Genomic DNA, 40990 nt, shown 5'->3' on the forward strand with positions numbered 1-40990 from the left:
CTCTTATATAAGACAACAGATAGCGTCATTGGCCGCGCGCGGCGCTCGGCTGTAAGCCGCCGTGTAAGGCGGATGGGCCTACACTGCGCGCCTCGGCGACGGCCTCGCCCGGCGCCCCTGCGTCCACCCTCTTCCGGAGCCTCCACCATGAGCAAGAAGCCCGTTCGAGTCGCCGTCACCGGCGCCGCTGGCCAAATCGGTTACGCCCTGCTGTTTCGCATCGCCGCGGGCGAGATGCTCGGCAAGGACCAGCCGGTGATCCTGCAGCTGCTCGAGATCCCCGACGAGAAGGCGCAAAAAGCGCTCAAGGGGGTGATGATGGAGCTTGAGGACTGCGCCTTCCCGCTGCTCGCCGGCATGGAAGCGCACAGCGACGCGACCAAGGCATTCAAGGACACCGACTACGCGCTGCTCGTCGGCGCGCGCCCGCGCGGACCGGGCATGGAGCGCGCCGACCTGCTCGCGGCCAACGCACAGATCTTCACCGCGCAGGGCAAGGCGCTCAACGCCAGCGCGAGCCGCCACGTCAAGGTGCTCGTCGTGGGCAACCCGGCCAACACCAATGCGTACATCGCGATGAAGTCGGCGCCCGACCTCGACCGCCGCAACTTCACTGCGATGCTGCGCCTCGACCACAACCGCGCGCTCTCGCAGATCGCCGCCAAGACCGGCAAGCCGGTGTCCAGCATCCGCAAGCTGTGCGTGTGGGGCAACCACAGCCCGACGATGTATGCCGATTACCGCTTCGCAACGATCGACGGTGCCTCCGTCAAGGAGATGATCAACGACCCCGTCTGGAACAAGGACGTGTTCCTGCCCACCGTCGGCAAGCGCGGCGCGGCGATCATCGAGGCGCGCGGGCTGTCGTCGGCCGCGTCGGCCGCCAACGCGGCGATCGACCACATGCGCGACTGGGCGCTGGGCACGAACGGCGAATGGGTCACGATGGGCGTGCCGAGCAACGGCGAGTACGGCATCCCGAAGGACGTGGTGTTCGGCTACCCCGTGACCTGCGCCGGCGGCGACTACCGCATCGTCGAGGGCCTGCCGATCGACGAGTTCAGCCAAGGCTGCATCGACAAGACGCTGGCCGAGCTGCTGTCGGAACAGGACGGCGTCAGGCACCTGCTCTGACCGCGGCACCCCCGCTCCCGGCCCGCGGCCGGCAGGTGCGCAGCCTGCCGGCCGCCTTGCTTCGCCCCCCACCCCGCGCCACAGGACACGCCCGCCGATGACCGCCTCGTCCCCTGTCCACCCGCGTGAGGTGCTGTTCGGCGCCAATGAACGGCCGGCGTCGCTGCCGGTGTGCGACCACTACGCCGGCGTGCCCGAACGCATGCGCAAGAGCCTCGAGCTGCAGGCCGAGCTCGGGCCGGTGTTCGACGTCACGCTCGACGGAGAGGACGGCGCGCCGGTGGGTGGCGAGATCGAGCAGGCGCATCGCATCGCCGAGCTCGTCACCTCGCCGCCGAACGTGCACGGCCGCGTCGGTGCGCGCGTCGTGCCGGTGTCGCATCCGGCTTTCCTCGGCATGGTCGAGGTCATCGTGCGGCGCGCCGGCGCGAGGCTCGCGTACCTGATGATCCCCAAGGTCGATGGCCTGGCCGACTTGCAGGCCGCCGCACAGGCGATCGACCACGTCGCGCGCGGCGCCGGCATCGAGCGTCCGATCCCGCTGCACGCACTCGTCGAGACGCACGGCGCGCTGCGCGACGTGCACGCGCTGGCGGCGCACCCGCGCATCGAGTCGCTGTCGTTCGGGCTGATGGACTTCGTCTCGGCGCACCGCGGCGCGATCCCGCAGTCGGCGATGAGCGCGCGCGGCCAGTTCGAGCACCCGCTCGTCGTGCGCGCCAAGCTCGAGATCTCCGCCGCCTGCCACGCAGCCGGCAAGACGCCGTCGCACTGCGTCGTCACCGAGTTCAAGCACCCGGCCAAGCTGCAGGAAGCCGCCACCCGCGCCGCGCGCGAGCTGGGCTACACGCGCATGTGGAGCATCCACCCGGCGCAGGTGCGGCCGATCATCGACGCCTTCACGCCGAGCGCGGCCGAGGTCGACCAGGCGATCGAGATCATCGCCAAGGCGCAGGCGGCGCACTGGGCGCCGATCAGCCACATGGACACGCTGCACGACCGCGCCAGCTACCGCTACTTCTGGCAGGTGCTCGAGCGCGCGTGGCGCACGTCGTACGCCGGCGGCCCGCAGCTGCCCGCCGAGGTGCGGCGCGCCTACTTCGAGCCCGACGCCTGACGCTGCGCACCGCAAGCCGCGCCGGTTCCGCCACCGGGCGACCAAAACGAGAAATGTGCCCGCTGCGCAACATCCGGATTCACCTGATCCGGCGCACACGATCACAATGCGCCCATCGCGCCACCGGGAGCCCATCGATGAAGCGTCTCGCCCTGATCGCCGCCGCCGCCCTCGCCCTGCCGGGGCTGGCCTGCGCCCAAAGCGCCGGCACCACCGCGAAGGTGGCTGCGCCACAGACCAAGGCCAACCGCATCGCCGTCCAGCCCGCGCGCAGCGCCGCGCCGGCGCCCGCCTTGGCGCCGGTGGACCTGCCGCCTGCCGGCGGCGAGCAGATGGCCGCCGCGTCGATGGCGTACTACGGCGAGTACCAGTGCGAGTTCAACCAGACGCTCAACGTCGCGATGAACCCGCGCCACGACGGCTACCTCGACGTGTCGTTCCGCAACCGCACCTACACGATGAAGCCGGTGCTGTCGCACACCGGTGCCGTGCGTCTGGAGGACGTGCGCGGGCAGATGCTGATCGTCCAGATCGCGACCAAGTCGATGATGATCGACACCAAGCTCGGGCAGCGCGTCGTCGACGGCTGCATGCACGAAGCGCAGCGCGTCGCGGCCGCCAAGCCGCGCAGCGGCGGCGGCATCGGCATCGAGCAGGCGCCCGACGCCCCGGCGACGACGGCCGCGCGCTGAGCGCCACCGCCCGCCCGACCCGAAGCCCGCCGCCGGCGGGCTTCGTCGTTTCATGGACCGCGTCAGAACGTGCCCGGGTACGCGCCGCCGTCGATCAGCAGGTTCTGGCCGGTCAGATAACCGGCGTGCACGCTGCAGACGAAAGCGCACAGCGCGCCGAACTCGTCGGGCGTGCCGAAGCGCCGCGTCGGGTTCAGCGCGCGGCGCTCGTCCATCACGGCCTCGATGCTGCGTCCGCTCTTGGCCGCCGCGCCCTGCATCGTCGCGCGCAGGCGGTCGGTGTCGAACGGGCCGGGCAGCAGGTTGTTGATCGTCACGTTGCGCGACGCGAGCCGCGGCTGGCGCGCGAGGCCGGCGACGAAGCCCGTCAGGCCGCTCCTCGCGCCGTTGGACAGGCCCAGGATGTCGATCGGCGCCTTGACCGCGCCCGACGTGATGTTGACGACGCGCCCGAAGCCGCGCTCGGCCATCGCATCGACGGTGGCCTTGATCAGCTCGATCGGCGTGAGCATGTTGGCGTCCAGCGCGGCGATCCATGCGTCGCGATCCCAGTCGCGGAAATCGCCCGGCGGCGGGCCGCCGGCGTTGTTGACGAGGATGTCGACCTGCGGGCACGCCGCCAGCGCCGCCGCGCGCCCGGCAGGCGTCGTGATGTCGCCGGCCACCGTGCGAACGTCGACGGCCGGGTTCAGCGCGCGCAGCTCGGCCGCGGTGGCCTCCAGTACCTCGACGCCGCGCGCCGTGATCACCACGTGCACGCCCTCGCGCACCAGCGCCTTCGCGCAGCCCTTGCCCAGCCCCTTGCTCGCGGCGCACACCAGCGCCCACTTGCCCTGCAGTCCCAGCTCCATCGTCGTTCCCCGTCGTCTTCGTCGTCCGTCCCGTGGCGCCGTCAGCGTGATCGCGTGAGCAGCCACACGCCCAGCAGCACGAGCACCGTGCCGGCGGCGACCCAGGCGTTGAACGGCTCGCCCAGGATCAGCACGCCCATCGCGACGGTGCTCATCGGCCCGATCATGCCGGTCTGCGACGCCAGCGTCGCGCCGATGCGCTCGATCGCCATCATCACCATGATCACCGGCGCGAAGGTGCACGCCACCGCGTTGAGCACCGACAGCCAGATCACCTCGGGCGCCACCGTCCACGCCGCGTCGAGCGGGCGCAGCAGCGCGAACTGGCCGATGCACAGCAGGCACGCGACCGTCGTCGCCAGCCCCGTCAGCCGCAGCGAGCCGAGCCGGCGCACCTCTTCGCCGCTGTAGACGAGGTAGACCGCGTAGCTCACCGCGCTGCCGAACACCAGCGCCGCACCGAGCGCGACGTTGGGCCCCTCGAGCTTCGCCTCGTGGCCGAACACGAGCGCGACGCCGGCGTAGCTGACGGCCAGCGCCACCAGCTCGCGCGCGCCGACGCGGCGCCGCAACAGCAGCGCGCCCAGCAGCAGCACCAGCGTCGGGTTCAGGTACAGGATCAGCCGCTCGAAGCTCGCGCTGATGTACTGCAGGCCGAGGAAGTCGAGGAAGCTCGCGAGGTAGTAGCCGCTGAAGCCCAGCGCGGCGACGACGCGCCAGTCGCGCGCCGTCAGCGCCGGCCTGCCGCGCCCGGCCCACCACGCGAGCAGCACGAACAGCGGCAGCGCGAACAGCATGCGCAGCATGATCAGCGTCACCGCGTCGACGCCGTGGCGGTACGCGAGCTTGACGATGATCGCCTTGCCCGAGAACGCGATCGCACCGCCGGCGGCCAACAGCAGCCCCGGCCACAGTGGCGAGGCGACGCCCGGCGTCGGGGCGGCGGCGACGGGCGGCGTCGGCATGATGGGCGGCGATGGTAGCCGCGCGGCGCCCACGCCGCCGGCGGGCCCGATCGGCGATCATCGCGCCGCCCGCCTGCCACGAACGCCCGACGAGGAGCTCCCGATGACCGCCTGGCACAGCCGCTACTGGGCCGACCACACCAGCGAGCAGCTCGCGCGGCTGCCGCGCGAGCGGCTGATCGCCGTGCTGCCGATCGCCGCCACCGAGCAGCACGGCCCGCACCTGCCGCTGTCGACCGACTTCGCGATCGCCGACGGCCTCGTGGCGGCGACGATCGCCAAGCTGCCCGAGGCGCTGCCGGTGCTGTTCCTGCCGACGCTGCCGTTCGGCAAGAGCAACGAGCACGCGCGCTACCCCGGCACGCTGACGCTGTCGGCGCACACGCTGATCGAGCTGTGGATGGAGGTGGCCGCCGGCGTCGTGCGCAGCGGCGTGCGCAAGTTCGTGTTCTTCAACACGCACGGCGGACAGATGAACCTGATGGACGTCGTCACGCGCGACCTGCGCGAGAAGCACGGCGTCGTCGTGGTGGCCACCAACTGGACGGCGCTCGGCCTGCCGCCGGGGATGTTCGACGCGCACGAGCTGCGCCACGGCATCCACGGCGGTGACCTCGAGACGTCGGTGATGCTCGCGCTCGCGCCGCAGCACGTGCGCATGGACCGCGCGCAGCACTTCCGCTCGCTGACCGAGCAGTTCGCCGACGACCACCGCTTCCTGTCGATCACGAACACCGGCAAGCTCGGCTGGCAGACGCAGGACCTGAACCCGCTGGGCGCCTGCGGCGACGCCACGCGCGCCAGCGCCGACAAGGGACGCGCCGTGATCGACCACGTCAGCGACCGCTTCGTCGAGCTGCTGCACGAGGTCGACCGCTTCGACCCCGCGCGGCTCGCGCACGACCCGGCCTGGCGCTGAGGTGGGCGCGTCAGAACGCGGCGCGGGCGCGCGCCGCGAGGTCGACGGCCGCGCCGGTGCACGCCGCGCCGCCTTCGGCCGCGGCAGCGTCGGTGACGGCGGTCTCGACGTCGAACAGCGCCGCCACCGACGGCGGCACGAAGCGCGTCAGCGACGCCCACACGTGCCGGTCGCCGAGCCGGTGCTGCGCCGTGACGTGGAATCGCTGCGGCACCAGCAGCGCGAGGTGGCGCTTCGCGCGCGTCATCGCGACGTACAGCAGCCGGCGCTCTTCCTCGATCTCGGCGGCGCTGCCGGTCGCGAGGTCCGACGGGATGCAGCCGTCGACGGCGTGGAGCACGCAGAGGGCGGCCCACTCCTGGCCCTTGGCGGCGTGGATCGTCGACAGCACGAGCCAGTCCTCGTCGCGGTGCGGCGCGCCGGCCTCGTCGCTGGTGGCCTGCGGCGGGTCGAGGGTCAGCTCGGCGAGGAAACGCTCGCGGCTCGGGTAGCCCGCCGCGAGCCGCGCGAGCTGCTCCAGGTCCGCCAGCCGCACCGCGGCGTCGTCGTGCAGCCGCTCGAGGTGCGGGCGGTACCACTGCAGCGCGCACGCGACATCGCCGGGCCAGTCGCCGGTGCGCAGCGCGGCGGCCGCGGCCAGCCACGCCGCCCAGTCGGTGGCCGCGGCGCGCGGCGCATCGAAGTCGTGCATCGCCTGCACCGGGTCGCCGGACTGCGCCATCGCGTCGACGAGCCTGCGCGCGTGCGCCGGCCCCATGCCCGGCACCAGCTGGGCGACGCGCAGGCCCGCGAGCCGGTGGCGCGGGTTGTGCACCCAGCGCAGTACCGACAGCAGGTCCTTGACGTGCGCCGCCTCGAGGAAGGCGAGCCCGCCGTACTTGACGAACGGGATGTCGCGCCGCGCCAGTTCCAGCTCGAGCGCCGCGCTGTGCTGGGCCGCGCGGAACAGCACCGCCTGCTGCTTCAGCGCGAGCCCTTCCTCGCGCCGGCGCAGCACCTCGTCGGCCACCCAGCGTGCCTGCGCGGCTTCGTCGGCCACGGCCACCAGCCGCGGGCGCTCGCCGTCGCGGTCGCTCCACAGCGACTTCGCGAAACCCTCGGGTGCGAGCGCGACCACGGCGTTGGCCGCCGCCAGCAGCGGCTGCGTCGAGCGGTAGTTGCGCGTCAGCGTGACGACGCGCGCCGGCGGCTCGAACTGGCGCGGGAAGTCGAGGATGTGGCGCAGTTCGGCACCGCGAAAGCCATAGATGGCCTGCGCGTCGTCGCCGACCACCGTCAGGCCGCGCCCGTCGGGCTTCAGGCCGCGCACGATCGCCGCCTGCAGCCGGTTCGTGTCCTGGTATTCGTCGACGAGCACGTGGTCGAAGCGCGCGCGCACGGCGCCGGCCAGCGACGGCTCGTCGAGCAGCAGCTGCCAGTACAGCAGCAGGTCGTCGTAGTCGAGCAGCTGCTGGCGCTGCTTCTCGGCCACGTAGGCGGCAAACAGCCGGCGCAGCTCGTCCTCCCAGCCCAGGCACCACGGGAACGCGTGGCGCACGACGGCCTCGACCGGCTCGCGCGTGTTGACGGCGCGCGAATAGATCGCCAGACACCTGCCCTTGAGCGGGAACCGCCGCGCACTGGCCGCCAGCCCCTGCTCGTGGCGCACGAGACCCATCAGGTCCTCGGCGTCGCCGCGGTCGACGATCGTGAACGCGGGCGCGAGCCCGATGCGCGGCGCGTGCTCGCGCAGCAACCGCGCCGCGACGGCGTGGAACGTGCCGGCCCACGGCAGCTGCGGCGCCGCCAGCGTGGGCGGCAGCCCCAGCGCGGCATGCAGCAGACGCGCTGCGCGCTGCGCCATCTCGTGCGCGGCGCGGCGCGAGAACGTCAGCAGCAGCACGCGCTGCGGGTCGGCACCGGCCAGCACCAGCTTCGCGACGCGCGCCGCCAGCGTCGCCGTCTTGCCGGTGCCGGCGCCCGCGACGACGAGCAGCGCCGGCGCCGACGCGTCGCCGACGCCGTGCTCGGCCGCGGCGCGTTGCTCGGCATTGAGCACGGCGAACGGATCGCGGCGGTCGAGGACGGCAGCCATGGCAAAGCCGCGAGCATACTGGACGGGCATACAGAGGCGCGCGAACCCGAGGGCCGCACCACCGGCGCGACGCATAGACTGCGTGCCGCATGGACGGCGCCGCCACGATCGACGACGACCGCGCCGCGGTGCTGGCGGCACTGCAGGCGCTGGCCCCCGAGGCAAACCTGGCGGCGGTCGATGCCACGCGCGCGCTGCGCGCGCAGGTCGACCTCGACTCGCTGGACTGGATCAATCTCCTCGACGCGGTCGGCGAGCGGCTCGGCGTGCCGCTGGACGGCGCGCGCATCGCGCCCGACGCGTCGCTCGACGACCTCGCCGCCGCGGTACGGCGCCAGCGCGCGGCGATCGCACGCCGGCGGCAGCGCAGCTCGCCGGGCAATGCGATACCGAGAAATGCGGCGCCGGCGGACACCACCGCAGCGAAGCCCCCGCGGCCGGCGCCTCTGCCGATCCCGCGGCGCTGGCTGCGGCTGGGCCAGGGGCGCCGCGTGACGCTGCGCCCGATCACGGCTGCCGACGCGCCGCGCGAGGCGGCCTTCGTGCGCGGCCTGTCGACGGCGTCGCGCTACAAGCGCTTCATGAGCAGCCTGCGCGAACTGACGCCGGCCAAGCTCAAATACTTCACCGACGTCGACCAGCAGCGCCACCTCGCGCTGGCCGCCACCGCCACCGGCGACCGCGAGCGCGCGTGGGTCGGCGTCGCGCGCTGCGTCGCCGACCCGCAGGGCGACGGCTGCGAATTCGCCGTGACAGTGGCCGACGACTGGCAGGGCACCGGGCTGGCGGGGCTGCTGATGCGCGTGCTGATGAACGCCGCGAAGCGCCGGGGCTTCAAGACGATGCACGGCGTCGTGCTGGCGAGCAACCGGCGCATGCTGACACTGGCACGCCAGCTCGGCTTCGTCGTGCAGCGCGACCACGACGAGCCCGGCACGGTGAAGGTGCAGCGCGCGCTGTGACGAGCTGCGCTGGCACGCTGCTCACGGGCAAGGCACGCGCCACCCGCTGCTACCATCCCCGGCCCCGATCGGAGGACGCGACGATGTTCGACCACAACGAGACGCTGGACGAGGCGATCGAGCGCAACGTGCGCGACGCACTCGCCGAGGACATCGGCACCGGCGACTGGACCGCGATGCTGGTGCCGGCCGGACGGCGTGTCACGGGCCGCGTGCACGCGAAAGAGCCGCTCGTGCTGTGCGGCCGCCCGTGGTTCGACCGCTGCGTGCTCACGCTCGACCCGACGGCGACGCTGAGCTGGCGCGCCGACGAGGGCGACGTGCTCGCCGCCGGCAGCGAAGTCGTCGCGATCGAGGCCGACGCGCGTGCGCTGCTCAGCGCCGAGCGCTCGGCGCTGAACTTCCTGCAGATGCTGTCGGCGGTGGCGACGACGACGCGCGAATACGTCGACGCGATCGCCGGCCTGTCGCCGAACCCGAAGGGCTGCAAGGTGCTTGACACGCGCAAGACGCTGCCCGGCCTGCGCCAGGCGCAGAAGTACGCCGTGCGCGTGGGCGGCGGCACGAACCACCGCATGGCGCTGTGGGACGGCATCCTGATCAAGGAGAACCACATCGCCGCGGCCGGCGGCATCGCCGCGGCGCTCGAGCGCGCGCGCGCGCTCGACGCCGGCGTGCCGATCCAAATCGAGGTCGAGAACCTGGCCGAGCTCGAGCAGGCGCTGGCCGCCGGCGCGACTTACGTGCTGCTCGACGACTTCTCGCTCGACGACATGCACCGCGCGTACCGGCTCACCGCCGGCCGCGCCGTGCTCGAGGTCTCGGGCGGCGTGACGCTGGCGTCGATCCGCGAGATCGCCAAGACCGGCGTCGACCGCATCTCCAGCGGCAAGCTGACCAAGGACGTGCGCGCGGTGGACCTGTCGCTGCGCATCGACGGCACGGGCTGAGACGCCCCGCCTGCGGCCGCTCAGCCGGCCAGCCCGCGCTCGACCATCCAGCCCGCGCACAGCTCGACCGCCTGCGCGAGCAGCTCGGGCTGGCCGACGCAGTAGTGCGTCGCGCCGCGCAACACGGCCATCGTCTTGTCGCGGCTGCCCGCGGCGTCGAACACGCGCTGCGTGTGCGGCTGCGGCACGGCGTCGTCGGCGCTGTGCTCGATCGCGAGCATCGGCACCGAGATGTCCCTGGCGCAGCGCTCGCCGTGCGCGTTCGTTTGCGGCGACCACTGCGACATCCATGCACGCAGCGTCGAGAAGCGCGCGATCCCCACGGGGCCGTTGTTGACCGTCTCCGGGTCGCCGAGGAAGCAGGTGCCGATCGGGCGGTCGTTGGGGTCGAGCCGCGCGTCGAGGAAACGCGGCTCGGCCATCGTGCGGTGCGTGACGAAGCCGCGCTCCTTCTCGAGCCCGCCGCGGCGGCGCAGCGTGTCGAGGACGTCGAGCACCCAGTCGGTGCGACGGCGGATGCGCTCGCGCTGCGCGGCGCGGAAGCGCGCGATGAAGGCGTCGTCGTACGGCGGCTTGCGGTCCGGGTGGTACAGGTCGAGCTCGGGGTCACGTCGGTCGGGGTCGTTCTCGTCGAGCACGCTGGGGTCGATCCAGTCGACCAGCAGTTCGGCGCGCGAGACGTGCGCGGCCTGCAGGATGAAGCCGTCGGCCGGCAGCAGCCGGGCCTCGACGATCGAGCACGGGTCGCCGGCCGGCGTGTGCGTCACGCTCGGGCGCTCGGCCTGCGACTGGTAGAACAGTGCCAGCGACCCGCCGCCCGACCAGCCCACGAGCACGACCTTCTCGTAGCCCCAGACCTCCTTCGCGTGGCGCACGTAGGCGCCGAGGTCGAGGACGGCGTTCTCCATGATCAGCGCGCTGTCGTTGCGCGCGTAGCGGCTGCCGGCGCACAGCACGTGGAAGCCGCGCTGCGCCATCGCACGCGGCATCGGCAGCAGCTGCAGCGTGCTCGCCGGGTGCATGTAGATCAGCAGCGTGCGCGACGGCCGGCCGCGGGGCACGTAGCGCACGCCTTCCAGGTGCACGACGCCGTGCTGGCCGGCAAATCCGTAGACCTCGCGGAAGGCCTGCGCCTGCGCGTACTGCAGGTGCACCCACTCGGGCTGCACCTCGACGGTCGCCGCCGCGCTCATGCCGCCGCTATCGTTGCCGCGGCGCGCTGCGCCTTCTCGCGCGCCCACGCGTCGCACGCGGCGCGGGCGTTGGCGCGGTAGGCCGCGAGCTGCGCCGCGTCGCAGGTCGTCGCCGTCAGCTCGAGGCGCACGCCGTTGGGGTCGAAGAAATAGATCGACAGCACGAAGCCGCCGTGGTCGACCGGGCCGAGCACCTCGACACCGGCGGCCTCCAGCCGGCGCTTGGCGTCGCGCACGGCATCGGCCGAGTCGACGCGCAGCGCGAGGTGGTTGACCCACCGCGGCGTGTTCGGCGACGGCAGCGAAGCCGTGTCGTCGCCGAGGTCGAAGAAAGCGACACAGCTGCCGTCGCTCATCTCGAAGAACAGGTGCACGTAGGGGCAGTACTCGCCGGTGCTCGGCACGTGGTCGGCGCGCACGACGTGCAGGAGCGGCAGGCCGAGCAGGTCCTCGTAGAAGCGGCGCGTCTGCTCGGCGTCGCGGCAGCGGTACGCGACGTGGTGCAGGCCGCGGATCGGAGCGAAGTCGGACATGGTCGTCTCCAGGCGGTCGCACGCTCGCAGATTCAGCCCGCAAGCCCCCGCGACGCAGCGTGTGGGCGCCCGTGGCAGCTTCAGAACCCCGCGACGAGGCCGTCGCGCCGCGGGTCGCTCGCGCAGACGTAGCCGTCGACGGCCGGGTCGCCCAGGCGCCAGATGAACTGCCCGGCGCCGAAGTCCTGGTAGCTGTCGGTGAAGGTGCCCACGTCGTGGCCGAGCGCGCGCAGGCCCTCGGCGGTGGCGGCGTCGAAGCCGGGCTCGAGGTGGACCTGGCCGCCGAACACGCGCCAGCGCGGCGCATCGCACGCAGCCTGCGGGTTCTGCCCGTAGTCGAGCATGCGCACGACGGTCTGCAGGTGACCCTGCGGCTGCATGTCGCCGCCCATCACGCCGAAGCTCATCTGCGGGCGGCCGTCGCGCGTCAGGAACCCCGGGATGATCGTGTGGAACGGGCGCTTGCCCGGACCGACGACGTTCTCGCGCGTGGCGTCGAGCGTGAAGCCATGGCCACGGTTCTGCAGGCTCACGCCGTAGCCGGGCACGACGACACCCGAGCCGAAGCCCATGTAGTTGCTCTGGATGAAGCTGACCATCATCCCGCGCTCGTCGGCGGCGGTGAGGTAGATCGTGCCACCCTTGGGCGCGTGGCCGGGGCCGAAGTGCTGCGCGCGCTTCGGGTCGATCAGCTTTGCGCGCTCGGCGAGGTAGGCGGCGTCGAGCATCTGCGCCGGCGTCAGCCGCATCGCGCGCGGCTCGGCGACGAAGCGGTAGACGTCGGCGAACGCGAGCTTCATCGCCTCGATCTGAAGGTGCTGCGACGCGACCGAGTCGACCTTCAGCGACGCGAGGTCGAAGTGGTTGAGGATGCCCAGCGCGATCAGCGCCGCGATGCCCTGCCCGTTGGGCGGGATCTCGTGCAGCCGGTAGCCGCCGCCCCCGCCGCGGTAGTCCTGCCCGATCGGCGTGACCCACTCGGGGCGGTAGCCGGCGAGGTCGGCCTCGGTCATCGCGCCGCCGTGCGCGCGCGCGTGCGCAGCGAGCGCGGCGGCCACCTCGCCGCGGTAGAAGGCCTCGCCCTGCGTCTGCGCGATCAGCCGCAGCGTGCGCGCCGCCTCGGGGAACGCGAAGCGCTCGCCCACGCGCGGCGCGCGCCCGTGGGGCAGGAACGCGGCGGCGAAGCCGGGCTGCTGCGTGATCTCGGGCAGTGCGGCGGCGGCGGCCCACTTCGACTGCACGACCACCGGCACCGCGTAGCCGCGCTCGGCGATCTCGATCGCCGGCGCCAGCACATCGGCGAACGGCAGCTTGCCGAAGCGCTGCGACAGCGCGACCCACGCCGAGACGGCGCCGGGCACCGTGACCGAGTCCCAGCCGCGCTTGGGCGGCGTCTTGGCGTCGGCGCCGTACTTGCCGACGAAGTACTCGCGCGTCCACGCCGCCGGCGCGCAGCCCGACGCGTTGAGGCCGTGCAGCTGCGAGCCGTCCCACAGGATGCAGAACGCGTCGCTGCCCAGCCCGTTGCTGCACGGCTCGACGATCGTCATGCACGCCGCGGCGGCGATCGCGGCGTCGACGGCGTTGCCGCCGGCGGCGAGCATGCGCAGCCCGGCCTGCGCGGCGAGCGGGTGCGAGGTGGCCACCGCGTTGCGCGCGAAGACGGGCGTGCGCCCCGAGAGATATGGCGTGTCGTAGCTGAACATCGCAGGCAGGGTTTGGGGTGGAGAAAGGGGTCGGGGCAGGCGAGGCGCCAGCGGGCGCGGCAGCCGGGTCGCTACTCGATCGCCGCCAGCGCCGCCGCGTCGAGCACGCGGTAGCTGCGCCCGAGGCGGTCCAGCGGCTGCAGCCAGCCCTGGCGGACGAAATCGTTGACGGCGCGGCTGACCGTCTCGAGCTTGAGGTCGAGCATCGAACCCATGTCGTCACGCGAGAACAGCGTGGTCAGCGACGGGTCGGACTCGCTGCGCATCTTCAGCACCAGCTGCGCGACACGGTGGCGCGCACTGCCGAAGTTCAGCTCGGCGAGCCAGTCGTCGGCCTCGCGCAGCGAGCGGTGCCACTTCTGCATCAGCTGGTGGTGCAGCCGCGGCGTCTCCTGGTTCAGGCGCTGGATCACGCTGGTCGGAATGCGGCATACGCCCACCGGCGTCAGCGCGACGACGTCGCACTCGTACGTGGCGGCGGCCAGCGCCTCGAGGCCGATCACGTCGCCCGGGCGCAGCACGCGCACGATGCGTGCGCGCCCGTCGCTGGCCACGCGCACCAGCTTGACCATGCCGCTGCGCAGCGTCATCACGCCCTTGACGGGCTCACCGGCCTGCACGAGCGTCGCGCCAGCGTCGAACGCCAGGTCGTCGATCGGCGCGTGGATGAGCGCGAAGTCCTCTTCCTTCAGGTCAGCGAACAGCACCGACTCGCGGATGCCGCAGCGGCGGCAGTCTGCCGTGCCGCGCCACGCCGAGGCGGTCTTGATCGGGATCATCGCCGGATTATCCGGCGATGCCTCAATCCGCGTCCTGGAATGCCACTTCGCGCTTGCGCCGGATCGACGGCAGCGCGACGATGACCACCACCAGCAGCGCGGCGACGAGCAGCCCCGCCGACAGCGGCCGCGTGACGAAGGTCGACCAGTCGCCGCGCGACAGCAGCAGTGCGCGGCGCAGGTTCTCTTCCATCATCGGGCCGAGGATGAAGCCCAGCAGCAGCGGCGCGGGCTCGCAGCCGAGCTTCCAGAAGAGGTAGCCGACGACACCGAAGCCGGCCGCCATGAAGACGTCGAATGTATTGTTGTTCAGCGTGTACAGGCCGATCGCGCAGAACACCATGATCGCCGGAAACAGGAACCGGTAGGGCACCGTCAGCAGCTTGATCCAGATGCCGATCAGCGGCAGGTTCAGGATCACGAGCATCAAGTTGCCGACCCACATGCTGGCGATCAGGCCCCAGAACAGCTCGGGGTTGCCGGTCATCACCTGCGGGCCGGGCTGAATGCCCTTGATCGTCATCGCGCCGACCATCAGCGCCATCACGGCGTTGGGCGGGATGCCCAGCGTCAGCATCGGGATGAACGAGGTCTGCGAGCCGGCGTTGTTCGCGCTCTCGGGGCCGGCCACGCCCTGGATCGCGCCCTTGCCGAACGGCACGCGCGGCTCGCGCACGATCTTCTTCTCGAGCGTGTAGGACGCGAACGACGCCAGCAGCGCCCCGCCGCCGGGCAGCACGCCCAGGATCGAGCCGAGCGCGGTGCCACGCAGCACCGACGGTGCGGCCTCCTTGAAGTCCTGCCGGCTCGGCCACAGGCCCTTGACGTCTTTCGTGAACACTTCGCGGTGCTCGGCCGGGCGGCTCAGGTTGGCGATGATCTCGCCGAAACCGAACACGCCCATCGCGATGGCGACGAAGCCGATGCCGTCGGTCAGCTCGGGGATGTCGAAGCTGTAGCGCGGCACACCCGAGATCACGTCGGTGTTGATCTGGCCCAGCAGCAGGCCGAGGATGATCATCGCGATGGCCTTCAGCAGCGACCCCGACGCCAGCACGACGGCGCCGATCAGGCCCAGCACCATCAGGCTGAAGTACTCGGCGGGGCCGAACTTGAACGCCAGCTCCGTCAGCGGCGGCGCAAAGGCCGCGATGATCACGGTGCCGACGCAGCCGGCGAAGAACGAACCGAGCGCCGCCGTGGCCAGCGCGGGGCCGGCGCGGCCCTGGCGCGCCATTTGGTAGCCGTCGATCGCCGTGACGACCGAGCTCGACTCGCCGGGGATGTTGATGAGGATCGCCGTCGTCGAGCCGCCGTACTGCGCGCCGTAGTAGATGCCGGCCAGCATGATCAGCGCCGGCGTGGCGTCGAGCGCGTAGATCGACGGCAGCAGCATCGCGATCGTCGCCACCGGGCCGAGGCCCGGCAGCACGCCGATCAGCGTGCCAAGCAAAGCGCCGAAGAAGGCGTAGGCCAGGTTCTGCAGGCTCAGCGCGACGCCGAAGCCCATGGCGAGGTTGTTGAACAGATCCATCGCGGCACCCTCAACCGACGAACTTCGGCCACACCGGGATCGTCAGTCCCAGGCCCCAGATGAAGACGGCATAGCTCAGCAGCGTCAGCACGACGCTGTTGACGAGCGCCTCGAGCCAGTGGAACTCGTCGCCGGCCAGCGCCGACGTGATGACCAGCACCGGCAGCGCGATCACCATGCCGCCCCATGGCAGCAGCACGCCGAACAGGACGATCGAGCCGACGATGATGCCCAGCGGCCGCCAGCCGATGCGGCCCACCGGCTCACCGTCCTCGGTCTCGATCGTCAGCGCGCTCAGCAGCACGAGCGCCCCGAGCAGCGCCAGCAGGATGCCGAGCCCGAACGGGAAGTAGCCCGGCCCCGGGCGGGCCGACGAGCCGAAGCTGTAGCCGGTGGCCCCCCACGCGAACGCGAGGCCCACCACGACGAACATCAGACCCGCCCAGAAGTCCTTCTGGCTCTTGATCTTCATGCCTCCTCCCAGATCGACGGCGAGGCATTCTAGGCAGCGTGGTTCCCACGCCGGCTGTGGATTCCACGTAACGGGGTGGACCCGCCCGCGCGCGCCCGCAGCGCGGGCGCCGGGGCTCAGCGGTCCCAGGCGGGCGTCGTGCGCAGCACCTCGTCGAGCGTGGTGACGCCTTCGGCCACCTTCATCACGCCGGCCAGCCGCAGCGGGTGCATGCCCTCGGCGAGCGCGGCGCGGCGCAGCGCACCGGCATCGAGGGTGGGGTGCACGGCGGCGCGCGCGGCCTCGCTCATTACCAGCAGCTCGTACAGACCGACGCGGCCGCGGTAGCCGGTCATGCGGCACTCGAGGCAGCCCACCGGCTTGTACGCGCGCACGCTGCCCTTCAGGCGCCACGGCGCGGCGACCTCGTCGAGCGTCTCGCGCGTGACGGCCTCGTCGCGCACCTTGCACGCCGGGCACAGCGTGCGCGCCAGCCGCTGCGCGAGCACGCCGATGACGGTGGCCGAGATCAGGTACGGCGGCACGCCCAGGTCTGCCAGCCGCGTGATGGCGCTCGCGGCGTCGTTGGTGTGCAGCGTGCTGAACACGAGGTGGCCGGTCAGCGCCGCCTGGGTGGCCATCTCGGCCGTCTCGAGGTCGCGGATCTCGCCGACCATGATGATGTCGGGGTCCTGGCGCATCAGCGCGCGCAGGCCCTCGGCGAAGCCGAGGTCGACCGCGGGCTGGACCTGCGTCTGGTTGAACGCCGGCTCGATCATCTCGATCGGGTCCTCGATCGTGCAGACGTTGACCTCGTCGGTGGCCAGCTTCTTCAGAGTCGAATACAGCGTCGTCGTCTTGCCGCTGCCGGTCGGTCCGGTGACGAGGATGATGCCGTGCGGGCGTGCCGTCAGCTCGCTCCAGCGCTGCGCGTCGTGCGGCGCGAAGCCCAGCGCCTCGACGCCCTTAACGACGGTGTCGGGGTCGAAGATGCGCATCACCATCTTCTCGCCGAACGCGGTGGGCAGTGTGGCCAGCCGCATCTCGACCTCGCCGCCGCCGGCGCTGTCGGGGCGCTTGGTCTTGATGCGTCCGTCCTGCGGGCGGCGGCGCTCGACGACGTCCATGCGCCCGAGCAGCTTGATGCGCGCCGTCATCGCCGACATCACCGACATCGGCACCTGGTAGACGGTGTGCAGCAAGCCGTCGATGCGGAAGCGGATCGCGCCCAGATCGCGCCGCGGCTCGAGGTGGATGTCGCTCGCGCGCTGGTCGAACGCGTACTGCCACAGCCAGTCGACGACCTGCACGACGCCCTGGTCATTGGCGTCGAGCTGCCTGTTGCCCTTGCCGAGCTCGACGAGCTGCTCGAAGCTGGCGATCGGCGAGGTCTCGCCGCTCTTGGTCGCCGCCTTGACCGAGCGCGCGAGCGTGTAGAACTCGGCCGTGTAGCGCGCGATCTCGTCGGGGCTGGCGAGCACCTGGCTCACGCGCTTGCGCGTGTGCGCCTCGATCTCGGCCACCCACGCGGTGTCGAACGGCTCACAGGTGGCCACCGTGACCTCGTGCGCGCCCACCGCCACTGGCAGCACGCGGCGGCTCTCGGCGTAGCGCGCGCTCATCACGTCGGCGACGCGGCCGACGTCGACCTTCAGCGGGTCGATGCGCAGGTAGGGCATGCCGATGCGCGCGGCCAGCCACTCGGTGAGTGCCGCCGCGTCGAGCGGCTTGCCGGTCGCGGCATGGGCCAGCCCGGCGCCGCCGAGCCGCACCAGCGCGTGCAGGCGGCTGTCGCCGGCGCCGAAGCGCTGGCGCACGCGGTCGGCGGCGTCGGGGTCCACCAGCCCGTCGTCCTGCAGCCACTGCAGCAGCACGCGCCAGTCGAGGCGGCCGGACGGCACGGCCGGTGCGGGGCGGGGCTTGGCGTGGGCAGCAGGGCTCATCGGATCGGGCGCGGGCGAATCAGGCGTCGGCCGGCGGGGACGACGCAGCTGCATCTTCGGCCGTTCGTGCGCCGGCCGGCCCGCGCAGCGCCCGCGGGCGTGACATTGCGCACACGGACTGCGCGGTCACGCGTCCCGCGTCGTCCACGGCCGCACGATGCGCAGCCACTTGCGCGCCGGCAGGCCCCAGCGGTCTTCGATCGCGGCCGCGCGCACCAGCCGCACGTCGCGCTCGGGCCAGGGACGCGCGCGCGTGGCCACCGCGACCGTGTTGCCCTCGCGCGTGGGCCGCAGCGACCACAGCCAGCGCGCGCCGAACACGCGCTCGAGCCGCCGCATCGTGCGCTCGAAGCGGGCGTCGCGCCCGAACAGGTTGACCGTCATCACGCCGCCGTCGGCGAGCACGTCGCGGCACGCGGCGTAGAAGGCCTCGTCGTCGAGCACCGGCGCCGCGGCGTCGTGGTCGTACAGGTCGACGTTGAGCACCTGCGCCGATCCGCGGTGCGCCGGCGACGCCACCCACTGCGCCGCGTCGGCGTGCACCACCTGCAAGCGCTCGTCGTCGGCAGGCAGGCGGAACCAGTGCCGGCAGGCGGCGATCACGCTGGCGTTGATCTCGACGGCCGTCGTCGGCATGCGCAGCACGCCGTGGCAGAAGCGCGTGATCGTGCCGGCGCCCAGGCCGAGCTGCACCGCGTGCAGCGCGCGCACCTCGGCGGCGTCGAACCACAGCAGCCAGGCCATCATGCGCTGCACGTACTCGAGCTCGATGCGCTGCGGCGAGCGCAGCCGCATCGCGCCCTGCACCCACGGCGTGCCCAGGTGCAGGTAGCGCACCCCCTCGTGCTCCGAGATCGTCGCCTCGGCCAGCGCCTGCATCCCGGTCGCACTCATGCCAGACCGCACGCGGCGAAGGCCTCGCGCCACGCGGCGAGCTTGCGCTCGAACGACCAGCTCGCGTTGGCCGGGCTCGTCGACGGCAGACGCCACACCGGCACGCCGAGCGTGCGCGTGACGCGCATCGCGCGCGCCGACTCGCCGCCGTTGTGCGCGATCGCGCGCAGCGACGGCGTGCGCGCGACGAGGCCGGCGAGGTCGTTGGGCTGCGCGTCCTCGATCGCGCTGTCGAGGCTGCCCTCGCGCCGGCACGCGGCGTAGACGTCCCACACCGCGAGGCCGCGCCGGCGCACCTGCTCGGTGCGTTCGTCGTACGCCAACGCGAGCAGGTCGACGTCCCACAGCGCCGACAGGATGGGCCAGAAGTGGTTGCGCGGGTGCGCGTAGTACTGCTGCGCCGCCAGCGACGCCACGCCCGGGAAGCTGCCGAGCACCAGCAGCCGCGCGTGCGGCGTGACGATGGGCGACAGCCCGAGCAGCCGCGGCGGGAGGGCGACGGCGCTCATGCGACGGCGCTCATGCGACGGCCTCCGCGGCGACCGGCAGGCCCGGCAGCGCCGACAGGCGCGGCAGCACGCGCGCCGCGTTGGCCGTCGTCACCGCCGCCACGTGCTCGATGCTGCAGCCGCGCAGCCGCGCCAGCTCGGCCGCGATGCGCGGCAGCTCGGCCGGCTCGTTGCGCGCGACGTGGCCGGCGGCGCGCTGCGCCGCGGTGCGGTACAGCCACTGCGGCGGAATGTCGGGCGCGTCGGTTTCGACGACGAGCGCCGTCTCGGGCAGCGTCGCGGCCAGTTCGCGGATGCGCAGCGCGCGCTCGAACGTCATCGCGCCGCCGAAGCCGAGCGCGAAGCCGCGCCCGACGAAGGCCAGCGCCTGCACGCGGCTGCCGTTGAACGCGTGCGCGATGCCACCGCGCACCTCGACGCGGCGCAGCCCGGCGAGCAGCGCGTCGGCCGAGCGGCGCACGTGCAGGATCACCGGCAGCCCCGCGTCGCGCGCGATGCGCAGCTGCGCCAGATAGAAGCGCGTCTCGCGCTCGCGCGCCGGGTCGTCGGGCGGCGGCGGCACGAAGTGGTCGAGGCCGATCTCGCCGACGGCGAGCAGGTGCGGGTCGTCGCGGTGGCGGTGGACCGCCTCGCGCAGGCGGTCGAGGTCGTCGTCGGCGGCCTGCGGCACGTACAGCGGGTGGATGCCCAGCGCGTAACCGAAACCATGGCGGTGCGCCAGCGCGCGCACCGCGTCGAAGCCGGCGACGTCGACCGAAGGCAGCACGCATTGCACGACGCCCGCCGCGCGTGCGCGCGCGACGACGGCGTCGACGTCGGCGCCGAATTCCGCCGCGTCGAGGTGGCAATGCGAATCAACCCAGCGCACGTCGGGGTAGGGCATGCCCTGAATGATGCACGACGGCACACTGCGTGCTACCGTTGTCGCGACCTCCGGCTCCTCCGCGAGCTCGCCATGAACGCACGCAAGCCGACCCGCACGCCGCTGTACAGCCGCTCGCCGACGCGCACGGCGGACAGTGGGTCGGCGCAGGACGCGCGCACCACCGCGTCGGCGGCCGTGCCCGGCGGGTCCGGCGTGACGGCAGCGACGTCGCCGGCCGCGGGCGCAGCACCCACGCCGCCGGCGACGCGCGCCGGCGCGCTGCGCGCGCGGCTGCAGCGCGTGCCGTCCTGGGGCTGGGCCGTGTTCGGCGCCTTGCTCGTCGCGGCGCCGGCATGGCTCGGGGGTGGGCTGCGCCCGTCCGCCCCGGCGCTGACGCAGCGCCAGATCGACGCGGCGGTGCTGCACACGCTGAACACGCAACCGCTGCCGTCGGCGGCGGCCAAGGCCTACGAGGGCGTCGCGCCGTCGGTCGTGCGCGTCATCGGGCGTGCGCACCCGCCGGGCGAGCCGTCGGCGGCGCGGTCGAAGTCCGGCGGCAACGGCGGCGGCGCCAAGCCGACGACGCCCGACCAAGACGACGGCGATGACGGCGCGTCGGTGGGTACCGGCGTCGTCATCGTCGACAGCGGCGTGATCCTGACGAACCTGCACGTCGTCGCCGGCTCGCGCCACATCGAGGTCGTGTTCCACGACGGACTGACGTCGGGCGCCTCGGTGATCAACGTGATGCCCGAGAACGATCTGGCCGTGCTGCGCGCGCACCGCATCCCCGACGACCTGAAGTCGGCGACGATGCGCAGCACCGCCGACCTCAAGCCCGGCGACCGCGTGACGGCGATCGGCTTCCCGTTCGGCATCGGGCCCACGGTGTCGCACGGTGTCGTCTCGGGCCTCAAGCGCGAGTTCCGCTCGCCCGACGGCGAGCGGCTGCTGACCAACCTGATCCAGTTCGACGCGATGGCCAACCCCGGCAGTTCGGGCGGGCCGCTCGTCACCGACGACGGCGAGGTCGTCGGCATCGTCACCGCGATCTACAACCCGGTGCAGGAGCGCTTCTTCGTCGGCATCGGTTTCGCGGTGCCGATCGAGTCGGCCGCCGCCGGCGCCGGCCTGCCGCCGTTCTGACCTTCCCGCCCCCGCCCTGCCCGCCACCCGACGAAAGGCCCCGATGACGCCCAACACCCTGAGCAGCCAGGCCGCCGAGACCGGCGCGCTGATGGAACGCGTGCTGTACGAAGTCAAGCGCGTCGTCGTCGGCCAGGATCGCTTCCTCGAGCGCGTGCTCGTCGCGATGCTCGCGCAGGGCCACCTGCTCGTCGAAGGCGTGCCGGGGCTGGCCAAGACGCTGACGGTCAAGACGCTGGCGCAGACGCTGCGCGGGCAATTCAAGCGCATCCAGTTCACACCCGACCTCGTGCCCGCGGACCTGGTGGGCACGCGCATCTACAACCAGAAGACGGGCGACTTCAGCACCACGCTGGGGCCCGTGTTCACCAACCTGCTGCTGGCCGACGAGATCAACCGCGCGCCGGCCAAGGTGCAGAGTGCGCTGCTCGAGGTGATGCAGGAGCGTCAGGTCACGATCGCCGGCGAGACGCACAAGGTGCCCGAGCCCTTCCTCGTGATGGCCACGCAGAACCCGATCGAGACCGAGGGCACCTACCCGCTGCCCGAGGCGCAGGTCGACCGCTTCATGATGAAGGTGCTCGTCGGCTACCCGACCGAGGAGGAAGAGTTCGTCATCGTCGACCGCGTCACTGGCCCGAAGATCGATGTCGTGCCGGTGTGCGACATGGCACAGCTGCAGCAGCTGCAGCGCGACTGCCGCAAGGTCTACGTCGACCCGTCACTGGTGCAGTACGCGGTCAAGCTGGTGGCCGCCACGCGCGAGCCGGCCAAGGTGGGGCTGGCGGACCTGCAGAAGTACGTGACCTTCGGCGCCAGCCCGCGCGCGACGATCGGCCTCATCGAGGGCGGACGCGCGCTCGCCTTCCTGCGCGGGCGCAGCTACATGCTGCCCGAAGACGTGCTCGACATCGCCCCCGACGTGCTGCGCCACCGCCTGTCGCTGAGCTACGAGGCGCTGGCCGACGGGCTCGACGCCGACACGCTGGTGATGAAGATCATGCAGAAGGTGCCCGCGCCCGAGCGGCCGCTCGAGAAGCATGTCCAGGTCGCCGCCTGAGCCGAGCGCGCCGCGCGCGCGCCCCGCCGGCCGTGCCGAGGCGATGCTGCACCGCCTCGACTGGACGGTGCTGCGCAAGCTCGACGGTGCGCTGCAGGGCGACTACCGCAGCCTGCTGCGTGGCGTCGGCCTCGACCTGGCCGACCTGCGCGAGTACCAGCACCACGACGACCCGCGGCACATCGACTGGAACGTGACGGCCCGCCTGCAGGTGCCGCACGTGCGCCAGTACACCGAGGATCGCGACGTGACCGCGTGGTTCCTGCTCGACCTGAGCCCGTCGGCGGGCTTCGGCTCGAACCGCAGCAAGCTCGACGTGGCCGTCGAGTTCACCGCCGTGCTCGCGCGGCTGCTCACGCGCCGCGGCAACCGCGTCGGCGCGCTCCTCTACGGCGACCGCGTCGACACCGTGGTGCCGGCGCGCAGCGGACGCCTGCAGGTGCTGCAGCTGCTGCACCGGCTGCTGCACCGCCCGCCCGCGCAGCCGATGCCCGGCGGCACGCAGCTGGCGGTGCTGCTGCGCCAGGCGCTCGAGGTCGTGCGGCGCCGCTCGATCGTGTTCGTCGTCTCCGACTTCATCAGTGCGCCGGGCTGGGACGAGCCGCTCGCTCGGCTCGCCGCGCGGCACGAGGTGATCGCGGTGCGGCTGTACGACCCGCTCGAGATGGACCTGCCCGACCTCGGCATGGTCGTGATGCAGGACCCGGAAACCGGCGAGCAGGTCGTCGTCGACACGCAGGCGCCGGGCGTTCGCCACCGCTTCGCCACCGCCGCGCGCCGACGCGAGGCCGACCTGCGCGAGGGGCTGGCGCGCGCCGGCGTCGACACGATCGAACTCGCCACCGACGACGACCTGGCTGCGACGCTGGCGCGCTTCGTCCAGCTGCGCAAGCGCCGCACGCAGCTGGCCGCCGGCGGCGCGCTGCCGGCGCACCTCGCCGCCGTTGCGTGAACGTGCAAGGAGACTGAGCCATGTCGTTCCTGTGGCCCACGATGCTGTGGAGCCTGCTGCTGGTACCGGGGCTCGTGCTCCTGTACCTGTGGCTGCTGTCGCGGCGCAAGAAGGTCGCGCTGCCGTACGCCCAGCTCGCGCTCGTCAAGGAGGCGATGGCCAAGGGCGTGGGCTGGCGCCGCCACGTGCCGCCGGCGCTGCTGCTGCTGGCGATCACGGCGATGCTGGTGGCCACCGCGCGCCCGACGGCGGTGATCACGCTGCCGCTGGCCGAACAGACCATCATCCTCGCGATGGACGTCTCCGGCAGCATGCGCGCCACCGACGTGCAGCCCAGCCGCCTCGAGGCGATGCAAGCCGCCGGCAAGGCCTTCCTCACGGACTTGCCGCGCAGCGTGCGCGTCGGCGTCGTCAGCTTCGCCGGCACCGCCGCCATCGTGCAGCCGCCCACCTTCAGCCGCGAGGACGTCGTCGCCGCGATCGACCGCTTCCAGCTGCAGCGCGCCACCGCGATCGGCAGCGGCCTGATCCTGTCGCTGGCGGCGATGTTCCCCGACGCCGGCATCGACCTCAGCCAGGTCACGGGCCAGCGCAACATGCCCTCGCCGCTGGGCGCCGAGCCGAAGGCGCAGAAGGAGTTCACGCCCGTCGAGCCCGGCAGCTACGCCTCGGGGGCGATCATCCTGCTCACCGACGGCCAGCGCACGACCGGCCCGGACCCGATCGAGGCCGCGCAGATGGCCGCGCAGCGCGGCGTCAAGGTCTACACCGTGGGCATCGGCACCAAGGAGGGCGACACGATCGGCTTCGAGGGCTGGACGATGCGCGTTCGCCTCGACGAGGACACGCTCAAGCAGATCGCACAGATCACCCGCGCCGAGTACTTCTACGCCGGCACCGCCGAGGACCTGAAGAAGGTCTACGAAGGACTGTCGAGCCGGATGGTGATGGAGAAGAAGGAAACCGAGGTCAGCGGCCTGTTCGCCGCCCTCGGCGCCCTGCTCACGCTGCTGGCCGCAGGCCTGTCGATCGTCTGGTTCAACCGCGTGATGTGACGGCGCCGGTCGAGTCGATTTTCTTCGGCCACCTGGCCGTCGAGGCCGTGGCACGGTTGGCGATGCCCGATCCGGTGTTCCGCGTGAAGGGCTGCACTTTCGCCGTGCCGCAGGACGGGCAGACACCGACGCTCGGCGGGCCGAATACGTTGCTGCGCGACGCGATCACGGCACGGCTCGAGGCCGAACGCGCGGCCGCAAAGGCGCCTGCGGCATGAGGATCGCGATCGTCGGCGGCGGCCCCGCGGGCCTGTTCTTCGCGTCGCTGATGAAGCGTCACGGGCTGGCGCGTGACGTGCGCATCGTCGAACGCGACCCCGAGGGAGCGACCTACGGCTGGGGCGTCGTGCTGTCCGACGTCGCGCTGAACTTCGTCAAGGACGTCGACTCGGCGCTGCACGCGGCGCTGACCGAAGGCCAGGTGGTGTTCGACCGCATGCGCATCGTGCACCGGGGCCAGGAGGTGATCCTCGAGCACAACACGTTCTGGCGCATGGCGCGGCTGGACCTGTTGCGCATCCTGCAGGCGAGCTGCCGCGACGCCGGGGTGCGGCTCGAGTTCGGACGGCGCATCGCCGACCGCGCCGAGCTCGATGCGCTGGCCGCCGACGCCGACCTCGTCGTCGCCGCCGACGGTGCGCACAGTGCGGTGCGCACGCTGCTCGCCGCGCATTTCGGCCCCGAACTCGACGTGCGGCCGAACTGGCTCGCCTGGTACGGCACACGGCGGCGTTTCGATGCGCTGTCGCTGCTGTTCCGGCCGTGCGCGCACGGGCTGCTGATCGCGCACGCCTACACCTACACGCCGACGCTGAGCACCTTCCTCGTCGAAGCCGATCCCGACACCTTCGCCACCGCAGGGCTGGGTGCGATGAGCGAAGCCGACAGCCTGCGCCACTGCGAACGCGTGTTCGCCGACGACCTCGCCGGCGAGCCGCTGCTGTCGAACCGCTCGACGTGGTTCCGCTACGCGATCGTGCGCAACCGCTGCTGGCACCACGGCAAGGTCGTGCTGCTCGGCGACGCGCTGCGCACCGGCCACCCATCGATCGGCTCGGGCACGCGGCTGGCGATGCAGGACGCGATCGCGCTGTTTCGTGCCTTCGAGCGCGCCGGCGCCGACGTCCCCGCGGCGCTGGCCGAGTTCGAGCGTACCCGCCGCCCCGGCTCCGACGGCCTGCAGGCCGCCGCCGTCAGGAGCACCGAGTGGTACGAGACGGTGCGCTCGCGCCTGCACCTGCCGCCGGTGGCGTTCGCCTACGACTACATGCGACGCACCGGGCGCGTGTCGCACGAGGATCTGCGCTCGCGCGACCCGACGCTGGTGGCTGCCTACGAAGCGCTGCCGCCCGACAAGCGCGGCTGAAACACGCACGCCGCGGCGACTTCATTCGTCTGTCATCGCTGGCGGCCCAGACTGCCGGCCGCAGCACCGAGCGTGCCGCGACGTGCCACCTGGAGGACCCTCACGATGACGACACCCCGCCCGCTACGGGGCGCGCCGCTGCGCCGCCTCGCCACACTCGCCTGCAGTGCCGCACTTGCGCTCGCGGCGCACGCCGACCCCGGCGGCCGCGACGGCGACGACACCCGCGCATCACGCCATGCCCCGCATGCGATCGGCCTGTGGGGCGACCTGCCGTACTCGGCCGTGCAGGAGAGCGTCGGCCTGCCGAACCTGATCGCCGACATGAATGCGCACCGGCTGGCGTTCACGGTGCACACCGGCGACCTGAAGCAGGGCTCGGGCAGCCCGTGCGACGACGCGCTGTACCTGCGCGCACTGGGCTGGTTCAACGCACTGCGTGCGCCGGCGATGTTCACCCCCGGCGACAACGACTGGACCGACTGCGACCGCCCCTCCAACGGCGGCTACGATGCGCTCGAGCGGCTCGACCGCGAGCGGCAGATCTTCTTTTCGACGCCGTGGTCGCTCGGCCAGCGGCGGCTGCGCCAGCAGGTGCAAAACGAGCCGCTGTGCCTGGGCGCCGGCGGCGCCGCGGTGCCCTGCGTCGAAAACCGCCGCTGGACCCTCGGCCGCGTCGTCTACGTGACGCTGAACGTGCCCGGCTCGTGCAACAACCTGTGCGACACGAACCCGGATGCGGCCGAGTTCGCGGCCCGCAACGCCGCCAACATCCGCTGGCTTCGCGAGAGCTTCGCCATGGCCCGGGCGCAAGACGCCGCCGCGGTGATGCTGATCTCGCAGGCCAACCCGGGCTGGGACGCCAGCGACGGCACCCGCGCGCCGCGCCGCGACCCGCGCACGCTCGCACAGACCGACGGCGCGCCCGACGGCTTCCGCGACTTCCTGCTCGCGCTGCGCGAGGCGGTGACCGACTTCCGCCGCCCGGTGGCCTACGTGCACGGCGATTCGCACGACTTCCGCGTCGACAAGCCGCTGCTCGACGCGCAGGGCCGGCGGCTGGAGAACTTCACGCGCATCGAGACGCCCGGCAACAACGACGTGCACTGGGTCAAGGTCGAAGCCGACCCGCGCAGCCGCGACGTGTTCAGCGTGCAGTTCATGACCGTGCCGGGCAACCGCGTCGCGGTGCCGGCGCCCTGAGGCGCCCGCGGCTCAGCGCGCGTCGGCGACGATGCGCCCGCCCGCCAGGCGCACCGCGCGCCCGCAACGCGCGGCGAGCGCCGCATCGTGCGTGACGACGACCAGCGCCATGCCGCGCTCGCGGCACTGGCCGAGCATCAGCTCCAACACCGTGTCGGCCGTCTCGCGGTCGAGGTTGCCGGTCGGTTCGTCGGCGAGCACACAGGCCGGCTGCGTGACGAGCGCGCGCGCGAGCGCGACGCGCTGACGCTCGCCGCCGGACAGTTCCGACGGCCGGTGGTGCACGCGCTCGGCCAGACCGACGCGCGCGAGCACCTCGCGCGCCGCGGCGCGCGCGGCCGCCGGCGGCTCGCGGCGGATGCGCAGCGGCATCGCGACGTTGTCGAGCGCGCTGAACTCGGGCAGCAGGTGATGGAACTGGTAGACGAAGCCCAGGTGCCGGTTGCGCCAGCGGCCCTGCGCCGCGGCGCCCATCGCCGACAGGTCCTGCCCCTGCAGCCACACGCGCCCGGCGCTCGGCGCGTCGAGCCCGCCGAGCAGGTGCAGCAGCGTGCTCTTGCCCGAGCCCGACGCACCGACCACGGCGAGCGTCTCGCCCGCGCGCACTTCGAGGTCGACGCCGCGCAGCACCTGCACGTCCAGCGGCCCCTCGTGGAAGCGCTTGTGCAGGCCCTCGGCGCGCAGCACGACCGGCGCCTCACTCATAGCGCAGCGCCTCGGCGGGGTTCACGCGGCTGGCGCGCCAGCTCGGGTAGATCGTCGCGAGGAACGCGAGCACCAGCGAGACGACGGCGATCGGCACGATGTCGCCGGCCTGCGGGTCGCTGGGCATGCGCGTGATCAGGTAGATGCTGCCGGGCAGGAACGCGACGCCCAGCGCCCGCTCGATCGCCGGCACGATGACGTCGACGTTGAACGCCACCAGCAGGCCGAGCGCGACGCCGGCCGCGGTGCCGACGATGCCGGCGGTGGCACCCTGCACGACGAAGATGCCCATGATCGAGCGCGGGCTCGCGCCGAGCGTGCGCAGGATCGCGATGTCGGCGCGCTTGTCGGTCACCGTCATCACCAGCGTCGACACCAGGTTGAACGCGGCCACCGCGACGATCAGCGTCAGGATGATCGCCATCAGGCGCTTCTCGATCTGCACCGCGTCGAACCAGTTGCGGTTGGTGCGCGTCCAGTCGCGCACGATCACGTCGCGACCGAGCATCGACGCGAGCTCCGCCGCGACGCCGCGCGCGGCATGCACGTCGGCCAGCCGCAGCTGCACGCCGGTCGGCCCCTCGACGCGGAACAGCGCCGCCGCGTCGCGCAGGTGGATCAGCGCCAGTGCGCTGTCGTACTCATAGTGGCCGGTGTCGAAGGTGCCCGTGACCGTGAACTGGCGCAGCCGCGGGATCACGCCGGCCGGCGTGACCTGCCCGCCCGGGGCCACCAGCGTGACCTTGTCGCCCACCGTCACGCCGAGCTGGCGCGCCAGCTCGGCGCCGAGCACGACGTGCCACTCGCCCGGGCGCAGCGTGGCCAGCGTCGTGTCGCGCAGCCGCGCCGCGAGCTCGGTCACCGTGGCCTCGGCCGCGGGCTCGATGCCGCGCACGACGGCGCCGCGCATGTCCTCGCCGCGCGCGATGAGCGCCTGCGCCGCGACGAACGGCGCCGCGCCGCGCACCTGCGGGTGGCGTTTCGCGGCCTCGGCGGTGGCCTGCCAGTCGGGCAGCGCGGCGCCGTCCCAGGCATGGATCTCGACGTGCGAGATCACGCTGAGCATGCGGTCGCGCACCTCCTTCTGGAACCCGTTCATCACCGACAGCACGATGATCAGCGCCGCCACGCCGAGCGCGATGCCCAGCATCGACACGGCCGAGATGAACGAGATGAAGCCGTTGCGCCGGCCGGCACGGCCGGCACGGGTGTAACGCCAGCCGACCTGGAGCTCGTACCACGGGTTCATCGGGCTGGCATGCTACCCGAGGGCCCGCGGTGCGCCGCGGCGGCGGGACTCCCGCGCGCCGGGATAATCCGCCGCAATGCATCTCGTGGTCCCGTTCGCCGCGCCGCTGTCCGACGCCGGGCGGCAGGCGCTGCGCGATGTCGAGCTGCCGCACCTGGCCGAACTGCTGAGCGCGCGTCGCCGCGAGCGTCGCGACGACGGCGACGAGTGGTCGCTGACGCCGCCGCACGAACGTGCGCTCGCCCGCGCGTGGGGTTGGGCCGCCGCCGAAGGCGCGCTGCCGTTCGCGGCGCACACCGCCGCGCAGGCCGGCATCGAACCGGGCGACCTCGCGTGGGGCCTGCTGACGCCGGTGCACCTGCACTTGGGCACCGAGCAGGTGAGCCTGCTCGACCCGCAGGCGCTGCAGCTCGACGAAGCCACGTCGCGCGCGCTGTTCGACGCCGTCGCGCCGCTGTTCACGAGCGAGGGCTTCGTGCTGCGCTGGGTCGCGCCGCTCGTGTGGCTGACCGCGCACGAGACGCTGCGCGCGCTGCCCACCGCGTCGCTCGACCGCGTGATCGGCCGCCACGTCGACCGCTGGCTGCCCGATGCACCCGCGGCCCGCCTGCTGCGCCGGCTGCAGAATGAGGTGCAGATGCTGCTGTACATGCACCCCGCCAACGCCGAGCGCGAATCGCAGGGCCGCCTGAGCGTCAACTCGGTGTGGCTGAGCGGCTGCGGCGCGTACCAGCCGGCACGACCGGCATCCGCCCTCGCCGTCGACGACCGCCTGCGCACCCCGGCGCTCGCCGAGGACTGGGCCGCGTGGCAGGCCGCGTGGCGCGCGCTCGACGCCGGCCCGCTGGCCGCGGCGCTCGCCGCGACGCGGCGCGGCGAGCCCGTGACGCTGACGCTGTGCGGCGAGCGCAGCGCCGTCACGTTCGACGCCGCCGCCCGTCGGCCGTGGGCGCGCTGGTTCGTGCGCCGGGCCGACGCCGCCGCGCTGCTGGAGACACTGTGAGTCCGCCATTCGCCGAGGAGCGCGGGGTGGCCGCGTCGATCCCGCAGACGCGCGCCGTCCCGCCGCCGATCCTCGAAGTGCGCGACGTCCCGCCGCGCGTGGCCTTCGCGCTCGAGCAGGCCGGCGTGCACCCGCTGCTCGCGCGCCTGTTCGCCGCGCGCGGCATCCGCGACCGCGACGAGCTCGACGACGGACTCGACCGGCTGCTGCCCCCGTCGACGCTGCTCGGTGCCGACCGCGCCGCACGCCGGCTGGCCGACGCGATCGCCGCGCGCGAGGCGGTGTGCGTCGTCGCCGACTACGACTGCGACGGCGCCACCGCATGCGCGGTGGCGCTGCGCGGCCTGAAGCTGCTCGGCGCCGACCCGGCGACGCTGCACTACGTCGTGCCCGACCGCGCGCGCCACGGCTACGGCCTGACGCCCACGATCGTCGACCTCGCGCGCGAGCGCGTGCCCGGCTTGAAGCTGCTGGTCACCGTCGACAACGGCATCGCCAGCGTCGAAGGCGTCGCACACGCGCGCGCACACGGCATCGGTGTCGTTGTCACCGACCACCACCTGCCGGCGGTCGAGGGCGGCCGCGTCGTGCTGCCCGACGCCGACGTCGTCGTCAACCCGAACCAGCCCGGCTGCCCGTTCGAGAGCAAGTCCATCGCCGGCGTCGGCGTGATGTTCTACGTGCTGCTCGCGCTGCGCGCCGAGCTGCGCGCGCGAGGGCGCTTCGCCGACGGCGCGCAGCCGCGGCTCGACAGCCTGCTCGACCTCGTCGCGCTCGGCACGGTGGCCGACGTCGTGCGGCTGGACGCGAACAACCGGCGCCTGGTCGCGCAGGGGCTGCGCCGCATCCGCGCCGGGCGCATGCAGCCCGGCGTCGCGGCGCTGTTCGCGGTGGCCGGGCGCGATGCGGCGCGCGCCGCGGCGTTCGACTTCGGCTTCGCGCTCGGGCCGCGCATCAACGCCGCCGGGCGGCTGGCCGACATGACGCTGGGCATCGAGTGCCTGCTCGCCGACGACGCAGCGCGCGCCGCCGAGCTCGCGCGCACGCTCGACGCGATCAACCGCGAGCGCCGCGACGTCGAGGCCGGCATGCGCGCACAGGCCGAGCTGCACCTCGACGCGCTGCTGCCCGCCGGCGTGCCGCCGCCGGCGCTGGCGCTGTTCGACGCCTCGTTCCACGAGGGCGTGGTCGGCATCGTCGCCGGCCGCGTCAAGGACCGCCTGCACCGCCCGACCTTCGTCTTCGCGCGCGGCGCCGACGGACTGCTCAAGGGCTCGGGGCGCTCGATCGCGGGCTTCCACCTGCGCGACGCGCTCGACCTGGTGGCCAAGCGCGAGCCCGGCGTGCTGCTGCGCTTCGGCGGCCACGCGATGGCCGCGGGCTGCACGCTGGCCGAGGCGCAGTTCGCACGCTTCGCCGCCGCCTTCGTGCAGGTCGCTGCCGAATGGCTCGACGCGGCGACGCTGCAGCAGCGCCTACGCACCGACGGACCGCTGCCGGCCGAGTACTTCGACGCCGAGACCGTGCGCGCGCTCGACGCGCAGGTCTGGGGGCCGGCGTTCGAGCCGCCGCTGTTCTGCGACGAGGTCGAGGTCGTCGCGCAGCGGCTGGTCGGCGAGCGCCACCTGAAGCTGCGGCTCAGGCCCGCCGGGGCCGCGTCCGGTGCGCCGCGCGAGGCGATCTGGTTCGGCCGCAGCGAGCCGCTGCCGCCGCGTGCACATGTGGCCTACCGACTGTCGCTCGACGAGTACCAGGGCCAGGCGCGCGTGCAGATGGTGATCGAGGCCGCCGTGCCGGCCGCGGGGTGACTGCACCGGCGTCGCGAACTTCCGCGCGCCGACGCCGTCGAACCGGCGTCGCCGTTTCACCGTCCCGCCCGATGCGCCGCCTGCCCACGCTGTCCGCCCTGCTCCCTGCCCTCGTGCTCGCCGCCACCGCGCTGGTGGCGCTGCCGAGCGCCGCGCTCGACGTCAAGCCCGTCACCGTCGCGCGCGGCCTGCAAAACCCCTGGGGGCTCGCGTTCCTGCCCGACGGGCGCATGCTCGTCACCGAGCGGCCGGGGCGCATGCGCATCGTCGAGCGCGACGGCACGCTCGGCGCGCCGCTGGCCGGGCTGCCGCCGGTCGTCGCCAGCGGCCAGGGCGGGCTGCTCGACGTCGCGGTCGACCCGCAGTTCGCCGACAACCGCCTCGTCTACTGGAGCTACAGCGAGCCGGCCACCGACGGCAACGGCAACAGCACCGCGGTGGCACGCGGCCGGCTCGACGGCAACCGGCTCGCCGACGTGCAGGTGATCTTCCGCCAGCAGCCCAAGGTCGCGAGCAGCCACCACTTCGGCTCGCGGCTCGTGTTCGCGCCCGACGGGCGGCTGTTCGTCACGCTGGGCGACCGCTTCTCGCGCAAGGACGACGCGCAGACGCTGGACAACCACCACGGCAAGGTCGTGCGCATCGAGCCCGACGGCAAGGTGCCCGCCGACAACCCCTTCGTCGGCCGCGCCGGCGCGCTGCCCGAGATCTGGAGCTACGGCCACCGCAACATCCAGGGCGCGGCGATCCACCCGACGACCGGCGCGCTGTGGACGACCGAGCACGGCCCGCAAGGCGGCGACGAGCTGAACCTGACCGAGGCCGGCAAGAATTACGGCTGGCCGGTGATCACCTACGGGCGCAACTACGGCACCGGCACGCGCATCGGCGAAGGCACCGAGCGCGCCGACGTCGCCGCGCCGCTGCGTCACTGGGTGCCGACCTCGATCGCACCGAGCGGCATGGCCTTCGTCACCAGCGACCGCTACCCCGGGTGGAAGGGCAGCGTGCTGATCGGTGCGCTGCGCGCACAGGCGCTCGTGCGCCTGAGCCTGGACGGCCACCGCGTGACCGGCGAGGAACGGCTGCTGACGAACCTGAACGCGCGCATCCGCGACGTGCGCCAGGGCCCCGACGGCTGGATCTATCTGCTCACCGACAGCCCCGACGGGCAGATCGTGCGCCTGGAGCGCTGAGAGTCCGCTCTCGCGGTTCAGCCCCGCGGCGGCTTCAGCGGCGGGCGGCGCGCGTCGCGCAGGCGCGCCGCCATCTCGGCGATGTCGGGCGGGTCGAACGAGCAGACGAACATCACCGCCACCGGCAGCAGCGCAGCGACGAGGAGGAAGAAGTCGCCGTGGCCGAGCAGCACGGCGAGCACCGGCAGCGCGGCGAGCGCGCCCATCGCTGCGTCGACGAGAGCCGAGCGCCGACCCGGCGAGCGGCGCGGTGGCGCGGGCGGCGGGCCGTCGGACTCAGCGGCCAAGGGTGTCCCCCTACAATCGGGCGGTGCTGGATGCCAGCTTACTCAATGCCGACCTGCATTGCCACTCCGACGTCTCGGACGGCACGCTCAGCCCGCAGGCGCTGGCCGCGCGCGCGAAGGCCAATGGCGTCGAGCTGTGGTCGCTGACCGACCACGACGAGGTCGGCGGCCAGGCCGCCGCGCGTGACGCGGCGCGCGGGCTGGGGCTGCCGTACCTGACCGGCTGCGAGATCTCGGTCAGCTTCCTCGACCAGACGGTGCACGTCGTCGGCTTGGGCTTCGACGCCGACGACGCCGCGCTGCGCGACGGCCTGGCCGCCACCCGCGCCGGACGCGAGCAGCGCGCGCGCGAGATGGCCGCCAGCCTCGCGCAGGTCGGCATCAAGGGCGCGTTCGACGGCGCGCTGAAGTACGTCGGCAACCCCGAGCTGATTTCGCGCACGCACTTCGCGCGTTTCCTCGTCGAGACCGGCGTGTGCCGCGACACGCACGAGGTCTTCCGCCGCTACCTGACCGAGGGCAAGCCGGGCCACGTGCCGCACCGCTGGGCGCGGCTCGGCGACGCGGTGCGCTGGATCACCGCGGCCGGCGGCGTCGCCGTGATCGCGCACCCGGCGCGCTACCGCTTCACGCCGACCGAGGAATATGCGTTGTTCAGCGAGTTCGTCGCGCACGGCGGACGCGGCGTCGAGGTCGTCACCGGCAGCCACACGACGGCCGAGTACGCCACCTACACCGGGCTCGCGCTCGAGTTCGGCCTGCTCGCCTCGCGCGGCAGCGACTTCCACGACCCCGACGAGAGCCACACCGACCTCGGCGCGCTGCCCGACCTGCCCGGCCGGCTCACACCGGTGTGGGCCGCGCTCGCCGAGCGGGTGATCCGGCCGTGAGCGTCGCCACGCTGCGCGCCGGCGCGCCGACGGCCACGCGTCCGCTGCTCGGCGTCGCGCTGATCGGCGCGATGGCGGCGTGCTTCGCGGTGCTCGACACCACCGTCAAGGTCGTCGGCGCCGTCGTGCCGGTGCTCGTCGTGCTGTGGGCGCGCTACGCGTTCCAGGCCGTCGTGATGTCGGCGTGGCTGGCCGCGCCGTCGCGGCGCGCGCTGTGGCGCCCGGCGCACCCGCGCTTCCAGCTGCTGCGCGGCACGCTGCTGTTCACCGTCAGCGCGCTGAGCTTCATCGGGCTGCAGCACCTGCCGGTCGCGGAGTTCACCGCGATCTTCATGATCACGCCGGTGCTGTCGATCGTCGTCGCCGCGCTCGTGCTACGCGAGCGCTTGACGCCGTGGCGCTGGGCGCTGGTGGCCGGCGCCTTCGCCGGCGCGCTCGTCGTGCTGCGCCCGGGCAGCGGGCTGTTCGGCTGGGCTGCGCTGTTCCCGCTCGCCGGCGCGACCTGCTATGCCGCGTTCCAGGTCCTCACGCGCCGGCTCGCTGGCCACGAGCACCCGCTGACGACGCACCTGTACACCGGCGTCGTCGGCACCGTGCTCGGCTCGCTCGTGCTCGCCGCGCTGCCGGTCGACGTCGTGCCGTCGCTGGCCGCGGCCGACGCGCGCGCGATCGCGCTGATGCTGCTCGTCGGGCTGATGGGCACCGTCGGCCACGGGCTGCTGATCCTCGCGATGGGCATGGCGCCGGTGGCGCTGCTGATGCCGTTCACCTACCTACAGATCGTGCTCGCCGCGTTCGCCGGCTGGGTCGCGTTCGGCCACCTGCCCGACGGCTGGGCCGTCGTCGGCATGGCCGTCATCGCGGCCTGCGGCGCCACCAGCGCGTGGCTCAACGTGCGCGCCGCGCCAGGCCGGCGCGCGCCGCCGCCGGTGGCGGTCGACTCGATCGGCGACTGACGACGCGTCCGCGATGGCCCAGTACTTCGAGGTCCACCCCGACAACCCGCAGCCGCGGCTGCTCAAGCAGGCTGCGCAGATCCTGCACGGCGGCGGCATCGCGGCGATCCCGACCGACTCGAGCTACGCGCTGGTGTGCCACCTCGACGACAAGGCCGCCGCCGAGGCGCTGCGGCGCATCCGCCAGGTCGACGAGCGCCACCACCTGACGCTGCTGTGCCGCGACCTGTCGGAGCTGGCCAGCTATGCGCGCGTCGACAACCGCCAGTACCGGCTGCTCAAGCTCGCGACGCCGGGGCCGTTCACGTTCATCCTCGAGGCGACGAAGGAGGTGCCGCGGCGCCTGAGCCACCCGTCGCGACGCACGATCGGGCTGCGCGTGCCCGACCACCGCGTCACGCAGGCGCTGCTCGCGCTGTTCGGCCAGCCGCTGCTGGCCACGACGCTGATCGCGCCCGGCGAGACCGAGCCGCTGAACGACCCGCACGAGATCCGCGCGCGCTTCGAGAAGCTGCTGCAGGCCATCGTCGACGCCGGCGCGTGCCCGATGCAGCCGACGACCGTGATCGACCTGAGCGGCGACGTGCCCGTGCTCGTGCGCCAGGGCCGCGGCGACGCCGCCGCACTCGGCCTGGCGCTCGATTGATCAGCCGGCGCCGGCCTGCAGCGCGCGCAGCACGCGCGCGGCGTCGAAGCCGGTCTGCACCTGGCCGCGCACGATCAGCGTCGGCGTGGCCTGCTTCGGCAGCGACTCGTAGGTCGCCTCGCAGGCCGCGTCGCGCTCGATGAAGCACTCCTCGAACGGCACGCCGTGGCGCTCCATCCACAGCCGTGCCTCGGTGCAGAACGGGCAGCTCAGCGACGACACCATGCGGATGTCGCCCGGCTGCGCGAGGCGCGCAATCTCGTCGCCGAGCTCTCGCTGCCGGCGGTCGCCGAACCACTGCGTGGCCAGCGCGACCGCGGCCACGACGGCGACGAACCCGATCAGCGAGCGGCGCGACGCAGCCATCGCGCGGGGCACCGGTTCAGACCGCGGCGGTCACGACGATCTCGACCTTCCACGTCGGCTTGGCCAGCGCGGCCTGCACCGTGGCGCGCGGCGGCGTGTGGCCGGGCACGACCCACTGGTCCCACACGGCGTTCATCGCCGGGAAGTCGGCGATGTCGGCGAGGAAGATCTGCGCGCGCAGGATCTTGGTCTTGTCGCTGCCGGCCCGCGCGAGCAGCGCGTCGATCGCGGCGAGCACCTGCCGCGTCTGGCCCGTGATGTCGAGCGTGTCGTCGGCAGCAACCTGGCCGGCGAGGTAGACGGTGCCGTCGTGCACCGCCATCTCGGACATGCGCGCGCCGACGTCGAAGCGTTGAATCATGGATTCGTTCCTCAGTGGTGTTTGTGGCCGTGGCTGCCGCGGCCGGGCGGCGGCGATGCGGCCGCCTTCTGCCCGAATCGGCTCTCGGTGCCGGCGAGCAGCTTGCGGATGTTCGATTCGTGTCGCCACACGAGCAGCAGGCTCATCAGCGCGATCGCGACCACCGTCGTGTCGGCGCCCCAGATCAGCAGCTGATAGAACGGCGCGAACAGCGCGGCGACGATCGACGCCAGCGACACGTAGCGGAAGAAGTACAGCACGATCGCAAAGCTCGCCAGCGTGAAGGCGCCGAGCACCGGGTTGAGCGCGAACAGCACGCCGGCCGCCGTGGCCACGCCCTTGCCGCCCTGGAAGCGGAAAAACACCGGCCACACGTGGCCGACGAAGGCCGCCACGCCGACCCACGCCGCGGTGTCGGGGCCCAGCCCGACGCGCGGGCCCCACACCAGCACCGCGAGCACCGGCAGGTAGCCCTTGAGCGCGTCGAGCGCGAGCGTGGCCACCGCCGCCTTGCGGCTGCCCGAGCGCAGCACGTTCGTCGCGCCGGGGTTGTGGGAGCCGTAGGTGCGCGGGTCGGCGAGCCCCATCGCGCGGCTGACGATGACGGCGAACGACAGCGAGCCGATCAGGTAGGCGGCGACGAGCGCGAGCAGCGGGTAGACCAGTTCCATGCCGGGGCAGGGCAGCGCGACGCGGGGACCGGCAGTGTACGCGCCGCCCGCGCGGCGGCCGCCGTCAGAGCGCGCAGTGCACCGCGCGCGCGCCGAGCAAGTCGACGAGCACCTGCGGCGCGATGCCGACGAGGTAGCCGCGCCGCCCGCCGTTGATCAGGATGCGCGGCAGCGCGAGCACGCTGGCCTCGACGTAGACCGGCACGCCGGCGCGCCGGAACCCGAACGGCGACGTGCCGCCCACCAGGTAGCCGCTGTGGCGCTGCGCGACCTCGGGCCGGCACGGCTCGACGCTCTTGCAGCCGATCGCGCGCGCCAGGTTCTTCGTGCTGACCTCGCGGTCGCCGTGCATCAGCACCACGAGCGGCTGCGCGCGCTCGTCCTGCATCACCAGCGTCTTGACGACTTCGTGCAGCGGCACGCCGAGCTGGCGCGCCGACTCGGCCGCACCGCCGTGGTCGACGTAGTCGTACGGGTGCTCGGTGAACGCGACGCCGGCGGCGCGCAGCGCCTGCGTGGCCGGCGTCTCGCTGACGTGTCGGTCCTTCTTCGCCATCGCGCGCGTCACTGGCCGGGATCGCGGATCTCCCAGCGGATGCGGTCGATCTCGGCGAGCAGCTCGGGCGACAGCGTGGTGCCCCACGCGTCGAGGCACTCGTCGAGCTGCGCGACGCTGGTCACGCCGATGATCGTGCTCGCCACGCGCCAGCTGCGGTAGCAGAACGCGAGCGCCATCGCGGTGGGCGCAAGGCCGTGCGCGCGCGCCAGCGCGTTGTAGCGCTTCGCGGCGGCCAGCGCCTCGGGGCGGCCCCAGCGCTGCTGCTTCATGCTGTCGAAGATCGCGAGCCGCCCCGGGTTGGCCGGGTCGTCGAGGCCCCTGGCGTCGTACTTGCCGGTCAAGAGGCCGAAACCCAGCGGCGAGTACGCGAGCAGCGACACCCGCTCGCGGTGCAGCACCTCGTCGAGGCCGTTGTCGACGACGCGGTTGACGAGGCAGTACGGGTTCTGCACCGTGGCCACGCGCGGCAGGCCGTGTTTGTCGGCCTCGCGCAGGAAGGCCATCACGCCCCACGGCGTCTCGTTGCTCAGGCCCACCGCGCGCACCTTGCCGGCGCGCACGAGGCGGTCGAGCGCCTCGAGCTGCGCCTGCACCGCGAGCACCGGCCGGTCCTTCGCCGGGTCGAAGTACAGCCCGCCGAACATCGGCACGTGGCGCACCGGCCAGTGGATCTGGTACAGGTCGATCACGTCGGTGCCCAGGCGCTTCAGGCTCGCGTCGCAGGCGTCGATGAAGTCCTGCGGCTGCACCTCGGCGCGGCCGCCGCGGATCCAGTGGTACGCGCGCGCCGAGCCCGAGACCTTGGTCGCGAGCACGACCTTGTGGCGCGCGCCGGGGCGCTGCGCGAACCAGCGCCCGAGGATGCGCTCGGTGTCGCCGAAGCGCTCGGCGCTCGGCGGCACCGGGTACATCTCGGCGGTGTCGAGGAAGTCGATGCCGCGCTCGAGCGCGCGGTCGAGGATCGCGAACGCCGTCTTCTCGTCGACCTGGCGCTCGCCGAAAGTCATCGTGCCGAGGCAGATCTTGCCGACCTTCAGGCCGCTCGTGCCGAGCGTGGTGTGCTCCATCGGGGTCTCCTTTCGCGGGGGCGAAGTGTGCCGCAAGGGGCGCGGCGACGCTGCGGGGCTGCGCTATCCTCGTCGCCGCCGCCATGACGATTGCCGCCGCACCGCAGGCCGCGCCCGGCGCTGCCGGGGAGTCCGCGCGCAAGCGCGTCTTCGTGCTCGGCGCCACCGGCACGATCGGCCGCGCGACGGTGCGCGCGCTCGTGCAGCGCGGCCACGCGGTGGTGTGCTTCGTGCGCCCGCGCGCCGGCGCAGGCGGCACGCGCGCACCCGACGATGTGCCGCGCGGGCTCGCCGGCGCCGAGCTGCGCGTCGGCGACGTGACCGACCCGGCCTCGCTCGCGCGCGATGGCTTTCGCGGCGAACGCTTCGACGCCGTCGTCTCTTGCCTGGCCTCGCGCACCGGCGCGCCGGCCGACGCGTGGGCCATCGATCATCGCGCCCACGTGCACGCACTGCGCGCGGCGAAGGACGCCGGCGCGACGCACTTCGTGCTGCTGTCGGCGATCTGCGTGCAAAGGCCGCGGCTCGCGTTCCAGCAGGCCAAGCTCGCGTTCGAGCGCGAGCTGATGGACTCGGGGCTCACGTGGTCCATCGTGCGGCCCACCGCGTTCTTCAAGTCGCTGTCGGGACAGGTCGAACGCGTGAAGCGCGGCAAGCCGTTCGTCGTGTTCGGCGACGGCACGCTGACGGCGTGCAAGCCGATCGCCGACGAGGACCTCGCCGACTATCTGGCCGGCTGCCTCGACGACGCGCAGCGCTGGAACCACGTGCTGCCGATCGGCGGGCCGGGCGAGGCGATCACCCCGCGCGCGCAGGGCGAACTGCTGTTTTCGCTGCTCGGCCGTCCGCCGCGCTTCAGGCGGGTGCCGGTCGCGCTGCTCGACGCCATCGTCGCGGTGCTCGCCGCGCTCGGGCGCGTGCTGCCGCCGCTGGCCGACAAGGCCGAGTTCGCGCGCATCGGGCGCTACTACGCGACCGAGTCGATGCTCGTGCTCGACCCGGCCAGCGGCCGCTACGACGCGTCGGCGACGCCGTCGCACGGCACGCGCACGCTCGCCGACCACTACGCGGCGCTGCTGCGCGGCGAGGCCAGCGTCGACCTCGGCGACCACGCCGTGTTCTGACCGCCCCGCCCGCGACGTGAGGCCTGCAGCCCCTCAGGTGGGGTGTGCGCGCGGGGGGCGGCACCGGGCCGTCGTGGCCCGCCGGAGACAATGGTGTCGATGCCCCGCCCGCCGATCACGAGCGCCCCCGCACCGGCCGCGCCGGCACCGGCGCGGCAGGCCGCACCGCCGCAGCCTCGGCGCGGCGCGGGTCTGGACGCCGACGCGCGGCGGCTGGCGCTGCCGCTCGCGCTGTCGCTGGCGACGCATGCCCTGCTGCTGAGCCTGACGTTCGGCGACGATGTGCTCGGGCTGCCGCGACTGGCCTGGCCTTGGCAGGAACGGCGGCTGGTCGTGCCCGAGCTGCGCGTGGTGCTGACGCCCCCACCGGCGGCCGCGGCGCCCTCGCCGACCGCACCCGCCGCGGCCACGCTGCTGCCGGCGCGACCGCCGGCGACGGCCGTGCCTGCGCATCCGCCCCCTTCGTCGACGCCGTCGCGGGCTGCGACACAGCGTGGCGGCGCCGAGCCGGTACCGCCACCACCCCCGTTCGCGTCGCCCGCGGCGCAGGTCGCGGCAGCGCTGGCACCGGCCGCGGCCGAGACGCCCCCGCCCGCGGTGGCGTCGCTGCCGCCCCCCACCGAGCCAGCCGACGACGACGGCGCCGCAACCGCCACGACGCCGGCGGCCGAAGCCGCGCCCTCCCCGCCGGCCGAAGTCGCGGCGACGCCGGTGATCGCCGTCGCGCCCGAGGTCGCGAGCCCCGAACGCGTCGCATCGGCACCGGCCGACGATGCCGACGACGCGGGGCGCACGCAGGCCGCGCTCGCGCAGGCGCAGCGGCTCGAAGCACGGCGGCTCGAGGCCGAGGCCGCGCGCGCCGCGGCGGTACGGCGTCAGGCCGAGCGGGATGAAGCGGCACGCCAGGACGCTGTGCAGCAGCAAGCCGAGCGCGAGGTGGCCGCTCGCCTCGAAGCGCAGCGCCTGGAGGCCGAGCGCGCCGAAGCCGCGCGCCTGCAAGCCGAGCGCGAGCAAGCCGCCCGCCTCGAAGCCGAACGGGAAGCCGCAGCGCGCCGCGAGGCCGCACGGCAGCAAGCCGAACTCGAGGAGGCCGCTCGCAGGGAAGCCGCTCGCCTCGAAGCGCAGCGCCTGGAGGCCGAGCGCGCCGAAGCCGCGCGCCTGCAAGCCGAGCGTGAGCAAGCCGCCCGGCTCGAGGCCGAACGGGAAGCGGCAGCACGGCGCGAGGCCGCACGGCAGCAGGCCGAGCTCG

41 protein-coding genes and 1 pseudogene are annotated in these 40990 nt (G+C 73.2%); 21 read left to right on the forward strand and 21 right to left on the reverse strand.

Annotated features, from left to right (window positions below):
- Positions 1-147 precede the first annotated feature (147 nt).
- The 3 genes from DRV96_RS01320 to DRV96_RS01330 all read left to right on the forward strand — a co-directional run bounded on the left by DRV96_RS01320 (position 148) and on the right by DRV96_RS01330 (position 2943).
- Positions 148-1134 carry a malate dehydrogenase gene (locus tag DRV96_RS01320; RefSeq protein WP_119286819.1) on the forward strand — a complete coding sequence of 329 codons (987 nt, stop codon included), beginning with the start codon at positions 148-150 and terminating at the stop codon, positions 1132-1134.
- 97 nt (positions 1135-1231) lie between these two features.
- Positions 1232-2251, forward strand: coding sequence for an HpcH/HpaI aldolase/citrate lyase family protein (locus DRV96_RS01325; protein ID WP_119286821.1), 1020 nt, complete (start codon positions 1232-1234; stop codon positions 2249-2251).
- A 137-nt stretch (positions 2252-2388) separates the two neighbouring features.
- Complete coding sequence (locus DRV96_RS01330) at positions 2389-2943, forward strand: hypothetical protein (protein ID WP_119286823.1); 555 nt, start codon at positions 2389-2391, stop codon at positions 2941-2943.
- 62 nt (positions 2944-3005) lie between these two features.
- Here the strand turns inward: DRV96_RS01330 and DRV96_RS01335 are convergent, their stop codons facing one another.
- Positions 3006-3794 (reverse strand): SDR family oxidoreductase, encoded by a 789-nt coding sequence (locus tag DRV96_RS01335; protein WP_119286825.1) that lies wholly within the window; start codon positions 3792-3794, stop codon positions 3006-3008.
- A gap of 41 nt (positions 3795-3835) precedes the next feature.
- Complete coding sequence (locus DRV96_RS01340; protein ID WP_119286827.1) at positions 3836-4759, reverse strand: DMT family transporter; 924 nt, start codon at positions 4757-4759, stop codon at positions 3836-3838.
- 103 nt (positions 4760-4862) lie between these two features.
- On the opposite strand from DRV96_RS01340, the gene DRV96_RS01345 reads away from it, so the two are divergent.
- Entirely contained in the window at positions 4863-5678 is an 816-nt protein-coding gene (locus tag DRV96_RS01345) for a creatininase family protein (RefSeq protein ID WP_119286829.1), read from the forward strand.
- Positions 5679-5688: 10 nt separating this feature from the next.
- Here DRV96_RS01345 and DRV96_RS01350 read toward each other — a convergent pair whose 3' ends face one another.
- Complete coding sequence (locus DRV96_RS01350) at positions 5689-7752, reverse strand: ATP-dependent helicase (RefSeq protein ID WP_119286831.1); 2064 nt, start codon at positions 7750-7752, stop codon at positions 5689-5691.
- Positions 7753-7841: 89 nt separating this feature from the next.
- Between DRV96_RS01350 and DRV96_RS18310 the strand changes: the two genes are divergently transcribed.
- Both DRV96_RS18310 and nadC read left to right on the forward strand, forming a co-directional pair.
- Positions 7842-8714, forward strand: a complete 873-nt coding sequence (locus tag DRV96_RS18310; RefSeq protein ID WP_210756945.1) for a GNAT family N-acetyltransferase — start codon at positions 7842-7844, stop codon at positions 8712-8714.
- Positions 8715-8797: 83 nt separating this feature from the next.
- Positions 8798-9664, forward strand: a complete 867-nt coding sequence (gene nadC, locus DRV96_RS01360; protein WP_119286833.1) for a carboxylating nicotinate-nucleotide diphosphorylase — start codon at positions 8798-8800, stop codon at positions 9662-9664.
- 20 nt (positions 9665-9684) lie between these two features.
- On the opposite strand, the gene DRV96_RS01365 is transcribed toward nadC, so the two are convergent.
- From DRV96_RS01365 to DRV96_RS01410, 10 genes are all read right to left on the reverse strand, one after another.
- Positions 9685-10857 (reverse strand): alpha/beta hydrolase family protein, encoded by a 1173-nt coding sequence (locus DRV96_RS01365; RefSeq protein ID WP_119286835.1) that lies wholly within the window; start codon positions 10855-10857, stop codon positions 9685-9687.
- Positions 10854-11390, reverse strand: coding sequence for a VOC family protein (locus DRV96_RS01370; protein ID WP_119286838.1), 537 nt, complete (start codon positions 11388-11390; stop codon positions 10854-10856). Before DRV96_RS01370 ends, DRV96_RS01365 begins: the two co-directional genes overlap by 4 nt.
- Positions 11391-11470: 80 nt before the next feature.
- Positions 11471-13096 (reverse strand): gamma-glutamyltransferase family protein, encoded by a 1626-nt coding sequence (locus DRV96_RS01375; protein ID WP_119286840.1) that lies wholly within the window; start codon positions 13094-13096, stop codon positions 11471-11473.
- A gap of 71 nt (positions 13097-13167) precedes the next feature.
- Positions 13168-13875, reverse strand: a complete 708-nt coding sequence (locus DRV96_RS01380; protein ID WP_119286842.1) for a Crp/Fnr family transcriptional regulator — start codon at positions 13873-13875, stop codon at positions 13168-13170.
- 22 nt (positions 13876-13897) lie between these two features.
- Positions 13898-15409 carry a tripartite tricarboxylate transporter permease gene (locus tag DRV96_RS01385; RefSeq protein ID WP_119286844.1) on the reverse strand — a complete coding sequence of 504 codons (1512 nt, stop codon included), beginning with the start codon at positions 15407-15409 and terminating at the stop codon, positions 13898-13900.
- A 10-nt stretch (positions 15410-15419) separates the two neighbouring features.
- A complete protein-coding gene (locus DRV96_RS01390; RefSeq protein WP_119286846.1) occupies positions 15420-15881 on the reverse strand; it encodes a tripartite tricarboxylate transporter TctB family protein in 462 nt (153 codons plus the stop codon).
- Positions 15882-15997: 116 nt separating this feature from the next.
- Complete coding sequence (gene tfpB, locus DRV96_RS01395) at positions 15998-17803, reverse strand: type IV pilus assembly ATPase TfpB (protein WP_119286848.1); 1806 nt, start codon at positions 17801-17803, stop codon at positions 15998-16000.
- Between the two features lie 126 nt (positions 17804-17929).
- Positions 17930-18697 carry a spermine/spermidine synthase domain-containing protein gene (locus DRV96_RS01400; RefSeq protein ID WP_119286850.1) on the reverse strand — a complete coding sequence of 256 codons (768 nt, stop codon included), beginning with the start codon at positions 18695-18697 and terminating at the stop codon, positions 17930-17932.
- Positions 18694-19206: a DNA-deoxyinosine glycosylase gene (locus tag DRV96_RS01405; RefSeq protein WP_119286852.1), complete on the reverse strand. Its 513-nt coding sequence runs from the start codon at positions 19204-19206 to the stop codon at positions 18694-18696. Before DRV96_RS01405 ends, DRV96_RS01400 begins: the two co-directional genes overlap by 4 nt.
- Positions 19207-19216: 10 nt before the next feature.
- Complete coding sequence (locus tag DRV96_RS01410) at positions 19217-20089, reverse strand: TatD family hydrolase (RefSeq protein WP_119286934.1); 873 nt, start codon at positions 20087-20089, stop codon at positions 19217-19219.
- Between the two features lie 72 nt (positions 20090-20161).
- Between DRV96_RS01410 and DRV96_RS01415 the strand changes: the two genes are divergently transcribed.
- From DRV96_RS01415 to DRV96_RS01445, 7 genes are all read left to right on the forward strand, one after another.
- A complete protein-coding gene (locus DRV96_RS01415) occupies positions 20162-21217 on the forward strand; it encodes a S1C family serine protease (RefSeq protein ID WP_119286854.1) in 1056 nt (351 codons plus the stop codon).
- 43 nt (positions 21218-21260) lie between these two features.
- Positions 21261-22277 carry an AAA family ATPase gene (locus DRV96_RS01420; protein WP_119286856.1) on the forward strand — a complete coding sequence of 339 codons (1017 nt, stop codon included), beginning with the start codon at positions 21261-21263 and terminating at the stop codon, positions 22275-22277.
- A complete protein-coding gene (locus tag DRV96_RS01425; protein WP_119286858.1) occupies positions 22258-23229 on the forward strand; it encodes a DUF58 domain-containing protein in 972 nt (323 codons plus the stop codon). The genes DRV96_RS01420 and DRV96_RS01425 overlap by 20 nt, the downstream gene beginning before the upstream one ends.
- A gap of 20 nt (positions 23230-23249) precedes the next feature.
- Complete coding sequence (locus tag DRV96_RS01430) at positions 23250-24284, forward strand: VWA domain-containing protein (protein ID WP_119286861.1); 1035 nt, start codon at positions 23250-23252, stop codon at positions 24282-24284.
- Positions 24281-24502: a hypothetical protein gene (locus DRV96_RS01435; RefSeq protein ID WP_119286863.1), complete on the forward strand. Its 222-nt coding sequence runs from the start codon at positions 24281-24283 to the stop codon at positions 24500-24502. The genes DRV96_RS01430 and DRV96_RS01435 overlap by 4 nt, the downstream gene beginning before the upstream one ends.
- Positions 24499-25650 carry an FAD-dependent monooxygenase gene (locus tag DRV96_RS01440; RefSeq protein WP_119286864.1) on the forward strand — a complete coding sequence of 384 codons (1152 nt, stop codon included), beginning with the start codon at positions 24499-24501 and terminating at the stop codon, positions 25648-25650. Before DRV96_RS01435 ends, DRV96_RS01440 begins: the two co-directional genes overlap by 4 nt.
- Before the next feature lie 105 nt (positions 25651-25755).
- Positions 25756-26853, forward strand: a complete 1098-nt coding sequence (locus DRV96_RS01445) for a hypothetical protein (RefSeq protein ID WP_210756946.1) — start codon at positions 25756-25758, stop codon at positions 26851-26853.
- A 12-nt stretch (positions 26854-26865) separates the two neighbouring features.
- Here the strand turns inward: DRV96_RS01445 and DRV96_RS01450 are convergent, their stop codons facing one another.
- Both DRV96_RS01450 and DRV96_RS01455 read right to left on the reverse strand, forming a co-directional pair.
- The gene (locus DRV96_RS01450; RefSeq protein ID WP_119286866.1) at positions 26866-27558 is read right to left on the reverse strand and encodes an ABC transporter ATP-binding protein; all 693 of its coding nucleotides are present in this window, start codon (positions 27556-27558) and stop codon (positions 26866-26868) included.
- Complete coding sequence (locus DRV96_RS01455) at positions 27551-28807, reverse strand: lipoprotein-releasing ABC transporter permease subunit (protein WP_119286868.1); 1257 nt, start codon at positions 28805-28807, stop codon at positions 27551-27553. The genes DRV96_RS01450 and DRV96_RS01455 overlap by 8 nt, the downstream gene beginning before the upstream one ends.
- Positions 28808-28883: 76 nt before the next feature.
- On the opposite strand from DRV96_RS01455, the gene DRV96_RS01460 reads away from it, so the two are divergent.
- The 3 genes from DRV96_RS01460 (at position 28884) to DRV96_RS01470 (ending at position 32814) form a co-directional block, all read left to right on the forward strand.
- Positions 28884-29810, forward strand: coding sequence for a hypothetical protein (locus DRV96_RS01460; RefSeq protein WP_119286870.1), 927 nt, complete (start codon positions 28884-28886; stop codon positions 29808-29810).
- A 26-nt stretch (positions 29811-29836) separates the two neighbouring features.
- A complete protein-coding gene (gene recJ, locus DRV96_RS01465) occupies positions 29837-31618 on the forward strand; it encodes a single-stranded-DNA-specific exonuclease RecJ (protein ID WP_235823238.1) in 1782 nt (593 codons plus the stop codon).
- A gap of 71 nt (positions 31619-31689) precedes the next feature.
- Positions 31690-32814 carry a PQQ-dependent sugar dehydrogenase gene (locus DRV96_RS01470; RefSeq protein WP_119286872.1) on the forward strand — a complete coding sequence of 375 codons (1125 nt, stop codon included), beginning with the start codon at positions 31690-31692 and terminating at the stop codon, positions 32812-32814.
- A gap of 17 nt (positions 32815-32831) precedes the next feature.
- Here the strand turns inward: DRV96_RS01470 and DRV96_RS01475 are convergent, their stop codons facing one another.
- A complete protein-coding gene (locus tag DRV96_RS01475; protein ID WP_119286874.1) occupies positions 32832-33020 on the reverse strand; it encodes a hypothetical protein in 189 nt (62 codons plus the stop codon).
- 107 nt (positions 33021-33127) lie between these two features.
- On the opposite strand from DRV96_RS01475, the gene DRV96_RS01480 reads away from it, so the two are divergent.
- Genes DRV96_RS01480 through DRV96_RS01490 form a run of 3 tightly spaced genes read left to right on the forward strand, consistent with a single transcriptional unit; the run spans position 33128 to position 35593 of the window.
- Positions 33128-33991, forward strand: a complete 864-nt coding sequence (locus DRV96_RS01480) for a 3',5'-nucleoside bisphosphate phosphatase (protein WP_119286938.1) — start codon at positions 33128-33130, stop codon at positions 33989-33991.
- Positions 33988-34947 (forward strand): DMT family transporter, encoded by a 960-nt coding sequence (locus DRV96_RS01485; RefSeq protein WP_119286877.1) that lies wholly within the window; start codon positions 33988-33990, stop codon positions 34945-34947. The genes DRV96_RS01480 and DRV96_RS01485 overlap by 4 nt, the downstream gene beginning before the upstream one ends.
- Positions 34948-34960: 13 nt before the next feature.
- Positions 34961-35593: an L-threonylcarbamoyladenylate synthase gene (locus DRV96_RS01490; protein ID WP_119286879.1), complete on the forward strand. Its 633-nt coding sequence runs from the start codon at positions 34961-34963 to the stop codon at positions 35591-35593.
- Here the strand turns inward: DRV96_RS01490 and DRV96_RS01495 are convergent, their stop codons facing one another.
- The 5 genes from DRV96_RS01495 to DRV96_RS01515 form a co-directional block, all read right to left on the reverse strand.
- The gene (locus DRV96_RS01495; RefSeq protein ID WP_119286881.1) at positions 35594-35959 is read right to left on the reverse strand and encodes a glutaredoxin family protein; all 366 of its coding nucleotides are present in this window, start codon (positions 35957-35959) and stop codon (positions 35594-35596) included.
- Positions 35960-35975: 16 nt separating this feature from the next.
- On the reverse strand, positions 35976-36320 hold the full coding sequence (locus DRV96_RS01500) for a RidA family protein (protein ID WP_119286883.1): 345 nt from the start codon (positions 36318-36320) through the stop codon (positions 35976-35978).
- 11 nt (positions 36321-36331) lie between these two features.
- Complete coding sequence (gene plsY, locus DRV96_RS01505; protein WP_119286886.1) at positions 36332-36991, reverse strand: glycerol-3-phosphate 1-O-acyltransferase PlsY; 660 nt, start codon at positions 36989-36991, stop codon at positions 36332-36334.
- 64 nt (positions 36992-37055) lie between these two features.
- On the reverse strand, positions 37056-37547 hold the full coding sequence (locus DRV96_RS01510) for an aminoacyl-tRNA deacylase (protein WP_119286941.1): 492 nt from the start codon (positions 37545-37547) through the stop codon (positions 37056-37058).
- 8 nt (positions 37548-37555) lie between these two features.
- A complete protein-coding gene (locus DRV96_RS01515; protein ID WP_119286888.1) occupies positions 37556-38617 on the reverse strand; it encodes an aldo/keto reductase in 1062 nt (353 codons plus the stop codon).
- A gap of 83 nt (positions 38618-38700) precedes the next feature.
- On the opposite strand from DRV96_RS01515, the gene DRV96_RS01520 reads away from it, so the two are divergent.
- Both DRV96_RS01520 and DRV96_RS17950 read left to right on the forward strand, forming a co-directional pair.
- A complete protein-coding gene (locus DRV96_RS01520; RefSeq protein ID WP_119286889.1) occupies positions 38701-39741 on the forward strand; it encodes an NAD(P)H-binding protein in 1041 nt (346 codons plus the stop codon).
- Positions 39742-40338: 597 nt separating this feature from the next.
- Positions 40339-40990: pseudogene (locus DRV96_RS17950) on the forward strand (hypothetical protein); the annotation flags it as partial.

Origin of the sequence: Azohydromonas sediminis (assembly GCF_003574675.1) — a bacterium.
In the GTDB taxonomy this organism is placed as follows: domain Bacteria; phylum Pseudomonadota; class Gammaproteobacteria; order Burkholderiales; family Burkholderiaceae_C; genus Calidifontimicrobium; species Calidifontimicrobium sediminis.

Coding starts and splice junctions, on each gene's coding strand:
- DRV96_RS01320 (WP_119286819.1), top strand. CDS start 148: ATGAGCAAGAAGCCCGTTCGAGTCGCCGTCACCGGCGCCGCTGGCCAA.
- DRV96_RS01325 (WP_119286821.1), top strand. CDS start 1,232: ATGACCGCCTCGTCCCCTGTCCACCCGCGTGAGGTGCTGTTCGGCGCC.
- DRV96_RS01330 (WP_119286823.1), top strand. CDS start 2,389: ATGAAGCGTCTCGCCCTGATCGCCGCCGCCGCCCTCGCCCTGCCGGGG.
- DRV96_RS01335 (WP_119286825.1), bottom strand. CDS start 3,794: ATGGAGCTGGGACTGCAGGGCAAGTGGGCGCTGGTGTGCGCCGCGAGC.
- DRV96_RS01340 (WP_119286827.1), bottom strand. CDS start 4,759: ATGCCGACGCCGCCCGTCGCCGCCGCCCCGACGCCGGGCGTCGCCTCG.
- DRV96_RS01345 (WP_119286829.1), top strand. CDS start 4,863: ATGACCGCCTGGCACAGCCGCTACTGGGCCGACCACACCAGCGAGCAG.
- DRV96_RS01350 (WP_119286831.1), bottom strand. CDS start 7,752: ATGGCTGCCGTCCTCGACCGCCGCGATCCGTTCGCCGTGCTCAATGCC.
- DRV96_RS18310 (WP_210756945.1), top strand. CDS start 7,842: ATGGACGGCGCCGCCACGATCGACGACGACCGCGCCGCGGTGCTGGCG.
- nadC (WP_119286833.1), top strand. CDS start 8,798: ATGTTCGACCACAACGAGACGCTGGACGAGGCGATCGAGCGCAACGTG.
- DRV96_RS01365 (WP_119286835.1), bottom strand. CDS start 10,857: ATGAGCGCGGCGGCGACCGTCGAGGTGCAGCCCGAGTGGGTGCACCTG.
- DRV96_RS01370 (WP_119286838.1), bottom strand. CDS start 11,390: ATGTCCGACTTCGCTCCGATCCGCGGCCTGCACCACGTCGCGTACCGC.
- DRV96_RS01375 (WP_119286840.1), bottom strand. CDS start 13,096: ATGTTCAGCTACGACACGCCATATCTCTCGGGGCGCACGCCCGTCTTC.
- DRV96_RS01380 (WP_119286842.1), bottom strand. CDS start 13,875: ATGATCCCGATCAAGACCGCCTCGGCGTGGCGCGGCACGGCAGACTGC.
- DRV96_RS01385 (WP_119286844.1), bottom strand. CDS start 15,409: ATGGATCTGTTCAACAACCTCGCCATGGGCTTCGGCGTCGCGCTGAGC.
- DRV96_RS01390 (WP_119286846.1), bottom strand. CDS start 15,881: ATGAAGATCAAGAGCCAGAAGGACTTCTGGGCGGGTCTGATGTTCGTC.
- tfpB (WP_119286848.1), bottom strand. CDS start 17,803: ATGAGCCCTGCTGCCCACGCCAAGCCCCGCCCCGCACCGGCCGTGCCG.
- DRV96_RS01400 (WP_119286850.1), bottom strand. CDS start 18,697: ATGAGTGCGACCGGGATGCAGGCGCTGGCCGAGGCGACGATCTCGGAG.
- DRV96_RS01405 (WP_119286852.1), bottom strand. CDS start 19,206: ATGAGCGCCGTCGCCCTCCCGCCGCGGCTGCTCGGGCTGTCGCCCATC.
- DRV96_RS01410 (WP_119286934.1), bottom strand. CDS start 20,089: ATGCCCTACCCCGACGTGCGCTGGGTTGATTCGCATTGCCACCTCGAC.
- DRV96_RS01415 (WP_119286854.1), top strand. CDS start 20,162: ATGAACGCACGCAAGCCGACCCGCACGCCGCTGTACAGCCGCTCGCCG.
- DRV96_RS01420 (WP_119286856.1), top strand. CDS start 21,261: ATGACGCCCAACACCCTGAGCAGCCAGGCCGCCGAGACCGGCGCGCTG.
- DRV96_RS01425 (WP_119286858.1), top strand. CDS start 22,258: ATGTCCAGGTCGCCGCCTGAGCCGAGCGCGCCGCGCGCGCGCCCCGCC.
- DRV96_RS01430 (WP_119286861.1), top strand. CDS start 23,250: ATGTCGTTCCTGTGGCCCACGATGCTGTGGAGCCTGCTGCTGGTACCG.
- DRV96_RS01440 (WP_119286864.1), top strand. CDS start 24,499: ATGAGGATCGCGATCGTCGGCGGCGGCCCCGCGGGCCTGTTCTTCGCG.
- DRV96_RS01445 (WP_210756946.1), top strand. CDS start 25,756: ATGACGACACCCCGCCCGCTACGGGGCGCGCCGCTGCGCCGCCTCGCC.
- DRV96_RS01450 (WP_119286866.1), bottom strand. CDS start 27,558: ATGAGTGAGGCGCCGGTCGTGCTGCGCGCCGAGGGCCTGCACAAGCGC.
- DRV96_RS01455 (WP_119286868.1), bottom strand. CDS start 28,807: ATGAACCCGTGGTACGAGCTCCAGGTCGGCTGGCGTTACACCCGTGCC.
- DRV96_RS01460 (WP_119286870.1), top strand. CDS start 28,884: ATGCATCTCGTGGTCCCGTTCGCCGCGCCGCTGTCCGACGCCGGGCGG.
- DRV96_RS01470 (WP_119286872.1), top strand. CDS start 31,690: ATGCGCCGCCTGCCCACGCTGTCCGCCCTGCTCCCTGCCCTCGTGCTC.
- DRV96_RS01475 (WP_119286874.1), bottom strand. CDS start 33,020: ATGGGCGCGCTCGCCGCGCTGCCGGTGCTCGCCGTGCTGCTCGGCCAC.
- DRV96_RS01490 (WP_119286879.1), top strand. CDS start 34,961: ATGGCCCAGTACTTCGAGGTCCACCCCGACAACCCGCAGCCGCGGCTG.
- DRV96_RS01495 (WP_119286881.1), bottom strand. CDS start 35,959: ATGGCTGCGTCGCGCCGCTCGCTGATCGGGTTCGTCGCCGTCGTGGCC.
- DRV96_RS01500 (WP_119286883.1), bottom strand. CDS start 36,320: ATGATTCAACGCTTCGACGTCGGCGCGCGCATGTCCGAGATGGCGGTG.
- plsY (WP_119286886.1), bottom strand. CDS start 36,991: ATGGAACTGGTCTACCCGCTGCTCGCGCTCGTCGCCGCCTACCTGATC.
- DRV96_RS01510 (WP_119286941.1), bottom strand. CDS start 37,547: ATGGCGAAGAAGGACCGACACGTCAGCGAGACGCCGGCCACGCAGGCG.
- DRV96_RS01515 (WP_119286888.1), bottom strand. CDS start 38,617: ATGGAGCACACCACGCTCGGCACGAGCGGCCTGAAGGTCGGCAAGATC.
- DRV96_RS01520 (WP_119286889.1), top strand. CDS start 38,701: ATGACGATTGCCGCCGCACCGCAGGCCGCGCCCGGCGCTGCCGGGGAG.